Raw genomic sequence first — 57,671 nt, 5'->3', positions numbered from 1 at the left:
TGGATCGGCGTCGACGCCGCCGCCCTCCTCGGCGACCGGCTCGGCCGCCGCGTCCACCTCGTCAACGACGCCGACGCGGCCGGCATCGCCGAGCTGACCTTCGGCGCCGCCCGCGGACGCACCGGCACCGTCATCGTGCTGACCTTCGGCACCGGCATCGGAAGCGCCGTCTTCACCGGCGGCAAGCTGGTCCCCAACACCGAGCTGGGCCACCTCGAACTGCACGGCCACGAGGCGGAGAAGCGCGCCTCCGCCAAGGAGCGCGAGGAGAAGGATCTGACCTGGAAGCACTGGGCCCACCGGGTGCAGCGCTACCTCGCCCACCTGGAGATGCTCTTCACGCCCGAGTTGTTCGTCATCGGCGGCGGCGTGAGCCGCAAGGCGGACAAGTTCCTCCACGACATCACCGGCATCCGTGCCGACGTCGTCCCGGCCGAGTTGCAGAACAACGCCGGCATCGTCGGCGCCGCGATGGCCGCCGCCGCAGCCGCGCGCTGAGGTCCCCGGTCCCGGGCGCTCCGGTCCCCCTTCGCCTATGGTGAGTGGGTTCTGCACACGGAGCGTAGGGAGAGGGTGACCGTACGTGCTCGACGAACGGGCGGAGACGCCCGCGGAAGGCGGCGGTGGTCCGGGGCGGGCACCGCGTACCGACGCGGTGGTCTTCGGCGTCGCCGCCGCGCTGACGACGGCGTTCGTGGTCTGGGGCGCGGTGGCGACGGACTCCCTGGAGGACGTCTCGACGTCCCTGCTCAACGACACCATGCACTACGGCGGCTGGGCCTTCGTCCTCGCCGCCTCCGGCTTCGTGATCTTCTCGCTCTGGCTGGCCTTCAGCCGCTACGGCCGGATCACCCTCGGCAGGGAGGGCGAGCCGCCGGAGTTCCGCACCGTGTCGTGGGTGGCGATGATGTTCAGCGCCGGCATGGGTATCGGCCTGATGTTCTACGGTGTCAACGAGCCGCTGTCGCACTTCACCTCCCCGCCGCCGGACACCGTCCCCGGCGGGTCCGACACCGCCGCGCGGATGGAGACCGCGATGGCGACCACCCTCTTCCACTGGACGCTGCACCCCTGGTCCATCTACGCCGCCGTCGGCCTGGCCATGGCCTACAGCGTCTTCCGCCGCAACCGCAGGCAGACCATCAGCGCCGTCTTCACCCCGCTCATCGGCTCGCGGCACGCCAACGGCGGCGTCGGCAAGGTCATCGACATCCTCGCCATCTTCGCCACGCTCTTCGGCTCCGCCGCCTCCCTCGGGCTGGGCGCGCTGCAGATCGGCAGCGGCATCAGGGAGGTCGGCTGGACGTCCAAGGAGGTCGGGGAGGGGCTGCTGATCCTCGTCATCGCCGTGCTCACCGCCGCGTTCGTCGCCTCCGCCGTCTCCGGCATCGAGCGGGGCATCCAGTGGCTGTCCAACATCAACATGGTGCTCGCCGCCGCGCTCGCCCTGTTCGTCTTCATCGCCGGCCCGACGATCCTGATCCTCGATCTGGTGCCGACCTCGATCGGCTCGTTCATCGCCCAGCTACCGGAGATGATGGCGCGTACGGAGGCCAGCGGCGGCAACGACGTCGCCGGCTGGCTGTCGGCCTGGACGGTCTTCTACTGGGCGTGGTGGATCTCGTGGACGCCGTTCGTCGGCATGTTCATCGCGCGCATCAGCCGGGGGCGCACCATCCGGCAGTTCGTGGGCGGCGTGATCCTCGTGCCCAGCACCGTCAGCCTCGTGTGGTTCTGCATCCTCGGCGGCACGGCGATGCACCAGGAGGCCGGCGGTGCGGCCATCACCGAGGAGTCGACGCAGGAGGGGCAGTTGTTCGCGGTGCTGAACGCGTACCCGATCGCCGGCGTCACGACGCTGCTGGTGATGGTCCTGGTCGGCATCTTCTTCGTCTCCGGCGCGGACGCCGCGTCGATCGTGATGGGTGCGCTGTCGCAGTCGGGGACGCTGGAGCCGACGCGCATGGTGGTCGTGGTCTGGGGCGTGCTGACGGGCGCGGTCGCCGCCGTCATGCTGCTGGTCGGGGGCGGCGGGGACGCCGCGCTGACCGGGCTGAAGAACCTCACGATCCTCGTCGCCGTGCCGTTCACGCTGGTGATGATCATGCTCTGCGTGGCGCTGATGCGCGACCTGCGGCACGACGAGCTGATCCTCATCGAGGAGCGGGGCGAGCAGGTCGTCGAGACGGCGGTACGGGCCGGACACCGGCGCTACGACGGGGAGTTCGAGCTGCAGATCCGGGGGCTCGCGACGCGGCTGCGGGGCGGCCGGGGCGCGGGCCGGGACCGGAACGAGGACAAGGAGCCGGGCCCGCGGCCCGAAGAGCCCGGTCCGCCGGCGGCCTGAGGCGTCCGGGCGGGACCCGGGGGCCGGGGGCGTACGGGCCGAAAGCCGCCCGGTACGCGCCGGAGCGCCCGGCCGGGTCCACCGACCGGTGGACCCCCGGTTCCACCGGTCGCGGCTGTCGGGGACAGGGCCGCGCTCGGGAGCATTCCGGTCATGAGAAAACTCCCTGTACGCATGGCCCGCTGGAGCGCCCGGCACCCGTGGCGCGCGATCGTCGGCTGGTTCGTCTTCGTCGCGCTCTGCGTCGGCACCGGCTTCTCCGCCGGCGGCAACCCCGCCACCACCGAGGACTTCTGGGTCGGCGAGGGCGGTCGCGCCGAGCAGTGGGCGACCGAGGGCGGGCTGCAGCGCAAGCCCACCGAACACGTCCTCATCCGCGCCGAGCCCGGCGGACCCCTCGACCCCGCCGCCGCCCGCGCGGCGGCCCGGGACGTCACCGACCGGATGGAGCGGCTGCCCGAAGTGGCGGCCGTCGGCGCGCCCGTACGCTCCGCGAACGGCGGCGCGCTGCGGGTGCCGGTCGTGCTCAAGGGCGCCGAGCTGGACGGCAGGAAGAACGTCGGGCCGCTGCTGGAGCAGACCCGCGAGGTGGCCGCGGCCCACCCCGGCGTCGTCGTCGAGGAGACCGGCTCGCCCGCGATCAGCAAGGGGGTCAACGAGCAGCGCGGGGAGGACCTGGCGCTCTCCGAGCGCATCTCGCTGCCCGTCACGCTCGTCACCCTGCTCGTCGTCTTCGGGTCCGTCGTGATGGCCGGCGTGCCGCTGCTGCTGGCGCTGACGTCGATCGCCGCGGCGCTCGGCCTGTCGATGCTGGCCTCCCACCTGCTGCCCGACCCCGGCGTCGGCACCAACCTGATCCTGCTCATCGGCCTCGCGGTCGGCGTCGACTACACGCTCTTCTCCCTCAAGCGCGAGCGCGAGGAGCGCGCCCGTGCCAACGGCAGGCTGTCGTCGGCGGCCCTGGTCGAGCTGGCCGCGGCGACGGCGGGCCGGGCCATCGTCGTCTCCGGTCTCGCCGTCATCGTCTCCACCGCCACCCTCTACCTCGCCACCGACGTCATCTTCTCCTCCCTGGCCACGGGCACGATCCTCGTCGTGGCCGTCGCCGTCGTCAGCTCCCTGACGGCGCTGCCCGCGCTGCTCGTGACCCTGGGCCGCCGCGCCGAGCGGCGGGCCGCACGCCGGGAGGCACGCCACGAGGCCCGCGGGAACGCGTGGCGCCGGCGCCGGCAACGCCCCGAGCACGGGCGGGTCTTCGCGGCCCTGCTGCGGCCCGCGCAGCGGCGCCCCGTCGCCACCCTGGTCGTCTCCGTGCTGGCCATGCTCGCGCTCGCCGCGCCCGCGCTGGGGATGAGGCTCGTGGACCCCGGCAAGGACACGTTCTCCCGCGACATCCCGGCCATGCAGACATACGACCGGCTGACCGCCGCCTTCCCCGAGTTGAAGGTGCAGCACGAGGTCGTCGCCCGGTCCGCCGCGGAGCGGGCCCCCGAGGTGCGGCGGGCGCTGGCCGCGCTGGGCCGGCGGGCGTCCGCCGATCCGCTGTTCGTCCGCGACGCCGAGCCCGCGGTACGTACCTCACCCGACGGCCGGACCAGCGTGCTCGTGCTCTCCGTACCGCACTTCGCCAACTCCGGGCCCGCCCGGGACTCTCTGCGCCACCTGCGCGACGACCACCTGCCCGCCACCGTCGGACGACTGGCCGGCGTCGAGACCGCCGTCAGCGGGGACGTCGCCCGCGGCGCCGACTACGTCGCGCACGAGCGCGACAAGCTGCCGCTGGTCATCGGCGCCCTGCTGCTGGTCACCTTCGTGATGACCGTGGCCGCGTTCCGCTCGGTGGTCATCGGGCTTCTCGGCGTCGCGCTGAACCTGCTCTCCGCCGCCGCCGCGCTCGGCGCGCTCGTCGCCGTCTTCCAGGGCACCTGGGCCGAAGGCTTGCTCGACTTCGACTCCATGGGCGCGATCGCCTCCCGGGTGCCGCTGTTCCTCTTCGTGATCCTCTTCGGTCTGTCGATGGACTACCAGGTGTTCGTGGTCAGCCGGATCAAGGAGGCCCGGGACGCCGGGACGCCGGCGCGGGAGGCGGTCGTCGCGGGCATCGCGGCGTCGGCGAAGGTCGTGACCAGCGCGGCGGTCGTGATGGGCACCGTGTTCGCCGGGTTCGTCGCGCTGCATCTGACCGAGATGAAGCAGATGGGCTTCTGCCTGGCGTTCGCCGTGCTGCTCGACGCGGTGGTGATCCGGATGATGGTGCTGCCCGCGGCCCTGCTGCTCCTCGGCGAGCGCGCCTGGTGGCGGGCGCCGCGCCCGCCGGCCGCGGCCGAGCCCGCGGCGGCACCCACCGCGACCTGCGACGAAGCCGGGGCGCTCACGCGGACGTTCGAGGACGTACGCTGACCGCCATGCTCCCACGGCCACGGCGCGGCGACCCCTTCTGGATCTGGATGCTCCACGGCTGGGACGTCTTCTCCTGGGCGATCATCGCTCTGCTGACCCTGATCACCCTCCTGGGAGACGTCCCGTCCGGGGACCGCTACGGGTCGCTCGCGCTCGTGGCCGTGCTCGGCCTCGGATACGGAGTCGTGCGCAGCCGCCCCGGGAACCCGGTGCGGCTCGCGTACGGCTACCTGGTCCTGCTGATCCTCGCGCTGGGCGTGCTGGCGTGGCTCCGCGACGGATTCGGCGTCCTGTACACGGTGATGCTGGCGCAGTTCGTGATCTTCGTGGACAGCCTGCGGGGCGCCGTCCTCTGCAGCGGCCTCGGCGCCGTCGCGATCACCCTGGGCGGGGCCCTGCGCGAGGGCTGGAGCGCCGAGAGCCTCACCACCAACGCCGTCTCGTCCGTCGCCGTCTACGCGGTCAGCGTCGCCATCGCGCTGCTGACCCCCCGGGCGCTGGCGGCACGCGACGAGCGCGCCCGGCTGCGCAGCCGGCTGGCGGACGCCGAACAGCGGCTCGTGGAGGCGCAGAAGCGGCAGGGCGCCGCCGAGGAGCGGGAGCGTATCGCGCGGGAGATCCACGACACCCTCGCGCAGGGCTTCGCGTCGATCGTCGTACTCGCCGAGGCGGCGCGCGCCGGGCTGGCCGCCGAACCCGCGAAGAGCGCGCAGCAGTTGCAGTCCATCGAGCGCACCGCCCGCGAGAACCTCGCCGAGGCCCGCGTCCTCGTCGGGGCCGCTCCGCGCAGCGGGGTCGCCGCCGGTTCCGTCGCCGCCACGCTGCGTCGCACCCTGGACGCCTTCGCCGAGGACACCGGTCTGGTGGTCGAGGCCGAACTGCCGCATGTCGACTGCGACCAGCCGACCCGGATCGCGCTGCTGCGCTGTACGCAGGAGTCGCTGGCCAACGTGCGCAAGCACGCGGAGGCGTCGACCGTCGGGGTGGTGCTGGCGGCGGGCCCGGAGGGCATCGAGCTGGAGATCACCGACGACGGGAAGGGGTTCGCGCCCGGCGTGCCCGGGGCGGGCACCGCGGGCGGCGCCGGGCCGGACGGCGCCGTGCCGGCCGGGGGCTTCGGCCTCGACGGGATGCGCAGGCGGCTCGCCGAGTTCGGCGGCGAGCTGACCGTGACCAGCTCGCCCGGTGACGGCACCCGCATACTCGTCACCGTCCCGGCCGCCGGACCCGGTGCGGCAGACACCCTCCCGGACGCCACACACACGACCGGAACCGCCACCGACGGACAGGTGTGACATGACGACGCCCACGCCCGCCACGCCACTTCGCGTCGTCCTCGCCGACGACCACACCGTGATGCGCGCCGGTCTCGTCGCGCTGCTCGCCGCCGAGCCCAGCATCGAGGTCGTCGGCGAGGCCGGCGACGGCCGCGAGGCCGTCGCACTCGTCGCCCGCCTCGACCCGGACGTGGCCCTGCTCGACCTGCGGATGCCGCAGCTCGACGGCGTCGGCGCCACCGCCGCGATCGTCGCGATGGCGGCGCGTTGCCGGGTGCTGATCCTCACCACGTACGACACGGACGGCGAGATCGAGCGCGCGGTCGAGGCCGGCGCCACCGGCTATCTGCTCAAGGACGCCACCCGCGTGCAGTTGGTCGACGCCATCCACGCCGCCTCCCGCGGGGAGACGGTTCTCGCGCCCCGTGTCGCCCAGCGCCTGGTCGCGAAGATGCGCAGCCCGGCCCCGGTGACGCTCACGCCGCGCGAGGCCGAGGTCCTGGCCGGCGTGGCCGAGGGACTGTCGAACGCGGAGATCGGCAGGCGCCTGTTCATCGGCGAGGCCACCGTGAAGACGCACCTGCTGCGCATCTTCGCCAAGCTCGACGTCGGCGACCGGACGCGGGCGGTGGTCGTCGCGCTGGAGACCGGCCTGTTGCCGCGCGGTTGAGCCCCGGCACTTCCCGGCCGCCCACGACCGACCCCTTCCTGGTTCCGTGCGCCGCGAGCACAATGCGGTCGAGACCGTCGCCGCCCGGAAGGCAGGGACCCGTGAGCCGACGCCGTACCGCTCCTCCGTTACGCTCCTTCGCCACCGCCGCCGTGCTCGCGCTGCTCGGCACGCTGCTGACGGTGCTCGCCCCGCCCGCCCCGGCGCACACCGCCGCCGCGGGCGCGCTGCGCGGCGGGGACGCACTGTACGGCGCCGGGTTCTCCTGCACCCTGGGCTTCAACGCCGTGGGTGCCGACGGCGGCTCGTACGGCCTCATTCCCGGCCACTGCGCCAACGTGGGCACCCCGTGGGCCGCCGACGTGGAGGGCAGCCGCGTGTCTGTGGGCGTGACCGAGGGATCCAGCTTCCCCCGCGACGACTACGGCATCGTGGGCTACACCAACACCTCCGTGTCGTACCCCGGCGAGGTGAAGGGCAGCGGCGGCGCGCCGGTGGACATCACCGGCGCCGTCGACCCGTCGCCCGGCATGGCGCTGTGCCACTACGGGGGGGTCAGCGGCTACCACTGCGGCACCGTACAGGCGGCCAACCTCACCGTGAACTTCCCCGAGGGGGCCGTCTCCGGCCTGTTCCGCTCCACCATCTGCTCCGAGCCCGGCGACAACGGCGGACCGGCGTTCTCCGGCGGCAAGGCGGTGGGGATCATCGTCGGCAGCTCCGGCACCTGCGCCTCCGGCGGCGTGACCTACTACCAGCCCGTCAAGGAGATCCTGTCGGTCTACGGACTCACGCTGTCCTAGCCGCGGGCCTGCGGGCGAGGAGGTCGCGCAGCGCCGCGACCATCTCGTCCGGGGCCTCCTCGGCCATGAAGTGCCCGCAGCTCACGGTGGTGTGCCGCAGGCCGGGGGCCCAGGCACGCCACCGCGCGGCGGCGTCGAAGCCGAGGGCGGCCCCCCAGTCCTGCTGCAGGACCGTCACCGGCATGCGCAGGCGGTTGCCGGCCGCGCGGTCGGCGCCGTCGTGCTCGACGTCGACGCCCGCGGACGCCCGGTAGTCCGCCACGATCGACGGCACCGCGTCCCGGGACGCCGCCAGGTACGCGGCGCGTACCTCGGCGGGGAAGGCGTCCGCGCCGCCGGACCAGATGTCGAGGAAGTGGCCGAAGAACGCGTCCGGGGCCGCGGCGATCATCTCCTCGGGCAGGCCGGGCGGTTGCGCCATGAGGTAGAGGTGGAAGCCGACCGCCGCCGGCACCCCGTGCATCACGTCCCACATGTCGAGGGTCGGCAGCACGTCCAGGCACGCCAGGTGCGTGACCGCGCCGGGGTGGTCGAGCCCGGCGCGGAACGCCACCAGCGCGCCGCGGTCGTGGCCCGCCAGCGCGAAGCGCTCGTAGCCCAGCTCGCGGGCGAGGGTCACGACGTCCCCGGCCATCGTGCGCTTCGCGTACGCGCCCCCGCCGGCCGTCTCCGCCGGCTTGTCGCTGGCGCCGTAGCCGCGCAGGTCCGGGCAGATGACGGTGTGGTCGGCGGCGAGCCGCGCGGCGACGTGCCGCCACATGAGGTGGGTCTGCGGGAAGCCGTGCAGCAGCACGACAGGGCTGCCGCCGGGGTCGCCGCCGACGGCGGCGCTGAGGGCGACGCCGTCGGCGACGGGCACGCGGCGGTAGGCGAAGCCGGGGATGCGGGGGGACATCGGGGTTTTCCCTTCGTAGCCGAGCGTTGTCCCCAGCGTGCGCGGCGCGGATGAGCAGCGGATGAGCGCGCTGTACGGTGGCGCCCGGCGGGCCCCGTGCGGGGCGGGCGCGGGAGAGGTGGTAGGCGGTGCGGGTCCGGTTCGGCGTGCTGGGGCCGGTGACGGCCTGGGCCGGCGGCGGGGAGGGCGGTCCGGAGGGCGGCGGCGCGGAGGGCGGCGCGATCGCGCTGAAGGGGCCGCGGCACCGGGCGGTCCTCGCCCGCCTGATCGTCGCGCGCCGCCGCGTCGTCCCGGTCGGCCTCATGGTCGAGGATCTGTGGACCGACCCGCCCGCGGACGCCGTGGGCGCCGTACGAACCTTCGTGGCCGCGCTGCGCCGCGCCCTCGAACCCGCGCGCCCGCCGCGCGCGCCCGCGCGGCTGCTGGTCACCCGAGGGCCGGGATACGCGCTGCTGGCCGGGCCGGACGACGTCGACGCCTGGCGCTTCGAGACGGCGGTGGCCGACGCCAGAACCCTGCCCCCGCGGGCCGCGGCGGAGAAGCTGGCGGATGCCCTGGGCTGGTGGCGCGGCCCCGCCTACGCGGAGTTCGCGGACCTGCCGTGGGCCCGCACCGAGCGCTCCCGGCTGGCGGACCTGCGCCTGCACGCCGTCGAGCTGCACGCGCAGGCCCGGTTGTCCCTGGGCCTCGCCGCGGAGGCGGCGGCGGACCTGGACGCCCACGTGGCCGGGCATCCCTGGCGCGAGGACGCCTGGCGTCTGCTGGCGCTGGCGCTGTACCGGGCGGGCCGCCAGGCCGACGCGCTGGCGGTGCTGCGCCGGGCGCGCACGATGCTGGGCGAGCAGTTGGGCGTGGACCCGGGCCCGGCGCTGCGCAGGCTGGAGACGGACATCCTGGCCCAGGCGGAGCACCTGGAAGCACCGGGCCCGGGGCCCGGGGGCGGCGACGGCGGCGGGCCGGGCGGAGCGGCCGGGGCGCCGGGATCCGGCGTCGGCCGCGGTCGCGGCGGCGGTGAGGGGGACGAGGCCGGCGGCTCCGGTCATGGCGGGCGGGCGCCCGGCGGGCCGGGTGAGGGCGAGCGGGACGTTCCGGAGGCCGGCGGCGGTGGCGGCGAGGGCGGCGACGAGGCGCGGCGGGTGTGGGCGGAGGCGACGGCCGCGTACGACCGTGCCGTCGCCGGAGGTGCCCGCGCCCGGCTGGAGTCCACCGTCGGGCTGCTCCGCAGCCTCGCCGTCACCGGCGGGGGCGGGTTGCAGGCGGCCCGGCGGCACCGGGTGGCGGCCGTCGAGGCGGCCGAGGAGTCGGGCGACGCGGAGCTGACCGCCCGGGTCATCGGCGCCTACGACGTCCCCGCGGTCTGGACCCGCGTCGACGACCCGGAACAGGCCGCCCGCGTCGTGGCCGCCGCCGAACGCGCCCTGGTCGCGCTGCCGCCCGCCGAACACGCCGCGGTACGGGCCCGGCTGCTGGCCACCGTCGCCGTCGAGTCCCGCGGCACCCTGTCCGCGCGCGGGCCGCAGGCCGCCCGGGAGGCGGAGCGGCTCGCCCGCGATCTGGACGATCCGGCGCTGCTGGCGTTCGCGCTGAACGGCGTGTTCATGCAGTCCTTCGAACGCACCGGCCTGGCGCCGGAGCGGGACCGGACCGGCGCCGAGCTGGTCGGGCTCGCGGCGCGGCACGGGCTCGTGACGTACGAGGTGCTGGGCCACCTCATCCGGCTCCAGGCCCGCTCCGCGCTGGCGGACTTCGCCGGCGCCGACGCGCACGCCGCCGCGGCGGACCGGCTCGCCGAGCGGCACGAGCTGCCGCTGGTCGCGGTCTTCACCCGCTGGTACGCGGCCCTCCGCCTCGCCGAGACCGGCACCCCGCCGCCCTGCGCCGAAGCACTCGCCGGGACCGGGCCCGCCGGCGGCGAAGCGTCCGGGCCGCTCGCGGGGCCGGACCGCCCGCACGTCCCCGCCGAAGCGGCCGCCCCGCGCCCGTACGCCCAGACGCCCTTCGGTGCCCAGGCCGCCTACCGAGCCGCCGCGGTGCTCCTCGACGGGGCCGGCATGCCGGGTCTGCAGCGCGGACTGCTGCCGCTGGCGCTGCTCTGCCTGCGGCTGCGGCGCGGGCTCACCGCGCCCGCCGGACCGGCCGCCGCCGCCACCGACTGGGGCCCGTACGAGCCGTGGGTGCGGCCCCTCGTGCTGCTCGCCGCGGGCCGCCGCGCCGAGGCCGGGAAGGCGCTGCGCGCCGTGCCCGAGCCGCCGCGCGACCTGATGCAGGAGGCCGCGTGGTGCCTGGTCGCGCGGGCCGCCGTCGAACTCGGCGACCGCGAGACGATGGCGCGCGCCCGCGACCGGCTCGCCCCCGCGGCGGGCGAGATCGCCGGTGCCGGGACAGGGCTGCTGACCCTGGGGCCCGTCGCCGGCCACCTCGCCGCGCTGGGCGCCGCCCTGGGCGGCCCGCGGCCCGCGTAGCCCGCCCTCAGAGCCGGATCTCGCGGCGGGTGTCGACGCCCGTGCCGTACTTCGGATCGCGGCCGGGGACGTGGACCTCCCAGGTCGCGGCGCGGGCCCGGAACAGGTGCAGCCCGGCGTCGCCGCTCACCTCCGCCGGGGTGAACCGCGTCGCCGCGGGGTCCATGGCGCCGCCGAACGCCTCCTCGCACGCCGCCGGGAGCTCCGCCTCCGGGACCTCCTCCGCCGTCGCGCCGACGTAGACCGCGCGGCCGGCGCCGATCGGTGCGGAGGAGTCGTAGACGACGATCGCGACGCCCGGCCGGGCGGCGATGTTGGCGGAGTGCCGCGCGCGCGGCGACGAGACCCAGTAGAAGGTGCGGTAACCGGCGTGGGTGAAGAAGACCGGCGAGACCCGCGGCCGCCCGTCGGGCTCCGTGGTGCCCAGGGTGAGATAGCGGTTCGCGTCGAGCACGTCGCGCGCCATCCCGGCCAGGTCGTCGGGAAGTGCCATGTTCCTGTCCCCCTTCGCAGCGTGCGGGCCGCCTCCGGCCGCCGGGCGAGGCTATCGGAGGCGACTGACAGAGCCCGCCTCCACCGCGCCGCGCGGCGCGCCCGTCCGGTCGGGCTCCAGCAGTGACGTGAGTGCGGTGACGTCCGCGGCCGTGTCCAGTCCGTCCACCGCCGGCGCCGAGCCGGGCGATCCCGGGGTCGGTCGGGCGCAGATCGGTCAGATGCCGGCGGAACCGACGTGGCCGCGGTGGGCGGTGACGCCGGTCTCCGCGGCCAGGGCGTCGGCCATGGTGACGTTCGCTCGTACCCCTTGCTCAAGGCCCATTACTCAAAGGCGAAGATGCCCATGGCGTCGCAGCCGGCTACTCGTCACGCCCTGCCCAGGGTCGCCCGTCCCGCGAGGACCACGGCGGTGTGCCGCGCGACCCGTCCGCCGAGGCGCTCGGTGCTCGCGATGTCGGCCTCGTGGACGCCGTCGGTGCCGGCGCCGCCGGAGCGGCCGGGGGAGCGGCGGGCGCTCCCGCCGTCGTCGTCGGCGTGCCGCTCCCGGGCCGGGTCGGGGCTGACCCAGTACATCCGGTGCCGGTCCGCGAGGGTCGCGAGGTACCCGAGCGTGACGTGCTTGTCGCCGGCCGTGCCCGGCACGTGCGTGAACCCGGCCGCGATCTTGTCCTTCCAGAACTCCGTCTCCCGGCGCGCGCCGGCCGACTCGGCGAAGACCTGGAACGCGCCGGAGGCCGACCCCAGGAGCGTCGGCGCCCCGAACACGATCGCGTCCGCGGCGTCCAGGGTCTCCCAGTCGCTCTTCCGCATCTCCTCGACCAGGACCGCGGTCACCACGGCGCCTTCCGCCTCGGCGCCTGTCCGGACGGCCCGGGCCAGGGCGTGGGTCCCGGGGCGCGAGTGATAGGCGATCGCGATTCTGGGTGACGTCTTCATCGTGTCGTCTCCTGAGAGGCGGACCGTCCCGGCATCGCGCTGGCGACCCCCGTGCCGGTCTCTGGCCGATGATCCGGGGCGCCAGGATCTGCCCCGGAGGTTGGCCGGGACTATCCGGGGACTTGGCGCCGACTTGGCGCCGCCGGGCCGCCCGTGCCCCGCCGCCGGCCCGTACGGCCCTCCCGTGGAGTAAAACGGTTTACTTCCTTCCTTTCAGAGATCGGTCTACGATCCGTATCGAGCGCGGAAGTAACGGAACTTGACCGGTTTATGGACAGAGCTTCAGCGGAGCGCTAGCTTGCGCCGAGTCCCCCACGCGAAGGAGACAGCGATGCACATCGTCCGACCCCGCCGCAGACTCGGCGCGGTGCTCGCCGCGGCCTCGGCCGCCGTCGTCACCGCGGCGGCACTCCTGGCCGTACCGGGCGAGGAGGCCGAGGCGTTCCCGCCCGGCTCCCGCCAGCAGGTGCTCGACTACCTGCGATCCGTCACCGGTACCTCGGTCGTCTCCGGCCAGCACAACAAGGAACCCGCCGACCAGCCCGGCCAGTACACCCGGCAGGTGTACGACGTCACCGGCCAGTGGCCCGGGCTGTGGGGCGGCGACCTGATGTTCCGGGCCGAGGACATCGCCAACCGCCAGCGCGTCGCCGACCAGGCGCGGACCGAATGGAACAACGGCTCACTCGTCACCCTCACCTGGCACGCCTGCCCGCCCACCGGGCCCGCATCCTGCGAGTTCGAGGGCGGCGTCAAGTCGCACATCTCCGACGCGCAGTTCCGGGAGCTGGTCACCGAAGGCACCGCGCTGAACGGCGCCTGGAAACAGCGGCTCGACTCCGTCGCGCCGTATCTGCGCCAGTTGCGGGACGCGGGCGTGCCCGTGCTCTTCCGCCCCTTCCACGAGATGAACGAGTCCTGGAACTGGTGGGGCAACCGCCCCGGCGCCGACGGCAGCTCCAGGCTCTTCCGCCTCACCCGTGACTACCTCACCGGCACCCACGGCCTGGACAACCTGATCTGGGTCTGGAACGTGCAGGACAACCCGGCGGGCGACTGGAGCGCCTACTACCCCGGAGACGGCTACGCCGACGTCGTGTCCCTCGACGTCTGGTACAAGAACCATCCCAGCACCGGGGACTACCAGCAGATGCAGAACATCGCGGGCGGCAAGCCGATGGCCATCGGTGAGATGGGGAAGGTCCCCGACGCCTCGCTGCTGGACGGCCAGCCGCGCTGGAGCTACTTCATGATCTGGTCGGAGCAGTTGCGCGGCAACAACTCCAACGCCGAGATCCAGGCCGCGTACTTCCACCCGCGCACGCTCAACCAGGGAGAGGTCCGGCTTCCCTGACCGTCCGCGCTAGGCGTGCCCGGACTCGTAGTGCGCCCGCAGCAGGTCCAGGCCCCAGTCGTGGCGCACGTGGCGCCATACGGAGTGGGCGTGGTTGCCGTCGTCCTGGGTGTTGTCGTACTCGATGAGGAAGTCCGGGGCGCGCACGCAGTAGTAGTGCCGCTCGCCCGGGGCCGGCCCGCCGGCCCAGGCGAAGGAGAGCCGCTCCAGACCCCGGGCCACCGTCTCCGCCCAGCATTCCCGCGCGTACTCCTCGGGGGCCCGCGCCAGGTAGCGGCGAACCAGACGTTCCAGCAGCCCGCGCTGGCCGGGCGTCATGTCCCCGTACGGCAGGCCCGCCGGCAGCAGGCCCGGGTCGGCGAAGGGATCGGCGCGGGTGAGGATGTCGTCCGGGGGTTCGGCGGCGTACACCGCCGTGGCGCGGGCGGCGGTGTCCAGGCCGGTGACCAGCTCGCGGGCCAGGTCCTCCTCGGGGCCCAGCAGCCGGCCGGCGCGCGGGCCGGCCGTGACGAGCGCGGGCTCCGAGCCGACGAAGTGCGGGGTGACCCGCAGGCCGGCGGGCGTGATCAGCACGTGTACGGCCAGGTGGTGGCCGTTCATCCGCCAGCCCCACGGGCCCGCGCCGTCCGGGTCGCCGAGCAGCCGGAGCCAGTAGCGATCGGGTCCCGGGCGGCCGGCCAGCTCCCGGCGGTGGCGCTCCACTTCGATCGCCCCGGCCGCCAGCCGCCCGCCGTGCTCGCTGTGCGCCGCGGCGAGCAGCGCGTCGACGGCCGCGCGCTGCTCGTCGTTCAGCCCTTCGGTGGACAGGCCGGGGCGAGGGCCGGGCAGGTACGTCCACTCGCGCAGTTCGGGCACGTCCAGCCGGGCGGGCCCGGCGCGCAGCTCCCGTACCTGCTCCGGCTGAAGTACGGCCAGCAGCGCCCGCGCGGCCTCCCGCATCCGCGCCGCGGTCGCCGCGGCGGCCTTCTCGGCTCCCCCCATCCGTTCCTCCCCCACGTCGCCGGATCACCGGGGCGTCGCCCCGGCGATCCATAGTGCAGTACGCGCGCTGGGGGCGGGCGTGACTCACTCCGTGTGGTGCGTCCCCTTCTGGTTCGCACCGCCCGTGCACGACCGGATCTGCGTCTTCGCGCCGTCCGCCGTGCCCGCGCCGGCGATGTCCGGGCACGCGCCGGCGATGCCCGTCAGCGTGCCGGTACCGGTGCCGCGGCCGCCGCTCCGGCCCGGTTGTCAGAGGCCGGTTCTAGGGTGGCGGGGACGGCCGGCCGACCGGGCCGTGCGACCGCCTGACACACGGAGAGACGAGCATGGCCACCAGGAAGGACACACCGGCGCCTGCGCGGCACGCCGCGGACAGCCACGACCTGATCCGTGTGCACGGCGCGCGTGAGAACAATCTGCGGAACGTCGACGTGGAGATCCCCAAGCGGCGGCTGACGGTCTTCACCGGCGTCTCCGGCTCGGGCAAGAGCTCGCTGGTCTTCGACACCATCGCCGCCGAGTCCCAGCGGATGATCAACGAGACCTACAGCACCTTCGTGCAGGGCTTCATGCCCACCCTCGCCCGGCCCGACGTGGACGTCCTCGAAGGGCTGACCACGGCGATCATCGTCGACCAGGAGCGCATGGGCGCCAACGTGCGCTCCACCGTCGGCACCGCCACCGACGCCAACGCGCTGCTGCGCATCCTCTTCAGCCGTCTGGGCGAGCCGCACGTCGGCCCGCCCAACGCCTTCTCCTTCAACGTCGCCTCCGCCCAGGGCAGCGGGGCGGTCACCGTCGACCGCGGCGCCGGCCAGACGGTCGACGTGGCCTTCACCGGCACCGGCGGCATGTGCCCGCGGTGCGAGGGCATGGGAAGCGTCTCGGACATCGACCTGCGCGAGCTGTACGACGAGACCAAGTCGCTGGCCGAGGGTGCGATCACCATCCCCGGCTACAAGCCCGGCGGCTGGATGGTGCGGATGTTCGCGGAGTCCGGCCTCCTCGACCCGGACAAGCCGATCGGCAAGTACAGCGAGAAGGAGCTGTACGACTTCCTGCACCACGAGCCGGCCAAGCTCAAGATCAGCGGCATGAACCTGACCTACGAGGGCCTGGTGCCGCGGGTGCAGAAGTCCTTCCTGTCCAAGGACCGGGAGTCCATGCAGCCGCACATCCGTGCCTTCGTGGACCGGGTGGCGACGTTCACCGCCTGCCCCGCCTGCGACGGCACACGGCTCAGCGAGGCGGCCCGCTCCTCGAAGATCGCGGGCATCAGCATCGCCGACGCCTGCGCCATGCAGATCAACGACCTGGCCGAGTGGGTGCGCGCCCTCGACGCGCCGTCCGTGGCACCGCTGCTGAAAACGCTGCGGGACACCCTCGACTCGTTCGTGGAGATCGGCCTCGGCTATCTGTCGCTCGACCGCCCCTCGGGCACCCTGTCCGGCGGCGAGGCGCAGCGCACGAAGATGATCCGCCACCTCGGCTCCTCGCTCACCGACACCACCTACGTCTTCGACGAGCCCACCACCGGGCTGCACCCGCACGACATCCGGCGGATGAACGAGCTGCTGCTGCGGCTGCGTGACAAGGGCAACACGGTGATGGTCGTCGAGCACAAGTCGGAGGTCATCTCGATCGCCGACCACGTCGTGGACCTCGGCCCCGGGGCCGGCACCGACGGCGGCACCGTCTGCTACGAGGGCACGGTGGCCGGGCTGCGCGCCGCCGGCACCGTCACCGGCCGGCACCTCGACGACCGCGCCGCGCTCAAGGGCACCGTGCGCAAGGCCACCGGCGCGCTGGAGATCCGCGGTGCGAACGCGCACAACCTCCGGGACGTCGACGTCGACATACCGCTCGGCGTCCTCTGCGTGATCACCGGTGTCGCCGGCTCCGGCAAGAGCTCGCTGGTGCACTCCTCGCTCCCCGCCGACGCGGGCGTGGTCTCGGTCGACCAGGGCCCCATCCGCGGCTCCCGGCGCAGCAACCCGGCGACGTACACCGGGCTGCTCGACCCCATCCGCAAGGCGTTCGCGAAGGCCAACGGCCAGAAGCCGGCGCTCTTCAGCGCCAACTCCGAGGGCGCCTGCCCCGCCTGCAAGGGCGCGGGCGTCCTCTACACCGACCTCGGCATCATGGCCGGCGTCTCCACCACCTGCGAGGAGTGCGAGGGCAAGAGGTTCCAGGCGTCCGTCCTCGACTACCGCTTCGGCGGGCGGGACATCAGCGAGGTGCTGGCCATGCCGGTCGCGGAGGCCGAGGAGTTCTTCGCCGGGGGCGAGGCCCGCACGCCCGCCGCGCACCGGATACTGCGGCGGCTGTCCGAGGTCGGCCTCGGCTACGTCAGCATCGGGCAGCCGCTGACCACCCTCTCCGGCGGCGAGCGGCAGCGGCTCAAGCTGGCCACGCACATGGCCGGCAAGGGCGGGATCTACGTCCTGGACGAGCCGACGACCGGCCTGCACCTCGCCGACGTGGAGCAGTTGCTCGGGCTGCTCGACCGGCTGGTCGACGCCGGGAAGTCGGTGATCGTCATCGAGCACCACCAGGCCGTCATGGCGCACGCCGACTGGATCGTCGACCTCGGCCCCGGTGCCGGCCACGACGGCGGCCGGATCGTCTTCGAGGGCACGCCCGCCGACCTGGTCGCCGGCCGGTCGACGCTCACCGGGGAGCACCTCGCGGAGTACGTCGGGGCGTAGCGCGGCACGCGGAGCCGGCCGGCGAGGGGTGCTGTGGCATGGTGAAGGAGTGAGGCTGGAGGATCTCGCCCGGCTGCGCCGGGCCCGGGACGCGATGGACCGCGACTACGCCCTTCCGCTGGACGTGGCGGAGCTGGCGCGCGTCGCGCTCATGTCGCCGGGCCACTTCTCCCGCAGCTTCCGTGCCGCCTACGGGGAGACGCCGTACAGCTACCTGATGACGCGCCGGATCGAGCGCGCCAAGGCGCTGCTGCGGCGCGGCGACCTGACGGTGACCGAGGTGTGCTTCGCGGTCGGCTGCTCCTCGCTGGGATCGTTCAGCACGCGCTTCACCGAACTGGTCGGAGAGAGCCCCGGCGCCTACCGGGCCCGCAGCCACGACCAGGGTGCCGCCATCCCGGCGTGCATCGCCAAGATCCGCACGCGGCCGGTGCGGCGGCGGAGCGCGGAGGACACCCTGCTCCGGTAGCGTGAGCCGCATGGGAATCGTGCTCTCGCAGTGCTTCATCGCCGTCGACGACCACGACAAAGCCCTCGCCTTCTACCGCGACGTCCTGGGCCTGGAAGTCCGCAACGACGTCGAGTTCGAGGGCATGCGCTGGGTGACCGTGGGGTCGCCCGAGCAGCCCGGCGTGAGCATCGTCCTCGAACCCCCGCTGGCCGACCCGCACGCCCTGCCCGCGGACCGCGAGGCCATGGAGCGGCTGCTGGCCAAGGGCCTGCTGCGCGGCGTCATCTTCGACACGGACGACTGCGACGCGACCTTCGAGCGCATCCTCGCCTCCGGCGCGGAGGTGCTGCAGGAGCCGGCCGACCAGCCCTACGGGGTACGGGACTGCGCGTTTCGCGACCCGTCGGGCAACCTGCTCCGCTTCAGCCAGCCGAGCGGTTCCTGACCCGCGCGGCTCCCGGCCCGGGCGGTGCCCGGCCCCGCTCCCGCCCCCGGGCGGCTCACGGCGACTGCCCGGCCCGGCGGCTCCTACCGTGCCCCTTCCAGCCGGGCCGAGCGTGCCGCGGCGGCGTCGGCGACCCGGCGGCTCTCCCGCGCGGTGCGCTCGGCCTCCGCCACCCGCCCGCGGGCCTTCTCCACCTGCCACTGGGCCGCGTCCCGGGCCGCCCCCGCCGCCTCCATCTCGCGCTCCAGGACGCCGATGTACTCCTGCGCCTGGCGCAGCCCGGCCTCGGCCCTGACCTGCTGCTGCTCGGCCTGCCGCACCTCGCCCTCCAGACGGACGGCCTGCCACTGCGCCTCCTCGGCCTCCTGGCGCGCGCTGAGCATTTCCAGAAAGCCCGCCAGGTTCCGTACCGCTCCTGCCATCTGCTGCAGCAGGTAGGCGGCGGAGGCCACGTCGTGCACCTCGAAGTTGTTCGCGCTGTCGGCCTCGTCCGACACCCGCAGGAACGGCCGCCCCGGGCGCCCGTCCGTCATCGAGTACGCGCACAGATCCACGTCGAACCCCACTGTCTGGCGGGGGTCGCCCCGCCCCTGAAACATCGCCCCGGCATTCCAGCCCAGGTGCAGCACCCGGGACAGGTCGTCACCGAGAGCCCCGAAATGGTCTTCCGGTGAGTCGGCCATGTTGCACCACGGCGGACAGACGAATTGGAGGCACTCATCCATGACGGTCACCCTCCTCATATCGTCACGAGCCGCCCCGGACTGGAGCGTTGATCACCCGCAGGAGGGACAGGGGGCGGGGGAGACGACCCCGGAGGGTGGTGAACTCGGCGCGCACGCACCGGTGATGACGATGCCCGCGGCCCGGGACACACCTGCCTGCGCACGCCGTACGCTGCAGTAAGTCCCGTGCCACGGGCCGGAGTTACTTGTCGGCGAGCGCCCGGTCCACCAGTGCGCCGGCCGCGCCGGTGTACGAGGCGGGGTCGAGGAGCGCCGCCAGAGCAGGTTCGTCGAAGTGTTCGGCGATCGCGGGCACTGCCGCGAGGATCGCCGGCAGCCCCCGTCCCGTACGCTCCGACTCCGCCGCGGCGTCGGTGAGCAACTGCTTCGCCCGCGCCTTGCCGAGCAGCGGGGCGAGGACCGCCGCCAGCCGCTCCGAGGTGACCAGGTTCTCCGTCATCCGCATGTTGGCGCGCATGCGCTCGGGCCTGACCTGGAGCCCTTCGGCCAGTTCGGCCGCGGTGTGCGCGGCCCCGCCCGCCAGGCGCAGGCACTCGCGCAGCAGGTGCCACTCGGCGTGCCAGGCACCGGCGGAGCGCTCGTCCTCGGTGACCATGCACTGGGTCACCGCCGCGGCCAGCGCCGGGACCTGGAGGGAGGCGCTGCGCATGAGGGTGGCGAGGACCGGGTTGCGCTTGTGCGGCATCGCCGAGGAGCCGCCGCGGCCGGCCACCGCGGGCTCGGCCACCTCGGCGACCTCGGTCCGGCCGAGGGACTGCACGTCGACGGCGATCTTGCCGAGCGCGCCGGCCACGACGGCGGTGGCGGCGGCGACGTCCGCGACGGGCGTGCGCAGCACGTGCCAGGGCAGGACGGCGGGCGCGAGCCCCGTCTCGTCGGCGAAGGCGGCGGTGAGCCGCTCGACGTACCCGCCGGAATCGCCCGTGCCGCCGTCCAGCGCCGCGTACTCCAGATACCCGGCCAGTGTCCCCGCCGCCCCGCCGAGCGACACGGGCAGCCCGCCCGTCAGCACCCGGTCCACCCGCCCGGCGGCGTCCAGCACCAGCGCCCGCCAGCCGGCGGCCTTGAGCCCGAACGTCGTCGGCACCGCGTGCAGCGTCAGCGTCCGCCCGGCCATCAGCGTGTCGCGGTGCGCCGCCGCCAGCCCTTCCAGGGCGCGGGCGGTGCGCAGCAGGTCGGCGTGGACGAGGCGCAGCGCCCGGTCGCACACCAGCATCGCGCCGGTGTCGAAGACGTCCTGGCTGGTCGACCCCCGGTGCACGTACTCCGCGGCTCCCGGGTCGCTCTCGGCCACGACCGCCGAGAGCGCCTTGACCAGACCGACGACCGGGTTGGCCGTCTCCCGCGCGGCGCACGCGAGCGCGCGCAGGTCGAGCAGGTCGGCGCGGGCCGCGGCGGTGATCGCGGCGGCGGCGCCGGCGGGCATGGTGCCCGTACGGGCCTGGGCGCGCGCCAGCGCCGCTTCGGCGTCGAGCATCGCCTGCAGCCACGCCCGGTCCGAGACGGCGGCTTCGACGGGGGTGCCGGCCCGTACGGGCGAGAGGAGGCCGGCGTCGGGATCGGCGTCGGGGGGTGCGGTCACGAAAGCTCCTCGGTGAGAGGGGGGCGGGGGCCGTCCGCGGCGGCCGTGAGAGCGAGGACGGCGCGGGCGATGGCGTCGGAGTCGCCGAGCGTCACGGAGTTCACCCCGGGGCGTATACCCGCGGCGGTCACCCAGTGCACGGCCTCGGTCGGCACGCCGTAGGCGAAGCGGCGGGGGTGTTCCCGGCCGGCGGCGTCGATCACCCGGTACGGACGCTCGCCGACGGCGAGTCCGCCGGTCACCACGTCGGCGCCGGAGTCACTGGAGATGCGGTACGGGCTGCACTGGCCGGTGGCGAGGAGGTGGGTGAGCAGCGGGTCGGCGGTGCGCCGGATGTCGGGCTCGGGCAGCCGCGCCTCGATCAGCGCTCCGGCCCGCACCGGGGGGCCCTGCACCCGGCTGGACTCGGCGACGAACGCCGGTTCGTCGCCCGTACGGTCGATGCGCACGCGCAGTTCGGGGCCCATGAACTCCAGGACGCCCGCGTGGGCCAGCGCGATGGTCTCCTCGATCCGGGAGGCGGGCGGGCCGATGGACAGATAGGCGTTCAGCGGCGTGTACCAGTTCTGCAGGTCGTCGCGGTACGAGATGCCCTCCAGGCCGCCGTGGTCGACCACGAGGCGGATCTCGTTGCGCAGGTCGCGCAGCACGTCGAGCGCCGCCTTGAGCGGCCCGCTGACGTTGCCCTCGCGTGCCTCGCGCACGTCGTTCGCGAGGTGGCCCAGCAGCCAGTCGCGGAACTCGGCGCGGCTGTGGAACTCGCGTGTCGCGTACGGGCGGTCGATACGGGCCCAGTTCCAGCGGTCCCCGGCGGGGATCCCGTGTGCGTCGAGCAGCGCGGCCTCCACCTCGGCGCTGGGCGCGGCGAGGTACTCCGCGACGAACGCCTCCCGTTCCTCCTCCTCCCGGCCCCGCGCCGCGAGGAGGGCGCCGTAGTAGACGCTCGCGACCTCCTTGGCGATCAGCGGCCACAGGTCGACGGCGAAGTACACGCGCCGGCCCGCGGCGCCGCGCTCGCGCAGCCGGGCGATGACCTCGGGGGTGAGCAGCCGCGGTTCGTAACGGCCGTGCGCGCCCTTCTCGTTGTGGCCGCGGGCGTGGTACGGAACGCCGCGCCGGGAGCCGGCGAAGAGCCGGGGCTCGCGGCCGGACGGCCGGTACACCAGCCGGTCGCCGCTGCGCTCGAACCGTCCCCCGCGGCCGGTGGTGAGCAGGGCGAGGTGGTCGAAGAAGTTCAGTCCGAGCCCGCGCAGCACCACGTTCTGACCCGGCCGGATCCCGGAGAGGTCGGCGTCGGCGGGGTTGACGGGGGTGACGAGCACGAGCCCGCACTCCTCGGCCTCGCGCGCCAGTTCCTTCTCGCGCTCGGTGGCGCGCGCCGGCAGGTGCCCCTGCGCGAGGACGACCGCGTCGAGGTGGCGTAAACGGGTGCCGTCGTCGAGGGTGAGGCACTGGCCGGCACCGCCGCCCTCCTCCTCGTCCAGCGCGACCGCGGTGGACCGGTGCACCCGCACGGTCACGTGGTCCGGGGCGCCGTCCACCACCCGGTGGAAGGAGTCCCCCAGGTAGTGCCCGTAGAACGCCCGTGTCGGATAGTCGTCCGGCCCCAACTGCCGTGCCTCGGCCAGCGCGCCGCCCGGCAGGGCCGGCCCGGCCCCCTCGCCCCGTACGGCCTCCCGCGCCCACTCGTACAGGCTGGGCCCGGCCTCGATCGGGCCGTCCATCTCCACGCTGGCGTCGGTGTAGACGGTGACCTGGGAGGCGACGGTGTTCATCAGCAGCAGATCCGGCTGGTCGGTCCGCCAGACCCGGCCCGCGCCCGGGGGGTGCGGGTCGACGACGTGGAGGTGAAGCTTCTCGTGGGCGGGGGACTTGCGCTCGTTGGCGCAGATGCGCTCCAGAACCGACAGGCCGCGCGGCCCGGCGCCGACGATGCAGACGTTCAACTGCCTGTGGGACATGGACACCTACTCCTCGGAGGCGACGTACAGGACCCTTCCGGAGGAGAATTCCACAATGCCCGACCTCACAGCGATGACAAGTTCCTGTGAGGCGAACTCCGATGCAGCACCGAGACCGGTGCTGACGTGCACTTTCGCGTGCAGTCGCGGGCGATGAGGCAGGCCGGTTCGGTCGGACCGGCCGGCCAGGCCCGTGCGGGCGGCGCGTGCGGGGGCCCGCGGGGGAGCCGCCGGGCGGAGGAGGGCCGGGAGGTCAGGGGCCGCCCGGTCCGGGGGCGGGTGCGAGGAGGGCCCGGAGCCGGCCCGGGGGGAGCCCGGACTCGGCGCGTACGACGTGCGTCATGTGCGCCTGGTCGGCGAAGCCGAGTTCGGCGGCGAGGCCGCCGAGGTCGCGTTCGCCGCCGGCCAGCCGTTCCAGCGCCCGCGCGGCGCGCAGCCGGTTGCGGTAGCGGCTGAGCGTGGCGCCGGTCGCCGCCCGGAACACCCGGCTCAGGTGGTGCGGCGAGCAGCCCAGCTCGGCGGCGAGGGGGAGCAGCCCGAGCCGCGGGTTTGCGGTCAGTGCCTCCCGGGCCCCGTCGGCGAGCCGCCGCCGGGCCGAGGCCGTGGCCGGAGCGCCGCTCGCCACCCGGCGCGCGTCCAGTTGGGCGAGCGCCGCCGCGACCAGGGCGACGGCGGACTCGGCGGCCCCGAAGGCGTCGGTGGCGGCGTCCGTGACGGCGTTCCCGGGGGCGGCTGCGGAGGCCGTGCCGCCACCGCGGGCGGACGCCGCGCACAGCAGCCGGTGCCGCAGCGCCATCGCGGGCGTGGTGAACACCAGCCCCTCCGGCACGGCGGGATCGCCGCCCAGCAGCGAGGCGAGCAGCGGTTCCGACGGAATGAGCTCCGTGTAGCGGTCGGCGCCGTGCGGGTGTGCGAACTGCTGCTCGCTGCCGAGCCGTTCGACGTACACCGACGCGGGGTCCATCGTCTGTTCCACGCCGTCCACCCGTGCCCGTACGACACCGTCGCGAACGAGGACGAGCCCGAAGACCTCCGCGGCGCGCACCGGCGTCCACCCGGCGGGCGGATCACCGCAGCGCACGTCCGCGACGTAGAGATCGTCGCCGGTGAGGATCGCGTGCCGGGTCGCGGCCATGGGGGTGAGCCTTGCACACGGCGCGTGGATCGCGCACGAACTTACAAGCGCGGGACCGGGAGGGGAGGGCAGCGTGACCGTCGTGCAAAGGACGACGAGGGAGCGGTGATGGGACGGACGTACGACGGGCGCGGGGGAGCGGGCACCGGGGCGGCCGGCGGGCCGGGTGGCCGGCCGGCCGGTGACACGGCGCGCGGGGACGGCCGCGGGGGCCGGCGGGCCGCCGCCGGAGGAGGCGCCGCGGGCGCGTGGGGGCGGCGGCGGGTGCTGCGGGGCGCCGGGGCGGTGGCCGCGGCGGCGGTCGTCGGGGCGGGGGCGGACAAGGCCGCCGCCGCGCCCGGGCCACGCCCCGCCGGGGCGGATGCCGAGGCCGACGGCGCGGTGGCCGGGCCGGAGGCGTCCGGGCTGGCCGTGTGCCGGGCCGGGCGGTTCGAGGTGGTGGCGCTGCTGGACGCACACGGGACGTTCCCGATGCCGCGCGCGGAGGCATTCCCCGGCGCCTCCGCCCCCGCGTGGGCCGCCGCGCGGCGCGTCGACCCGCGGGCGTTCGGGCCCGACGGGGCGTGGGAGCTGGACTTCCGCTGCTTCGCCGTACGGCGGCCCGGCGGCCGGGTCGTGCTCGTCGACTCCGGCATCGGCCCGGCCGGGAGCCCCGCCGCGAGCTGGGCGCCGGTCCCGGGCCGGCTGCCCGAGCGGCTGGCCGCCGCCGGCATCGCGCCGGCCGATGTCGACACCGTCGTGCTCAGCCACCTGCACGAGGACCACTACGGCTGGTCGGTGACCCCCGACGGCGTCCCCGTCTTCCCGGACGCCCGCTACGTCGTCCAGGCCGCCGAGCTCGCCGCCCTCGCCCCCGGCGACCCGGCCACGACGTACGCCGTCGACCCGCTGCGCGCGGCCGGACGGCTGCACGTCGTCGACGGCGGCACCCGGCTCGCCGTTCACCACGGCGGGGACACCGTCACGCTCGTCCCGACGCCCGGCCACACGCCCGGACACCAGTCGGTGGTCGTCGACGGCGGGAACCGGCGGATCGTCATCGCCGGGGACGTCGTCGTGCACGCGGTGCAGCTCGTCGACCCGGCCGTGCGGTACGTCTTCGAGGCGGACCCGGACCTCGCCCGTCTCACCCGGCGGCTGCTGCTGGAAGGGGCCGTGGAACACGGCGCGGTCCTCGCCACGGCGCACCTGAACCGCCCGTTCGTCCCCGTGCGCTGACCGGGCGCGCGCGTCCGGGCCCGGCCGGGTGACGAACCGTCTGCCTGTCACCCGGCCTGGTCCCTCCCTCGCGCGGGCTCCCTGTCCGGAACGCTGATACCGGGCGATCCGCGAGATGCACCTGGCCGGACCGTCAGCGGCCTGGGGCTCGCGTGGCCGTGGTGCGGGAGTGGGCCTCGTCCAGCAGGGTGCGCAGGAGCAGGGAGTCGGGGGCGACGGCGGTCGTGAGGGTGGCGGGGCCGGCGAGGGGGGTGATCGCGGCGAGGGCGGGGGCGAGGACGTACGGCTTGGCCGGGGTGCGGGCGAGCTCGGGAGCGGCAACGAGCAGTTGCCCGGACGCGCGGTTGTCCGCGAGGACGGCGGGGCCGTCCCACGCGGGGGAGCCGGGGCCGTAGTCGGTGGTCTGATGGAGGAGGGGCCGGCCGCCGCTGCGTACCGTGAGGCGTGACAGGAGCCGGCCGGGCGGCTCGCCGGTGCGGCCGAGCACCTGCTCTTCGCGGAAGACCAGGCGGGCGGTGGGGGCGAGGTCGACGCGGTACGTCACGTGGAGCCTGCTGCCGCGCACGGAGATCAGCGGTTCGGGCAGCCAGCGCAGTTCGGCGCCGTCGCCGACGGTGAGGCACACCTCGTAGCGGGCGGGCTCGCCGGTGGCGCCCGGCAGGGCCAGGGTCGCGGCGGCGCCGGTGACGCAGAGCGCGGCACCGTCCTCGACACGCACGTCGAGCCGCAACCGGTCGCCGCCGAGCGGCCCGGCCATGGCCCCGACCAGGCATATCCGCGCCTCCCCGGCGCCCGCCCGGACCCGGCGCAGGGCGAGCGGCCCGTCCCCGGCCAGCTCCGGCAGCGCGGTGCCGCCGCGCGCGTGGGGGGCGGCGGTGATACGGGCGTGGGCCTCGACTCCGCCGGCGGGCACGCGTGCGGCGGGCGCGGCCGGGCCGTCCGCCCCGTCGTGCGCCGCGCCGTCACTCACGCCGTGCGCCACGCGGCGACGCGTGCACGCAGCCAGTCCGCGACCGGCCGCACCCCGCCCTCCCGCGCCAGCGAGGTGAACACGACCGGCTTGTCACCGCGTTGGGCCCGCGCGTCGCGTGCCATGCGCGCCAGGTCGGAGCCGACGTGCGGGGCGAGGTCGGTCTTGTTGACGACGAGCAGGTCGGCCGTGGTGATGCCGGGCCCGCCCTTGCGGGGGATGTCGTCACCGCCCGCGACGTCGATGACGAAGAGCTGCACGTCGGCCAGGCCGCGGGAGAAGGTGGCCGTGAGGTTGTCACCGCCGGACTCCACCAGGACCACGTCCAGCGGCCCGACCGCCGCCTCCAGGTCCTCGACGGCCTCGACGTTGGCGGAGATGTCGTCGCGGATGGCGGTGTGCGGGCAGGCGCCCGTCTCCACGGCGGTGATCCGCTCGGGCGGCAGCACGGCCTCGCGGAGCAGGAACTCGGCGTCTTCGCGGGTGTAGATGTCGTTGGTGACGACGGCCAGCGACAGCTCGTCGTGCAGCAGCCGGCACAGCGCGGCGACGGTGGCGGTCTTGCCGGAGCCCACCGGGCCGCCGAGTCCGACGCGCAGGGCGCGGCGGCGGGGCGCCGGGGCCCCGGGCGCGCCGGGGCGATGCGTGGCGGTGCCGTAGGTGAAGCGCTGCGCGGGTGTCCCGGAATGGTCGAGGTGCATGCCGTCTCCCTGTGCGTACGAGGCCACTGACACATCTGTCTACGAGGCGAAGAGCCGCGCCGCCCGCACGGCGTGCTCCTCGGCGGCGATGTCGGGGAGCGGGGCGCTCCCAGCGGGCAGCAGCTCGCCGGGGTCGGCGCCGGTGCGGCCTTCGGCGGCGGCGCGTACACCCGCCGCCGCGGCCCGCGCGGCCACGTCGTCCAGTTCGGGGGCGAGGCGGGCGAGAACGGCGGTGGCCTCGAAGGGGTCGAGACCGAGGAGTCGTACGGTCGCGGTCGCCGGCCCGGAGACCGCCTCGTAGCCGGCGGCGTGGGCGGCGTCCCCGGGGCCGAGGCGCGCGGCCCGCGCCGCGACGCCCAGGACGACGGGCTGGTGGACGCCGCGCGGACGGGCCTCGGCGAGGGCTTCCAGCTCCACGGCCGGCCAGGCGGCGCGGGCGGCCCGCAGTAGCTGGCGGCCCAGCCGGCGGGCGGTGGCGCGCAGGGCGGCCGACGGGGTGCGGGCGTCGGCGGCCTCGTCCAGGAGCAGCGGGTCGGCTCCGGCGCAGGCCGCGGCGGCCAGGGCGGCGGAGGTGAGCCCGGCGGTGTGCAGCCGTCCGCGGCAGTACCCCTCCAGACCCGCGGCGTCGGTGATCCGCCCGGCGGCGACGGCCTGTTCGGCGCCGCCGGAGTGGGCGTGGCCGCCGGCGGGAAAGCGGCCGTCGGCGAGGATGAGCAGCGCGGCGCGGGCGGCGGGCGGCGGCAGCGGCATGGCTCAGAACAGGAAGTAGCGCTGGGCCAGGGGCAGCTCAACCGCCGGGGCGGGCTCGACCACCTCGCCGTCGATGGTCACGGTGAAGCTGTCGGCGTCGACCCGTACCTCCGGGGTGGCGTCGTTCAGCTTCATGTCCGCCTTGGTCAGCGAGCGCGTGGAGCGGGCCGCGACCAGTGCCTTGCCCAGCCCGAGGCGGTCGCGGAGGTGGCCGTCCACCGCGAGGGCGGAGACGAAGGAGACGGAGTTGGCGTGCGGGGCGCGTCCGGCGGCGCCGTACATGGGGCGCGGCAGGACCGGCTGCGGGGTGGGAATGGAGGCGTTGGCGTCGCCCACCTGCGCGTACGCGATCTGGCCGCCCTTGAGCACCAGGTGCGGCTTGACGCCGAAGAACGCCGGGTCCCACAGGACGAGGTCGGCGAGCTTGCCGGGCTCGACGGAGCCGATCTCGTGGTCGACGCCGTTGGCCGCGGCGGGGTTGACCGTGTACTTCGCGACGTACCTGCGCGCCCGCACATTGTCGGCGCGGCCGTCGCCGGGCAGCGGGCCGCGCCGCTTCTTCATCACGTGCGCGGTCTGCCACGTGCGCATGACGACCTCGCCGATGCGGCCCATGGCCTGGGAGTCGGAGGAGATGACGGAGATGGCGCCGAGGTCGTGCAGGACGTCCTCCGCGGCGATCGTCGAGGGCCGGATGCGGGACTCGGCGAACGCGAGGTCCTCGGGCACGGCGGGGTTCAGGTGGTGGCAGACCATCAGCATGTCGAGGTGCTCCTCGACGGTGTTGACGGTGTGCGGCCGGGTCGGGTTGGTGGAGCTGGGCAGGACGTGCGGGGCGGAGACGACGGTGATGATGTCCGGGGCGTGGCCGCCGCCCGCGCCTTCGGCGTGGTACGCGTGGACGGTGCGGCCGGCGACCGCCGCGAGGGTGTCGCCGACGAAGCCGGCTTCGTTGAGCGTGTCGCTGTGGAGGGCGAGCTGCGCGCCGGTCTCCTCGCACACGGCGAGGCAGGCGTCGATGACGGCGGGAGTGGCCCCCCAGTCCTCGTGGATCTTGAAGCCGAGCGCCCCGCCGCGCAGTTGGCTGAGCAGCGCCTCGCTGGAGACCGTGCTGCCTTTGCCGAGCAGGCCGACGTTGACGGGGACACCGTCCATGGCCTCCAGCATCCGCGCCAGGTGCCACGGCCCCGGGGTGACGGTGGTGGCCTTGCTGCCTTCCGCGGGACCCGTGCCGCCGCCGATGAGGGTGGTGACGCCGGCGGCGAGTGCTTCGTCGGCGAGCTGGGGGCAGATGAAGTGGACGTGGGCGTCGACGGCGCCGGCGGTGAGGATCTTGCCGTTGCCGGCGATGATCTCGGTCTCCGGGCCGAGGACCAGCTCGGGGTGGACACCGTCCATGGTGTCGGGGTTGCCGGCCTTGCCGAGGGCGGTGACCCGCCCGTCACGGATGCCGACATCGGCCTTGACGACGCCCCAGTGGTCGAGGACGACGGCACCGGTGATCACGGTGTCGGGCGTGCCGTCGGCCCGGGTGGCGCGCGAGACGCCCATGGACTCGCGGATCACCTTGCCGCCCCCGAAGACCGCCTCGTCCCCCGCGCGCCCGGGGCCGCCGGAGCGGTCCTCCTCGATCTCGATCAGCAGGTCGGTGTCGGCGAGCCGGATGCGGTCGCCGGTGGTGGGCCCGAAGAGGTCGGCGTACGCGGCGCGGGACAGCTCAGCCATCGAGCGCCCCGCCCGTCTCGCCGCGCAGTCCCGGCACCACGCGCCGGCCGGCGAGCGGAACCAGCGCGACCTCCACGGGCACGCCGGGCTCGAAGCGCACGGCGGTGCCCGCGGCGACACCGAGGCGCCTGCCGCGGGCGGCGGCGCGGTCGAACTCCAGGCCCGGGTTGGACTCGGCGAAGTGGTAGTGGGAGCCGACCTGGACGGGCCGGTCGGCGGTGTTGAGCACGGTGAGCCGGATGACGTCAGCGCCCTCGTTCAGACGGACGGCCCCGTCGCCGTAGCGGATCTCTCCCGGTATCACGGCCGGTCCTCCCTCAGACGATGGGGTCGTGGACGGTGACGAGCTTGGTGCCGTCCGGAAAGGTCGCCTCCACCTGGACGTCGCGCAGCATCTCGGGAACGCCGTCCATGACGTCGTCGCGGGTGAGGACGGTGCGGCCGGAGGCCATCAGCTCGGCGACGCTGCGGCCGTCGCGGGCGCCTTCGAGTACATGGGAGGTGATGAGCGCGACCGCCTCCGGGTGGTTGAGCCGCAGCCCGCGCGCCCGGCGCTTCTCGGCCACGTCCGCGGCCACGTGGATGAGCAGCCGTTCCTGCTCCCGGGGAGTCAGTCGCACGCGTCCCACCGCCCTTCCGGCTCCAGTCCTCCGGGGCCGTCCCGGCCCGGAGTCCGGCCACGCTAGCCCGCGCTCTTTTCAGGCGCGTTACGCAGACGGCAGCGGACCGCCGCCGCCCCGGCCGGCGCGGCGGAGCACCCCGACGCCTGAACGCCGGCGGGAGCAGGAAAGCGACCTGGAGCGCGCGGCCGGGGGAGGGCGCACCCCGGACCGCTTCGCTGTGCCCTCCGTGGTGGGGTGGGGGCGGGGGAGGGTTGATGCCCCTCTGATATGCAGGTTGGGCCCTCCCTGGGGGAGGAGGGCAGCCCTGCGCCCCCGGCAGGACTCGAACCTGCGACCAAGCGCTTAGAAGGCGCCTGCTCTATCCGCTGAGCTACGGGGGCCGGTGTGGCGTGGAACGGTGGCCGGGCTCGGCGGATCCGTGACCTTGCCAAGGGCAAGGATAGGGCTCCGTTGAGCCACACCCGGTAGCTTCACTCCGGCACCACCTTGTGGAGGTTCAGTGAAGCGTCCCGATAATCGCAGGCGAGTGCGATTCACGCACCGCTTTTTTCCGTGTGGCGCCGGTGGTGTTGTGCAGTCGTTATCCCCGCGTGGCGGAAGCTTCCGGGTTGAAGAAGGCGCACTGCGGGGCTAAACGCTTTCAAATTCGGATGGAAGCGGGCATTCTTCGCATGTGGCGACCTCGGACGTACGGACCGACCTGCTGAGCGCACTCTCCGCCCTCCGCGAGTGCGTCGCCGCGGCGCGCTTTCCGCTGCCCCTGCCCGGGGCGGAGGGGGCCCGGCGGAGCAGAGCGGAACTGCTGGCCCAGCTCGACGACTATCTGGTGCCCCGGCTGCACCGCCCGGACGCGCCGCTGCTCGCGGTGGTCGGCGGGTCGACGGGGGCGGGGAAGTCGACACTCGTCAACTCGCTCGTCGGCAGATGCGTCAGCGAGTCCGGCGTGTTGCGGCCCACGACGCGGATGCCCGTACTCGTCTGCCATCCCGACGACCAGTCCTGGTTCGCGGGGCAGCGGGTGCTGCCGCATCTGACGCGGGTGTGGATGCCGCGTCAGGACGCCGCGCACGGGCGCGTCGAGGCGTACGAGTCGTACGGCGCGTACGAGGCCCAGGAGATGGCGGAGCCGTACCGGGAATCCGGGGACGCGGGGGACGGCGGGGGTTCGCGGAGGGCGTACGGGGGTGGTGGAAACGCCCGTACCCGGGAGGCGTACGGGGCGAACAGGGGTGCCTCCGGGACCTGCGGCGTGCCCGACCCCTACCGCAGCCGGCGCGGCGGCCCGGCCCGGGGCGGTCCGGGCCGGGGGGCCGCGACCTTCGGCGAGGGCGGAGGCGGGCCCGACGGTACCCTGCTGCGGATCGAGGTCGACGAGAACGTCCCCCGCGGACTCGCCCTCCTCGACGCCCCCGACATCGACTCCCTCGCCGGGCACGCCCGCGAGCTGGCCGCCGAGCTGGTGTGCGCCGCGGACGTGTGGGTGCTGGTGACGACCGCCTCCCGGTACGCGGACGCGGTGCCCTGGCACCTGCTGCGTACGGCGAAGGAGTACGACGTCAGCCTGGTCACCGTGCTCGACCGGGTGCCGCACCAGGTCGCGGGCGAGGTCTCGCTTCAGTACGCGACGCTGCTGCGCCGGGCGGGGCTCGGCGAGGTGCCGCGCTTCACCGTCCCCGAGCTCCCCGAATCCGCCGGCGGCGGCAGCGGGCTGCTGCCCGCCACGGCGGTGCAGGAGCTGCGCGACTGGCTCGCCCGCCGGGCCCAGGACCCCCGGGCCCGCGCGGACGCCGCCGTACGGACCGCGCACGGCGTGCTCGCGTCGCTGCGTTCGCGGGTCACGTCGCTGGCCGGGGCGTGCGCGGCGCAGCACGCGGCGTCGACGCGGATGGCGCACCGGGTGGAGCGGGCGTACGAGGAGGCCGCGGAGCAGGCGCACACCGACCTCGTCGGCGGCGCGGCGTTCGCCGGCGACGCCCTGGTGCACTACCGCAACCGTGCCCTCACCGGCGCCTCCGCCGACCTCCTCGACGCCCTGACCGGCAGCGTCGCCGCCGTCCTGTGCTGCGCCGTGGCCGCCGCGGACGAGCGGTTCACCACCGAGCTGCGCCGGGAGCCGGCCGCGGCGGCGGTGTCCTTCGGCGAGGCGGGCGCGGGAGCGCGGGAGCGGGTGGGGGTGCTCGTGCGGCGCTGGCAGCGGTGTCTGGAGGAACTGGCCGACGAGGCGCTGCGGGCGGCGGAGCGGCCGGCCGACGCGGAGCCGGAGGAGGTGGCGGCGCTGCTGGCGGTGGCGCTGCTCGGCGGCCAGGACGGGGACGGGGCGGCGGACGAACTGGCGGCGCTGCTGGGCGCGAAGGGCGGGCTGCGGTTGCGGAGCCGGGGCGGGCGGCTGCTCGGTACGTACTTCGAGCGGGCGCTCGACGGAGAGCGGGACCGCCGGCTGGCGGCGATCGACGCCCTGGAGGTGGAGCCGGGTCAGCAGGCCCGGTTGATCGCGGCCATGTCGGTGCTGCAGAGGGAGAAGTGACGGGAGAGGTGGGCGAGGTGGGCGACGTGCGCGCGGAGGAGATGCCGGGACACGGCGAGTCGGTGGAGGTTCCGGTTCCGATTGAGGAGACGGCGGAGCCGGTGGCGGCGGCAGGTGGCGGCGATGGGGTGGGTGAGGTGGCCGAGTTGTATGGGGTCGCGGGTGAGGAGGACGTCCCTGAGGAGGAGGCGTTCGCACGTGGTGCGGCCGGGGCCGGGGGCACGCAGGGCGGCCGGGCCGGGGCTCCGGTGAACGCCGGGGGCGGGATGTGGGACGACGGGCTGATCGCGCGGCGCTCGGCGCGGTGGGGTGTGCGGCGGGGACGGCGGCAGGCGGTACGGGCCGGGAGCGGCCCGGGCGTGGCCGGTTCCGTGCCGGGGCCGGGGGGCGAGGGGGAGCCGTGGGACGCGGATGACGGTCTCTCCGGGCGCCCGGTGGCGCCTGGCGCCGCGGACGGGAGTGCGGGGGCGGCCGGGGGTGCCGGGGCGGGTGAGACGGCGGGGGCGGCGGCCGCGGAGGCGGCGGTCCGGTCCCTGGAGGCCGCGAGGCCCTCGCCGGGGGCGGGACCCGGACCGGAGGCGGCGCCCGGACCGGAGGACGGGGGCGGGCCCGGCGCGGACGGCGGTGCCGAGGACGGTGCGGAGGACGGTGTGCGCCCTGACCCGGGTGCGGGTGGCGGTGCGGGTGCCATCGCCGCGTTCGACTCCGGTGCACGGCTCTGCGACGTCGCCTTCGGGGGCGGTGCGGGCGCCGGGGCGGGCCTGGCCGGCGGCGAGCCGGCGGATACCGGCGGGCGCGGCGGTGCGTACGACGGCGACGAGGCCGTGCCGCGTGCCGCGGGGCGGGGTCGCGGCGGGGCGCGCGCGGGGTACGGGGCGGAGGCGGGGGTGCCGGGAGGGTCCGTATCCCGTGCCGAAGGCCCTCTGCGCGGGCGGCTCGACGCCCTGCGCGAACTCGTCGGCCTCTCCCGTACGCGGCTCGACGGCCGCACGCTCGCCGAGGCCGGCCGGGTACTCGACGAGGCCGCCGACCGCACGCGGCTCTCCCTCGACCACGCGGTCGTGGCCATCGCCGGCGCCACCGGCAGCGGCAAGTCCAGCCTCTTCAACGCGCTCGCCGGCGCCCCGCTCTCCGACGTCGGCGTGCGCAGGCCCACCACCTCTCAGCCCTCCGCGTGCGCCTGGCGCGGCGCCGGGGACCACGCGCCGACGCTTCTCCTCGAACGCCTCGGGCTCCCGCCGCGCGCCGCCCGTCCGCTCCGCGACGACCTGGGGCTGCGCGGGCTCGTCCTCCTCGACCTGCCCGACCACGACTCGGCGGTGGAGGAGCACCGGGCCCGCGTGGAGGACCTGCTGCGCCGGGTGGACGCGGTGATCTGGGTGGTCGATCCGGAGAAGTACGCGGACGCCGCGCTGCACGAGCGCTACCTGCAACCGCTGGCCGGCTACGCCGAGGTGATGTTCGTCGTCCTCAACCAGGTCGACCGGCTGCCCCCGGACGCCGTCGGGCAGGTACTCGACGATCTGCGCCGGCTCCTCGACGAGGACGGCCTCGCGCTCGGCGAGCACGGCGAGCCCGGCGCGTGCGTGCTGTCGCTGTCCGCGCTCACCGGCGAGGGCGTGGGCGATCTGCGCGCGGAACTGGTGTCGTTCATCGCGGAGCGCCGTGCGGCCGAACTCCGGCTGACCGCGGACGTGGAGGAGGCGACGGCGCGGCTGCGCGAGGTCTACGTCGGGGACGGCGGCGCGGCCGGTCTCGGCGAACGGGTCACGGCGGAGTTCGAGGACCGGCTCGCGGAGGCGGTGGGCGCGGCGGCCACGGGGCAGGCGGCGGAGCAGTGGTGGCTGCGGGAGGCGGAACGGGCCTGCGGGGCGCGGCCGGTGGAGTGGTGGCGGCGCCGGCGGGCGGACGGGCGCGCGGGCTCAGGCGATGCGGGGGATCGCCCGGGCCGGCCCGGGCACGACGGGCGGTCCGGGCCCGTCGGCGCGCTGATGCCGGAACCCCGGGACGGGGAGCGGGAGGTGATCCCCGCGCGGGCGGTGGTGGAGCAGGCGGTACGGACCGTGGCCGACGAGGCGGGCGCCGGGCTGCCGGCGCCGTGGGCGAAGGCGGTGCGCGAGGCGGGGGTGCGCGGCGCGGAGGGCCTTGCGGACCGGCTGACGCAGCCGCCGCTGAACGCGGGCGCCGGGGTGTCCGGCGCCGGAGTCCCGTCTGTGGGCGGGTGGTCCGGCGATGGGCGGCCCGTGGCGAAGACCGCGGCGGGCGGGCCGGATACGGTCGCCCTGAGCCGGCCGGGCACTCTGCCGCGGCCACGGTGGTGGGCGGTGGTGGGCGCGGTGCAGCGCGGGTTGCTCGCCCTGCAGGTGCTGGCCGCGTTGTGGATGGTCGCGGCGCTGTCCGGCGTCACCGGCGTGCCGTGGCCGCTGCCGCTGGCCCTCGTGGCGATCGCCACCGCCGGCGGCCCCGGGGTGGCGCTGGCCTGCCGGTTCGCGGCTCGTGGCCCGGCGCGGCGGTACGGCGAGGAGGCGGAGCGCAGGCTGCGCGAGTCGGCGGCCGCGAACGGGCGGGCGCGGGTGCTGGAGCCGATGGCGGCGGAGCTGATGCGCTACCACGAGGTGCGGGAGCAGTACGCCGCCGCCTCGGGCGCCGCTGCACGGCTCTGACCTGCAACGACGTCGCCCGGCAGGGAGTTATCCACAGGGGTCGCGGGATGCGGCCGGGAGCGGGCAGCATGGGGGCAGCGGGCAGGTGACGTGCCCGGACGGGGGAGGTGCGTGGGAGATGAACGAGACGATGGTGACCGTGGTGGGGAACGCCGCCACGGGCGCGGAGTACCGCACGACGCAGTCGGGGGTGCCGGCGGTGCGGTTCCGCCTGGCGGCCACGGTGCGGAGGTTCGACCAGGCGAGCGGCGCCTGGACCGATGCGTACACGAACTTCTTCACGGTCTGGGCCTGGCGCCAACTGGCCGAGAACGTGGCCGCTTCCGTGGCCATCGGCGAACCGCTGCTGGTGCGGGGCCGGTTGCGGGTCAGGGAGTACGAGAAGGACGGCATGCGCTGCACGGACCCGACGATCGACGCGACGGCGGTGGGCCACGACCTCGGCTGGGGCACGACGGCGTTCCGCCGCAGGTCCCGGGTCAGACCATCGTTCGGGGACCCGTCCGTACGGGACCTGGACGTCGCGGTACGGGATACCCCGGCGCCGGCGGAAGGGGCGGCGGACGCGGCGGAGCAGGGGGAGCGCCGGCCGGTGCTGACGCCGGACCTGGGATGACGCGGAACGCCCGGGACGGGACCCGGCCCGGCCGCCGGGGGCCGGCGGTTCGCAGCCCGGACTCCGCCGCAACGGCGCCCGGTTCCCGGGCCCCCGGCGCTCGGACGGTCACGGGGCCGCCGGATGGTGACGGTTTCGAGACGATCAGTTCGAGCCAGGCGCGGGAACTTCGGCCGGTCCGCCGTGGTCTGCCCGAAATAGTCGTTGCCCGATGTAACGATTACGTTCTAAAACCCTGTTCTCTTGGGGCATTTGAGGTTCGCGGGACGAGGGGAGTCCATAGGATTCCGAGCGGCTCGACGAGCCCGGAGCGAAGGCGTTCTTACGGCGGGGGCAATCCGAGCCTTGACCAACCCGCCCGGAGGGGATTTTCGACCATGACTTCTGTTCGGAGGCCGTCACATCGGCGGTCTGCTCGGCTCACCGCGGCAGTGCTGGCCGCGGGCCTGGCCACCGCCGGTGCGATAGCCGGCGCCGGTCCCGCGGCGGCGCAGGACGCGCCGCCCGCCAACGGCGCCACCGCCACCCTGGGCGGACTCACGATCAAGGACACCGCGATCGTCCACGGTGACGGCGGTGACCACGAGATCGGTGCCGGTCTGTTCGAGATGGCCGTCGACCAGGGCGGCAGCATCCAGACCTACTGCATCGACTTCGGCAACCCCACCCAGCCGGAGGCCAAGTACCAGGAGGTGCCCTGGAGTTCCTCCTCGCTGCAGAACAACGCCGACGCGGGGAAGATCAACTGGATTCTGCAGAACTCCTACCCGCAGGTGGACGACCTGACCGCGCTCGCGGAGTCGGCCGGTGCGGGTGAGCTGACCGAGAACACCGCCGCGGCCGGCACCCAGATCGCCATCTGGCGTTTCTCCGACAAGGTGAACGTCGAGGCCAAGGACCCCGAGGCGGAGAAGCTGGCCGACTACCTGGAGGCCGGTGCCGAGGCCGTCGAGGAGCCCGCGGCCTCGCTGAACCTCGGTCCGACCGCCATCTCCGGCAAGTCCGGTGAGAAGCTCGGCCCGGTGACGGTGAACACCGACGCCTCCAGCGCCAACCTCTCGGTGTCGCCGGAGGCCGAGTCCGCCGGCGTCAAGATCGTCGACGCCAACGGCGAGGCTCTGACCAGCGCCGCCGACGGCACGGAGGTCTTCCTCGACGTGCCCGCCGGCACCCCCGACGGTTCGGCGACCCTGAGTGCCGAGGCGACCACCCAGGTGCCGGTCGGCCGTGCCTTCGCCGGCGTCGGCGAGCACGCGAAGAGCCAGACCCAGATCCTGGCCGGCTCCAGCGACACCACCGTCACCGCGCAGGCCACCGCCACGTGGGCGAGCGAGGGCCCGATCCCGGCGCTCTCGGCCGACAAGAACTGCGCCAAGGGCGGCGTGGACGTGACCGCCGAGAACAAGGGCGACCAGCCCTTCTCCTTCGAGCTGGCGGGCGAGTCCCACACCGTGGCGCCGGGCGAGTCCAAGACCGTGCTGGTCGAGGTCGCCGAGGACCAGGCGTACGAGATCACCATCAACGGTGACGACGGCTTCAGCGAGAAGTTCACCGGCGTGCTCGACTGCGACACCGCGGGCAACGACACCCCGGCGCCGAGCGAGCCGAGCCCGGCTTCCGCGGGCGGCTCCGCCGGCGGTGACGACTCCGACGGCGGCGACCTGGCGAACACCGGTGGCAGCAGCGCCACCCCGGTGATCGCGGGCGTGGCGATCGGCCTGGTCGTGGTCGGCGGTGCGACCGTCTTCCTGCTCCGCCGGCGCGCCGGCGGCGGCGACGTCGCCTGACGACGGCCCTCCGGCCGGTGCCGGGCGCGTAACCGCGCCGGGCGGCACCGGCCGGCGGACGCCGGCTGACGGCTGACGCTCCGCGGATTCAGGGGCCGGATCCTTCGGGATCCGGCCCCTTCGCGCGTCGCGGGGCGGCGGAGGCGGTGCCTGTGCCGCCCGTGCGCTCCACGCTCCGCCTGGTTCAGGGGCCGGGTTCTTCGGGGTCCGGCCCTTTCGCGCGCCCGCCGGGCCCGCCCGGCGGCGCGTGTCCGCCTTGTCCTCCGTCCCCTCGCCCGTCCCGCCCGCCGCGGGCGGCGGGCGGGACCGGGGGCGTTTTCGTCCGGGGCGGCGCGTGCGGCAAGATGGGTGCATCTGCCCACCTCGGATCTGCCGGACGGTTTCTCTTGGCTGAGTTCATCTACACCATGCGCAAGGCACGCAAGGCGCACGGCGACAAGGTCATCCTTGACAACGTCACCTTGAACTTCCTGCCCGGCGCCAAGATCGGTGTCGTGGGCCCCAACGGAGCCGGGAAGTCCACCGTGCTCAAGATCATGGCCGGTCTGGAGCAGCCGTCGAACGGCGACGCGTTCCTCTCGCCCGGCTACAGCGTCGGCATCCTGCTCCAGGAGCCCCCGCTGAGCGAGGACAAGACCGTCCTCGAAAACGTCCAGGAGGGCGTCGCCGCCACCAAGGGCAAGCTCGACCGGTTCAACGAGATCGCCGAGCAGATGGCGACCGAGTACACCGACGAGCTGATGGAGGAGATGGGCAAGCTCCAGGAGGAGCTGGACCACGCGAACGCCTGGGACCTCGACGCCCAGCTCGAACAGGCCATGGACGCCCTCGGCTGCCCGCCCGGCGACTGGCCCGTCACCAACCTCTCCGGCGGCGAGCGCCGCCGTGTCGCGCTCTGCAAGCTGCTGCTGGAGGCTCCCGACCTCCTCCTCCTCGACGAGCCCACCAACCACCTCGACGCCGAGTCCGTCGCCTGGCTGGAGCAGCACCTCGCGCAGTACGAGGGCACCGTCGTGGCCATCACCCACGACCGGTACTTCCTCGACAACGTCGCCGGCTGGATCCTGGAGCTGGACCGCGGCCGGGCCTACCCCTACGAGGGCAACTACTCCACGTACCTGGAGACCAAGGCCGCGCGGCTGAAGGTCGAGGGCCAGAAGGACGCCAAGCGGCAGAAGCGCCTGAAGGAAGAGCTGGAGTGGGTCCGCTCCAACGCCAAGGGCCGGCAGGCGAAGTCCAAGGCGCGTCTCGCCCGCTACGAGGAGATGGCGGCCGAGGCCGAGAAGATGCGCAAGCTGGACTTCGAGGAGATCCAGATCCCGCCGGGCCCGCGTCTGGGCAACGTCGTCGTCGAGGTCGAGAAGCTCAGCAAGGGCTTCGGCGAGAAGCTGCTCATCGAGGACCTGTCGTTCACGCTCCCGCGCAACGGCATCGTCGGTGTCATCGGCCCCAACGGCGCCGGCAAGACGACCCTGTTCAAGATGATCCTCGGCCAGGAGAAGCCGGACTCCGGCAGCATCCGGGTCGGCGACACCGTGAACATCAGCTACGTCGACCAGTCCCGCGGGAACATCGACGCCAAGAAGACGCTATGGGAGGTCGTCTCCGACGGCCTCGACTACATCAACGTCGGCCAGGTCGAAATGCCCTCGCGGGCGTACGTGTCCGCCTTCGGCTTCAAGGGCCCGGACCAGCAGAAGCCCGCGGGCGTCCTCTCGGGCGGTGAGCGCAACCGCCTCAACCTCGCGCTCACCCTCAAGCAGGGCGGCAACCTGCTGCTGCTCGACGAGCCGACCAACGACCTCGACGTCGAGACCCTGTCCTCGCTGGAGAACGCGCTGCTGGAGTTCCCCGGCTGCGCCGTGGTCATCACCCACGACCGCTGGTTCCTGGACCGCATCGCGACGCACATCCTGGCGTACGAGGGCGACAGCAAGTGGTTCTGGTTCGAGGGCAACTTCGAGTCGTACGAGAAGAACAAGATCGAGCGGCTCGGCCCGGACGCCGCGCGCCCGCATCGCGCCACGTACAAGAAGCTCACCCGTGGCTGACGAGGCCCGGCACGTCTACCGCTGCCCGCTGCGGTGGGCGGACATGGACGCCTACGGCCACGTCAACAACGTGGAGTTCCTCCGCTATCTGGAGGAGGCCAGGATCGACTTCATGTTCCGGCTGGCGCCTGCCGAAGGAGGGGACGCCGCCGGCGGCGGCACGTCCTTCGCGGGCGGGTCGGTCGTGGCCCGGCACGAGATCGACTACCGGCGCCAGCTCGTGCACCGGTACGAGCCCGTGACCGTCGAGGTGTGGGTGACCGAGATCCGGGCCGCGGCGGCGACGCTGGCGTACGAGGTGAAGGACGGGCCGGAGGACGGCGGCGCGGTGTACGCGCAGGCGTCGACGGTCATCGTCCCGTTCGACTTCGAAACCGGCCGCCCGCGGCGGATCACGGATGCGGAGCGGGCGTTCCTGGAGAAGTACCTGGGGCCGCCGCCCGCGGGCCGGGGCGCGCGGCGTGAGCCGGGAGAGGCAGCGGCGGCATGACGCGGCGGCTGGTGTTCGCCGAGGGACGGCAGGCGGAGGGCCTGACGGTGTTCCTGGGGCGGCTGTTGCGGTACGACAAGGGCGCGGCGGTACGGCTGCGGGTGGCATCCGGCGCGGGCGGCGGGACCGGGGCGGCGGCGCTGGCCGTCTTCGGGCACGCGCCGGCGCTGGAGGTGATCGTGGTCCGTACGGCGCTGCTGACGGCGGCGGCGGAGCTGGACGAGACGGTGTCGGCCGGCGAGCTGGCCGAGGCGATCGACGCTGCGGCGAGCGCCGGAGCGGGCGGCGCGGGCGGCGCGGGCGGCGCCGCGGACCCGGGGGCAGGGCAGGGCGGCGGCGGGCTGCCCGCCGACACCGGCGCCGGGTCCCCGCCGGCAGGCGGTGAGCTGGCCGTGGCGTTGCCGCAGCCGGTGAGCGGGCCCGGTTGGGCCGGGCTGCTGCCGCCGCGGGGCGGCTGGGAGCCGGTGGCCGGGCTGCCGTCGCCGGAGGAGCTGCGGGTCGCTGTGGTGGCGGGGGTCGAGGAGTTCAAGTCCCGGGTGGAGGCGCTGCCGGAGGAGAAGCGGACGCGGGCTGAGGTGGACCGCATAGGCGGCGACATCTGGAGCCGCCCGCTGGGCGAGACCCCCCTCCCGCTGCGCGCCGCCCACGCCGCCCGGGTCTTCGGCCTCCTGCCCGGTACCCGGGACCCGGCCGGCCCGGTGCTGCTGGCGGCGGGCAACTGGCTGCGCCTGCGCACCCCCTACGGCTCGGTGGCGCTGCGCCGCCAGGGCGGCCTGGGCCGCCTGGGCGTCACCCCGGTCTGACCCGGGCCGGCCGGGGCGGGCTCCCGCGAAGCCGCCCCGTGACCGGTCGGGCCCCTACTCCTTGCCCTCCCGGTCCGGGGTGACCCTGATGTGGTCCTCCTCCAGGTCCAGGACCACCCTGTCGCGGATGTCCAGGGCCTGGGTGTACTGCTGCGGCAGTTGCAGGCGGCCCGTGCGGTCGACCGCCGCGTACTCGCGGGCCACCACCCGTTCCCGGCCGGTCGCGTCGACCTCCGTGCGCCGCACCACCTCCGAGGCCATCCGGCCGTCGCGGATCGCGACCGTGCGCCGGACCTGCGTCGCCACCGCCTGGTCGTGGGTGACGATGACGATCGTCGTGCCCAGCTCCTCGTTCGCCGTGCGGAAGGCGGCGAAGATCTGCTCCGCCGTCGCCGAGTCCAGCTCGCCCGTCGGCTCGTCCGCCAGGATCACCGCGGGGGAGTTGGCCAGCGCCACGGCGATCGCCGCGCGCTGCTGTTCGCCCCCGGACATCTGCTGCGGGCGGCGGTCGCGGCAGTCGGCGAGGCCCAGGAGACCGAGGAGGTCCTCGGCGAACGCCACCCGGCGGCGGCGGGCGTGCCGGCCGCCGCCGCCCTCGCTGAGCTGCATCGGCAGCACGACGTTCTGCACGGCGGTCAGGTACGGCAGCAGGTTGCGCGCGGTCTGCTGCCAGACGAAGCCCACGACCTCCCGGCGGTAGCGCAGCCGCGACCGCGCGTCCATCGCCAGCAGGTCGAAGCCGGCGACCGTGGCGGTGCCCGCGGTGGGGACGTCGAGGCCGGCGAGGATGCCGAGCAGGGTCGACTTGCCGCTGCCGGAGGCACCGACCAGGGCCAGCAGCTCGCCGTCCGCGACGAGCAGGTCGAGGCCCTGCAGCGCCTGCACCTCCACCCCGTCGGTGCGGAAGATGCGCACGAGCTGGTCGCAGGAGATCAGCGCGTCGTGCCCGTACGCCGGTGTGGCGCGCTGCTCCGCCGCCCGCCGCTCCAGGTCCTCCAGGGTCGTACCGCTGCTCCTCATACCGCCCGTGCCCTCTCGCGTCTGGGCCATCTCACTCCCTCTCACCGGCACGCAGTTCCTGGACCGCCCGCCGTCTGCCGCCCCACCACGCCTGCACCAGCACCGCCGCCAGCGCCAGCCCCGGCACCGCCACCGACGGCAGCGCCAGCGCGAGCGGGTCCGCCCGCAGCTCCGCCCCGCCGGCGCCGAGCAGGTCCGGGCTCTCGTCGCCCAGCGCAAGCGCGCTCAGGTCGATGCCGGGACCCAGCAGCCGTACGGTGACCAGCCCCGCCAGCGCGCCGACCAGACCGGCCGCCACCAACTGCGGCAGCGCCTCCAGCACCAGCAGCCGCCGCCCGTGCCGCCGGCTGAACCCCATCGTGCGCAGCCGGGCCAGCAGGGCGACGCGCTCGGGGGCGGCCCGCAGCAGCGACAGCAGCACGGCGAGCAGGGCGTAGCCGGTGGCGGCGACGGCGGCCACCGCGTACAGCCGCTCCGCGCCGCGCTGGAGCTCCGAGGCGGCCAGGTCGTCCGTCACGTCGTCGCGCAGCATCAGGGTGGCGCCGGGCGCGGAGTCCCGGGCCAGGGAGCGCAGCGCGGTGCGGTCCGGGCCGCCGCCGTCGGCGGACAGCAGCAGCGTGTCGGGACGGGCCTCGGTCACCGCCTCGGTGCCGGGCAGATGCCGTGCCACGCTCTCGGCGTCCACCACGGCGAACTCGCCGCCCGTCAGTGCCGGCGTCACCTGCCGTACCGCGGCGACCTCGGCCGTGATCCGGCCCCGGGACGACTGCAGCCCCAGGGTGCCGTCGCCGATCAGGTCGGCGACGGCCGGCGAGACGAGCGCGGGCACCGCCCGGCCGCCGCCCTCGTCCCGCAGCCGGCCGGCGTCGAACGGGCCGAGGCCCAGGTCCTCGCTGAGCCGCGCGTACGCGCCGGCGTCGACCGTCAGCAGCGTGACTTCGCCGCTCAGCCCGATGACCTGGAGCCCGCTCTCGGTGCTCACCGCGGCCACGTGCCGTACGCCGTCGATCTCTTCCGCCTGCGCGGCGATCCCGCCGGGCAGCGGCGCGGCCGAGGTGAGGCGGGCGTCGCCGCCGACGGTGTGCAGCGAGGCCGTCCGGCGGGCGTCGGCCACGCCCGCGAGCACCGAGCCGCCGAACGACGCGGTGGTCAGTGCCACGAGCAGCGCCAGCAGCGGCAGGGCGGACGCCGCCGGGGCGCGCCCGGCGCGGGCCAGCGACAGGAAGCCGAGTGCCCCGCGCGCCCACGCGGCCGGGCGTGCGGCCAGCCGCAGCGGCAGCGGGTAGAGGCGTACGAACACGGCCGCGGCGACCACCCCGACGAGCACGGGCGCCGCGCTGACCAGCGCGTCGGCGCCGCCTTCCGCGCCGCCCCGGCGGCGCAGCGCCACCAGGGCGCCCACCGCCAGCGCCACCGCCGTCAGCTCCGCGACCAGCCGCTGCCGCGAGGGCCGCGCCCGGATCAGGTCGGTGCGGACCGGGGGCCGCGGCCGGCGGACGGCGGCCACCGCGAGGACCGGCAGCGCGCACAGGGCCACCGCCGCCGTCGCGCCCGCCGCGAGCAGCGCGGGCCCGTGCCGCCCGCCGGGCAGCAGCAGGGCGGCGAGGCCGTAGCCGGCCGCGGCGGCGGGCAGCACGGCCGCGGCGTTCTCGGCGAGGAGGCGGCGGGCGATGCCCCGCAGGGAGCCTCCGCGGGAGCGGAGCAGCGCCAGCTCGCCGCGGCGCCGGGAGGCCGCGAGGCCGCCGCTCATGCACAGCACCACGGTGGCGACGGCGCCGACGCCGAAGGCGGCGACGGCCACGACGGGCGTGACGGCCTCGCGTATCCCGGTGTAGCCGGCGAGCAGCCCGGTGACGCCGGTGGAGATGTCGAGCGTGCCGGTGGTCCGCCCGGCGAGCCGTTCGAAGCCGGGGCCCTCCTGGAGGGCCGACAGGGCGTCGAGCACGGCGGTGACGTTCCGGCCGCGGAGCGCACCGCCGGCCACGGGCACGTTCCAGTACGGCGAGGTGCCCCCGTCCTCGAAGGACGGGCCGAACGACTGCGTCCCGGCGAAGAGCGCGGGGCCGCTGTCGGGGTGGAGGAGGAAGGCGGCGGCCCAGTAGCGCTTCGGATCCAGCGACTCCGGCTTCTGGCGCAGTTCGGGCGTGCGCAGGAGCGGGTCGACGGACCAGTAGTCGCCGTCCGGCGCCTTCGGCTCGACGATGCCGGTGACCCGGACGACGACGGTGCCCTCGGAGCGCGGGATGTGGACGCGGGAGCCGACGCGCAGGTGCAGCTTGTCCGCGGTGGCGGCGGAGACGGCGGCCTCGAAGACGACGTCGCCGGTGTTCCCGGCCCCGAACGGCGTCGGCCCGGGCAGGTGTCCTTCGACGACCCGGGCGTGCTCCTCGACCCCGGCGCGCGCGTCGAGCTGCACCTCGGGGCGCTGCCCGCCGGTCTTCGGCAGCCACGGGTCGTCCGTGACGAGCACGGGCCCGGTCCGCACGCCGTACGAGACCTGCCCGCGCTCCGCCCGCAGCGGGTCGCGGAACTCCCGCAGCACCGGCGCCGTGAACCGCTCGACGGCCCGCCCGGTCATCGACTCGGCCTGGACCTCGAACCTCGTCTCCGGGTCCGGCTGCGCGGTCAGCGCCACGGTGCGCTCGGCGGCCGTGGCACCGTCGATCAGGCGGCGGGCCTCACGGTCCTCGTAGGTGTCGACGCCGCGCGGGAACGCGGCGGTGAGGAAGGCGGTGACGAGCACGAGCAGCGCGACCGCGACCGCACCGGCGGGTGCGGCCCGCAGCCGGGTCCGCACCCAGGGGGCGGCGCCGGGGGCCTTCGCCGCGGCGGGGGCGTCCGGGCTCTCCGCCGACTCCTGCGTCTCCGGCGGGTTCTGCGGGTCCCGCGGGTTCTGCGCGGCGGGCATGTCACCGACCTCCCGGGGTGTGCGTGGCCGGTCGGGCCGCGGCTCGTGTGGGCGGCATGTCACTCGCCTCCCAGACGCAGTGCCGTCGCCGGGTCGCCGCGGCGCAGCGCGACGAAGACGGTGATGAGGACGGGGACGACCGCGACCGCCGCCAGCAGGCCCGCCACGGACCCCGCCGGCAGCTCCACCACCACCGGCGGCACCGGCTGCGCGGCCCGGCCGGTGAGGGTGATGAGCGGGATGACGGCGCGGGCCAGCGCCCAGCCGAGCAGCGTCCCGGCGGCCAGCGCGAGCGTGATGAGCACGCTCTGCTCGGCCGCGAACGTACGCGCCAACTGCCGCTGGGGGGCGCCGAGTGCGCGCAGCACCGCGAACTCGCGGGTGCGCTCGCGTACGGACGCCGCCGCGCTGACGGCGAAGCCGAGCGCCGCCAGCACCGCCGCGGCGACGGCGGTGGCGGCGAGCGCGGCCTGCGGCCCGGCACCGAGCGGGTCGCTGCCGAGTTCGTCGGCGAGTTCGTCGCGTACGAGGACGTTGCCGGGGTCGGTGTCGGCGCGGTCGCGCAGCGCGGCGACGGTGGTGCCGGTCTCGCCGGGCCGCGTCGTCAGCCACCACTCGGAGAGCGGCAGCGTGGCCAGGCCGCGCTGGGTGAGCGCGGCGTTGGCGGTGGGCAGGTCGAGGAGCAGCGCGCCGCCGAACGTGGCGCGTGACGGCTCCGCGGTGGCGGCGGGGGAGCCGGGGCCGGTGGTCGGCAGCTCCCGCACCGCCCCGATGATCTTCACGGACAGGCTGCCGCCGGGCACGGGGACGCTGAGCGTGTCGCCGACCTTCGCGCCGGTGGATCCCAGCATCTCGTCGGTGGCCAGCGCGGTGAGCGGCGGGGTGGGGGGCGCGCGCGGCGGTGACGGTGAGGGTCACCAGGGGCGGCCCGCTCCAGGTGTCGTAGGTCTGGTCGCCGGTGTCGTAGCGCACGGAGAGCGCCGAACCGCCGGTGGTGCGCGGCCGGCCGACGACCGCGGCGGCGGTCTCCTCGGGCAGCGCCTCGGGATCGGAGACCGCGCGGCCGTGCCAGGTGAACCCGTCGGGCACGGGCACCTCGCGGACCCCGGCGTCCTCGCCGTCGCCGCCGAGGGGCCTGGCGACCTCGACGCGCTCGACGTCGAACCGCCGCTTCCCGCCGTCCTCCGGCTGCGGGTGCACGAGCCGGAGCCCGGTCAGCCGCAGCGGCCCCGCGGGCCGGCCGTCGGGGGCGCCGGAGGCGGCGGCGACGTCGGCGGTGAGGGTGTGCGTACGGCCGTCCGCGGGCAGGTCGCCGGCGGGCAGCTCGTACGCGGCCCCGTACCGGTCCCCGACGAGCAGGGTCACCGCGGCGCGCCCGCCCGCACCGGCACCGGCGCCGAGCCGGGCCACGACCCGCACCTCCCCGGGCGACCCGGGCAGTCGGAGCCCTCCGGCGCGCGCGGTCTGCTCCGCGAGGGCGGCGGGGGCTGCTGCGCCGCCGGTGCGCGGCGCGGCCGGGACCGCCCGGTCCGGCGCGGCGCGTTCGCCGTCCGGGGCGGGGGCGCGCACGGCGTGATCCGCGCGGGCGGCGGGGTGCGTCGTGCCGCCCGCGGTGTACGCGGCGGGGTCCGCGTCCGCCGAGCCCGTGGCCGGCTTCCGCCGCCCCTCCGCAGACTCCGGAGCCAGCCTGCGCAGCAGGTCCGCGCTCTCTGTGCCGGCCGCCAGGTCCGGCCGCAGGCGCAGGCCCTGCGCCGCCCGGGCGGTGTCCAGGGCCAGCACCTCCGCCGACTCGCCGCCCGAGAGGCTCATCCCCCAGCGGGCCGCCGGGGCGGCGGCGGCGACGCCCGGGACCTCCTCCAGCATGCCGCCCTGGCCCATCTCGGGAAGCCGGCTGGTCAGGACACGTACGTCCGTGCCCGCGTGGAAGTCCGCCTGGTCGCGCTGCGAGCGGTCCCACGAGGCGCCCTGGGCCAGCGCCAGCATCCCGATCGCCACCGCCAGCACCAGTAGCAGTACGGGCCCCGCGCCCCGCAGCGGGCGGCGGCTCAACTGCCAGCCGGCCAGTGCCGAGGGCAGCCCCCGGCCCGCCACCGCGCGGCGCTCCGCGAGCCGGGCGACGGGTGGCAGGAGGCGCAGGGTCAGCACCGTGCCGGCCAGCAGCGCCAGCGCGGGCGCGGCGACCAGCACCGGGTCGATGCCCAGCGTGCCGGAGCGGTCGCCGCTGAGCGCGCCGCTGCCGGAGGTCTGCCGGTCCAACTGCCAGTACGCCACGCCCGCCACCACCAGCAGCGCCCCGTCGGCGCCCGCCCGCAGCGGCGCGGGCAGCGGCCGGGCCCGTACCGTGCGGCCCGCGGACAGCACCCCGTCGCCGCCGCCGCGCAGCAGCGTCGGCGCGACGACGGCCGCCGCGCAGCCCAGCGCGCAGCCGGCGGCGACCAGCCAGGTGCCGTGGCCCGCCGCGGAGTCCGGGGTCAGCCCGGCCCGCTCCAGCGGGCCCCGCGCGGACAGCAGCCGGATCAGCGGCCCGGCGAGCAGCGGGGCGGCGATCGCGGCGGGCAGGGCGAGGAGCAGCGACTCGGCGGCGGTCAGGGCGCCGATGCGCTGCCGCGAGCCGCCGCGGGCGCGCAGCAGGTCCGTCTCACCGCGGCGCTCCGCGCCGAGCAGCCGGGCGACGAGCATCAGCGCGTACCCGGCGAGCAGCACGAGCTGCAGCGCGACGATCACCAGCGTCGACCGGCTGACGAGCAGGGCCCGTTCGGTGCCGTCGAGGAGCTGCGGCAGCCGGGTGGCGACCACCGCGCGGCCGTCGAAGACCGGCTCGTCCGCGAGCGCGCCGGACGCCTTCTTCACCGAGGCGCGCAGGGCGTCCGCGCGGCCGGCCGTCACCGTGCCGAAGTCGCCGCGCAGCACCCACGCGCCGGCGGCCTGCGCCACGCGGCCGGAGGCGAAGGAGCCCGGGTCGGCGAGGAGGGGGCCGTAGGTGGTGTAACCGCCCTGCTGGACGCCCTTGCCACGGAGTTCGTCGGCGAGCCAGTAGGGGGCGTTGCGGTCGCGGGGGCGGTAGACGCCGGTGATCTCGACGGGCAGCGGGGGGTCGTCGTCCCCGCGGCCGGCGAGGGTGAGGGTGTCGCCGGGGGCGAGGCCGAGCCGGTCCGCGGCGATCTGCGGCACGGCGACCGGCACCGCGCCGCCGCCCGGAGCACCCGGCGTGTCCGCGGAGTCCGGTGCCTCGTCCGCCGCCCCGGGCCAGCGGCCCGCGGCCAGGGCGACCTCCGAGCGCTCCAGTGCTCCCAGATGCGTCAGGTCCGGGTCCTCCCCGGCCCGCGCCGCCGGCGGCTGGAGCCGGCGCGGCAGCTCGTACGGGCCCGAGCGGTCCAGGCTCTGTACCCGTACCGGCAGCCCCGCGAAGGCGTCGTGCGCGTGCGCCTCGACCGCCTTGCCCGCCGCCGCACGGTCCGCGCCCGTCAGATACGGGACCTCCAGGGTCAGTGCCGCGTCGGCCGCCGCGTCACCCGCCAGCGTGCGGCGCAGCGCGGCGTCGCCGACGGTGCCGGAGAAGGCGGCGAGCGTGGCCAGCACCGCGGTGGTGAGCACCACGGCGAGGAGGGCGGCGGTGAGGAGCAGCCGGTGGGCGCGCGCCCGCAGCAGAACGAACCCCGTCACGCATCCCCCAGACGCCACCGTCGATTTGTCTGGATGCTGTCAGAGTGCATTCGCACGCGGTAGCGAAAGAAGGAGGAAATTGACCCGATTGTGACCGGCTGCCACCGCCGATCACGGCCGCACCCGCGCCACCGGCGCAGCGCCGGGCGGCGACGAGGACGCCGTGGAGATCGCGGGCTGACGCGCCGTCATACCCGGGGGAAGCGAACTCCCGCGGCCTGCTCCGGCACGGCCGACCCGGCGGCGGTCAGCCGGGGGTGTTGACCATCGAGGCCGCCGCGTACACCAGGTAGTCCCAGAGCTGCTTCTCCTGCGCCGGGGGCAGCTTCAGCTCGTCCACCGCCGTACGCATGTGGCGCAGCCAGGCGTCGTGTGCCGCGCGGTCCACCGCGAACGGCGCGTGCCGCATGCGCAGCCGCGGATGGCCGCGTTCCTCGCTGTACGTGCGCGGGCCGCCCCAGTACTGCATGAGGAAAAGCGTCAGCCGCTCCTCCGCCGGGCCGAGGTCCTCCTCGGGGTACATCGGGCGCAGCAGCGGATCCTCCGCCACGCCCTCGTAGAACCGGCGGACGAGGCGGCGGAACGTCTCTTCGCCGCCCACCTGCTCGTAGAACGTCCCCGGCGGCGGCGGTCCCACTGGAATCTCCTTCATCCTCTCCATCGTCTCATCCCGCCCGGCCGAGGACCGAAGTCGTAGGACCCCGGCCGCCGGCTACGCGGCGTCCCAGCGGAACAGCCGGTGCGCCAGCGCCGTGAACACCGCCGCCGTCAGCAGCAGCAGGCCCATCGCCGGCAACGCGTCCGACCAGCTCCCGCCGCGCGTGAGCACGTCCTGCGTCGCCTGCACCAGGTGCTTCAGCGGCAGCGCCTCGGAGACCGTCCGCACCCACGGCGGGGCCTCGTCGAGCGGGAAGAACGATCCGGACAGGAAGGCCATCGGCAGCACCACGATCTGCGCCAGCCCGTTCGCGGCGTCCTCGGTCTTCGCCCACGCGCCGATCGCGAAGCCGATCGACATGAACGCCAGGCTGCCGCAGGCCATCAGCGGGATCACCAGCCACCAGTCGCCGGTCAGCTTCAGCCCGTAATACGGCACCGTGGCCACCAGCAGGAAGACGGCGGTCTGGCCGAAGGCCAGCAGCATGTTGACCCCCAGGCGGGCGGAGATCACCGGGCCGGCGCGCACCGGCGCCAGCCACAGCCGGCGCAGGATGCGCTTCTTGCGCCAGTTGACCAGCCCGAGTGAGGCGCTGAACACCCCGCCCATCGCCACCGCCCAGCCCAGCAGCCCGGGGGTGAAGTACTGGATGGCCTGCAGCGATTCGTCCTCGACCTGCCCGCCGGTGAGCGTGTACGCGGGCTCCTGCCCGGTCGCCGCGATGCTGGCCTGGTCCACCACGGACCGCAGCACCCCGGCCACGCTGCCCGCCTGCACCGGGTCGGCGGCCGAGACGCGCATCTGCACCCTGCCGCCGGGCTCCTCCCACACGGCGGCGTCGGCATCGCCGTCGCGCACCTTCCTGAGCGCCCCGGCCCGGTCCCCGGACTTCTCGATCTCCAGCACGTCGTCGAGGCCGGCCCGCGCCTTCGCCGGCATGTCGTCGAAGACCTCGACGGCCCCGACCTGCACCACGGTGGCGCGCGAGATGCCCGCGTCCTTGAAGAGCACGCCGAACAGGGCCAGGAACATCAGCGGGAAGATCAGGATGAAGAACACCGAGGCGCGGTCGCGCAGCAGCCCCAGCGCCATGGCCTTCGACAGGCTGACGAACGGCTTCACTCGCGGTACTCCCGCCCGGTCAACTGCAGGAACACGTCCTCCAGCGAGTCCACGTCCAGCTCCGCGGCCAGCTCGGCGGGCGCACCGACGCGCAGGATACGGCCCGCGTCCATCACCGCGACGCGGTCGCAGAGCACCTCGGCCTCGTCCATGTAGTGCGTGGTCAGCACCACCGTGCGGCCCGCGTCGTTGATGCCGCGCAGCAGGTCCCACAGGTTGCGCCGGGCCTGCGGGTCGAGGCCGGTGGTGGGCTCGTCGAGGAAGACCAGTTCGGGGTCGTGGACGAGCGCGCAGGCGATCGACAGCCGCTGCGCCTGGCCGCCGGAGAGCTTGTCCTCGCGGGTACCGGCCTTCTCGGTGAGGCCGACCTCGGCGAGCATCGCGTCGGCCCGCTCGTCGCCGATGCCGTAGAGGGAGGCGAAGGTGCGGATCTGCTCGCGGGCGGTCAGCTTCTCGAAGAACGCCGACGCCTGGAGCTGGACGCCCACGCGCCGCAGCAGCGCCGGGTTGCGCGGCCAGGACGGCTCGCCGAGCAGCACCGCGCTGCCCTCGTCGGGGCGGCGCAGGCCCTCGACCATCTCCAGGGTGGTGGTCTTGCCGGCGCCGTTCGGCCCCAGCAGCCCGAAGAACTCGCCCTCGCGGACCTCGAAGCTCACGCCGTCGACCGCGCACACGTCGCCGTAGCGTTTGCGCAGGCCGGTGACGGATATCGAGGCGGTCATGGGGCCGACCCTAACCGCGCAGCGGCGGTTCCGGGAGAGGCGGGGGTGCCGTTCGTGCAGTTCGCGGCCGGTACGGGAGAGCGGAGGGGGCGGGTACGGGAAGGGTCAGCCGCAGACTCCCGTCATCCACGGTCGCCGCTTCTCGAACTCCTGCACCCGCTGGATGTCGTGCAGCCACGGCAGCGGATCAAGGCCGTCCGCGGCGAGGTACTGCAGCGCGGCGTCCCAGAACGCGTCGCGCACCGCGGGCGGCATCACGTCGGAGGCGTCCAGACAGCGCGGCAGCGCGGTGTCCTCCAGATCGCGGACGATCCGGAGCGTCACCGGATCGTCCGGACCCGACATGCTCGTGCCGCCCCGGGCCGCGTTGGCGCTGAAGACCGGCGACTTCGAGATCCCGGCCCAGGCCCGCTGACCCTCCTCGGAAGCGAGGAACCGCAGCACCTCCCGGGCCTTGGCCCGGTCGTCGAAGAGCGCCGCGAAGTCCCCGCTCACCTCGCGCCCGCGCGGCACCGTCGCACCCGGCAGGTACGGGGTCGAGGGCGTGTAGTCCGCGCGGCCGGCCGCGTCCCCGTACAGGTCGCGGGCGAACGAGCCCTGGTGCTCGGCCACGCACCGTTCGTCGGTCTCCGCCCGTCCGCCGAACAGCAGCCCGTCCTCGCCGGCGGCACCCCGGTAGTCGTTGAGCAGCGCCCAGCGCGGAGGGCCGGCCCCGCCCGCCTTCATCAGCGTGCCCCAGGCCGTCCATGCCCGGACGACGGCGTCCGCCGTCCACTCCAGTTCGCCGCGCGCCCAGCGCGCGTACGTCCGCGGCCCGGCGGTCTGGAGCAGCAGGTCCTCGATCCAGTCGCTGCCGGGCCAGCCCGCGGCGCCGTCGTCGCCCATGCCCACGCACCACTCCCCGGCCGCGACGGACTCCGGCCTGCCGCTGGCCGCCCGGTACCAGACGATGCTCTTCAGCGCCGCGCGCACCGGCACCCAGTACACGCGCCTGCCGGACACCCCGGTGGCCCGCGGAGTCCACGGCGCCCCGTAGTGCGCGGGCTCGTACAGCCCCCGGCCGTCGAGGGGTTCCAGCCGGCCCTCGGCGGCGTACTCCGCCAGCTCGCCCGTGCCCGGCATGATCACGATGTCGGGCGGGGTGCCGGCCAGCACCTGGGAGAGCAGCACCTCGCGCTGGGCGGCGGTGCCCTGGTAGACGTAGTCGAAGCCCTTGCTGTCCAGCAGCTCCTCGAAGGTGTCCTCCTGAGTGCCGGTCCACGGCCCGAGCACCGTGACCGGGCGGTCCGCCGCCTCGTCGACGGGCGGCTGGCCGCCGACGCAGCCGGCGAGCAGGGCGGCGAGAGCGGTCGTCACGAGGGCCCGGCGCAGCCGGGGCGTCCGGGGCACGGTCAGTCCCTTCCGTAGTCGGCGTAGAGGCGCCGGAGCAGTCCGCCGGCGGCGCAGAGGACGGCGAGCCCGCAGCCCGCCGCCAGCCACGGCATCGCGCGGGCGGCCGTCGAGGTGGACGCGATGGTGTCGCGGACGGTGGCGGCGCCGGCGACGATACGGTCCCGGTCGTCGGTGCGGTCGAGGTGCACCAGGGCGGCGCGGACGGTGTCCAGCTTGTCCTGGGTGTCGTCGGTCGCCGCGAGCGGCACCGCGGCGAGGACGCCGATGAGCACGAGGGCCACGGCCAGCCAGCCGCTGAACAGCCGCCCGCACTGCCGCCACAGCACCCGCCAGGCCAGCCCCACCACCAGCGCCAGCACCAGCAGCGCCGCCACGGCGACGATCCAGCCCGCCTTCTCCGCGGCGCTCACGTCCGTCTGGTCCCGGACGTGCGCGAGCTGGTGCTTCTGGAGTTCGGCGAGCCGCGGCAGGATGCCGGTGAGGTCCCGGTACAGCACGGTCCGGGCCTCGCGCAGGTTCTGCTCCCGCATGAGCCGGTTCTCCGGCCCCCGGGCGTGCTCCGCCTCGGCTATGGCCTCCTGGTACGAGTTGTGGAGCACGTTCATCACCTCGACGGCCCGGCGCCCGCGGTCGCCGTCGATCTGCCGGTCGGACAGCCGCGACAGCGCCTGGCGGGCGGCGCCGCTCTGCTGCCGGTAGCGCTCGCCGGGCCCCACCGTGTCCATGAGCCCGTCCACGTACGAGCGGTGCGCCTGCGTGTCCGCCTCCTTCAGCGCCGTGCGGAACGCCACCGCGTCCTGCACCGCGAGCACCGAGCGCGCCTGCAGTTCCGCGGGCACCCGGTGCACCCCGTCGTACGACACGAGCAGCGCGGTGCCGCCGACCACGCCGAGCACCAGGATCGCCGTCAGATGGCGCAGCAGCCGGTACTTGACGGTCTGCGGGAACAGCAGCGCGCCGGCGAGCCGCAGCAGCCGCGCTCTCACCGCGGTCTCCCGCCGGCCGGCAGCCGGGTGCCGCAGGCGACGCAGAAGACGGCCGCGGCGGTGGAGTGCCGGGTGCAGGCCGGGTCGGGGCAGGGGACGGCCGCCGCCGGCGCGGCCGGGGGGAGGTCCAGCGGCCGGTGCTGCCCGCGCGACAGCCGGCTGCGCAGCAGCCCCGTCCGGTCGACGGTGGCGCCGGTCCGGACCCGCACGACGCCGTTGCGCGCGTCGAGCACCTCGGCGACGCGGTTCAGGTCGTGGTCGAGGAAGTCCAGGTCCTGCAGTGCGTACGCGAGCCGTGCCGCCTCGCCGAGCGCCGCCTCCGCGGCGCGCAGGTCGCGGCGGGAGACGGCGGTGCATCCCGCGTTGAAGACGTCGGCCAGCCGGTCGCGCAGCCGGTACGCCGTGCTGGGGCCGCCGGCCCGTACCCCGGCCAGCGTCCCGTAGGGGCCCGCGGCGGAGTACGACCAGCGCACCCGTACCGTCGCCGCGGCCCGCTCCGGCAGCGCGGCGAGCCCCGGGCACAGCGCGATCCGGGCCAGCAGCAGGTCGGTGTCGAGCGGGTCCGCGTCCCGGCCGGAAGCCGGATCGCCGCCCGGGCGGGCCTCGACCGACAGGATGTAGCGGCGGACGCCGGCGTCCCACAGCCGGGTGGTGAAGACGTGCCGCCACGGGTCCGCCCCCGCCTGCGGCCGGTCAGGCCGCAGCTCCCGGCTGACCGGGGCGGCCTCGCGGAAGGACCGCAGCGTCACACCGGTGCGCAGCCACACCTCGATCGGCACCGCCGCCATGCGGGCCGACCGCAGCCGGCCGGTGATCTCCGCGAGCCGGGCGTCGAGCCGCCCGGCGTCCTCCGCCAGCTCGGCCGTGCCGTGCAGCCTGCTCGCGATACGGGTCGGCAGCACCGGCTCCCAGTCGCCGCCGACGCCGATGACGTCGCACGTCAGCACGTCGGTGCAGGCGCCGATCGCGTCGTCGAGGCGGCCGTCGTCGTGTCCGTGGCCGTCAGTGATCATGAGCAGGTGAGCGATCTGGCGCGGCTCGCGGGCGAGATGGGCGCGGGCGGCGTCGAGCCACGCCGCGTAGCCGCCGGTACCGCGGCCCGCGGCCTCCGCGCCCTCGGCGGGCAGCAGCCGCTCGGCCTCGAAGATCGCTGTGCCCCGGTTGCCGTCGTTCGCGTACGCCCAGACTTCGCGGTCGTCGTACGGATAGCGGATCTGCGGCTCGCCGCCGCCGTGCAGCACGGCGTACGCCATGCCGTCGGGCACCGCCCTGATCGCCGCGGCCACCGCCTCGCGGGTCTCCGTCAGCCGCCCCGGCGCGAAGTCCAGGGCCACGATGACGCCGGTGTCCGCGGGGGCCGGGGCCGGTCCGCCCGCGGACTCCGCGGTGACCTCCACGGTGGTGTCGACGGTGTGCACGGCCACGTCGGCGCGCAGCCGGTGCCGCGCCTCCGCGGCGTCCGCGAACGCGACGCCGAACCGCAGCGTGTCCATCGGGTTCGCCTCCAGTCGGCGGGTCGGGCGGTGTGCGCTCAGGCGAGGGTGGGCGGGCGGACCGCGTGGTGCAGCTCGACGAGCTTGGCGCGGTCGCCGTCCCGGCGCTGCCGGGAGAGCTTCCGGTAGCAGGCCGCGAGCAGCAGCCGGATGCCCCACTCGGGAGAGTCGGGGCGCGCGGCCCGGCGGGCCGGCAGGACGCGGGGCAGGGGGCGCTCCCCGGCGCGGGGGTGGTACGTGTCGCCGAAGAGCTCGCCGAAGGAGAAGCCGGTCGCGTCGTCCGTGCCGTCCGTGTCGTGCGCGTCATGCGTGCCGTCCGCGTCGTCCGCGCCGGGTCCCGTGACCAGGTCCAGCGCCCACTCCAGCAGCTCCGCCTCCAGCAACAGCCCGTGCTCCGGCCCCAGATGACGTGGCGCGTTCTTCTTCTTCCTCGCCGCGTCGGCCAGCCTGTGCCGGGCCCTGCCGATGTCCCGCAGCGTCGGCAGCGCCGGGTCGCACTGCCTGAGCCGCGCGGCCTCCACCCGCACGCTCGCGATCCACGCGGCGTCGTAGTCGGGGGAGTCCTCCGGGATCTTCCGCAGCGCCTGCACCGCGTCCGCCCGGCTGCCGCGGGCGAGCGCCAGCCGGGCCAGGCCGAAGGCGCCGTTGCCCTGCATGCGGTTGCGTGACCAGACGGCGCGGTAGTGGTCGGCGGCGATCCGGTGCAGCTCCTCCGGTGTCCGCCCGGACGCCGCGCGCGCGCCGGCGCCCGCCAGCCGCTCGGCGCAGTAGCCGAGCGCCAGCTTCGGTGCGTACTCGCCGGGCAGCCTCCGGTAGACCGCCTCGAAGTGGCCGTACGCCCTGTCCAGCGCCACCACTTCGGGTGACTTCTCGTGGGCCGCGTCCCCCTCACCCCCGGGGGTGGTGTCCGCGGCGGCCCCGTCTGCGGCGGCCCCGTCCGCGGCGTTCTGCGCGCGTACCAGGTCGAGCAGTCCTTCGTACCACTCCGTCTGCCAGGCCCGGTGCGGGCTGTCGGCCAGGATCCGCCGCGCCTCGGCCAGCTCCTCCTCCGCCTTCGTCAGGTCGGGCGCCGTCGTCTTCCGCAGGTGCAGCCGCACGTTGTGGAAGCAGATCTCCGCGGACCGCTCGTCCGGCTGCTGCAGCTCGCGGTCCGGGTCGTACGTCGACAGCCGGAACAGGCTGCGCTGCTCGTCCGACGGATGCGGGCCCGGTACCGGCAGCGCCAGCGCCACGTCGCCCGCCTTCGGCGGCCCGGCGTCCAGCGGCTCCGACACCGGCCGCGCGCGCCGCCGGGGCGTCGTGCGCGCCAGCCAGCGGTCGATCGACGGCAGCGTGCCGAGCCCGCCGTCGAGCAGCCGGCGGGTCGGCTCGAACAGGGTGGACGGCTCCGGCCGGTCCTGCTTGGTGCGCAGCGCCCGGATCTCCCGCAGCACACCGCGCAGTTGCTCGCTCATCTCGGCGGCGGAGGCGAACCTGTCGTCCGGCTGCACCGCCGTGGCGCACTCCACCGCGTACCGGAAGGAGGTGATGCCCGTGCCGGGAATGTCGCCGGTGGCGGCGAAGCGGGCCAGTTCCTGGAGCGTACGGCCGACGGTGTGCAGGTCATGTGCGACGGTCGGCCCGGTGCGGTCGACCTCGGGGGCGGCGAAGCCCTCGGTGACTGCGGGCGCGGTGCGCTCGCCGATGCGCCGGACGCCGCCGAGGTCGATGACCTTCAGGCCGTTCCGGTAGTGGATGACGTTGGACGGCTTCATGTCGCAGTACGCCAGGGGCCCGATGGGCTCCTGGCGCCGGTGCAGGTGGCCGAGCGCGTCGAGGATCCGGCAGCCGTAGGTGAGAACCTCTTCGATGTCGAGCCGGCGCTTACCGCGCCGCACTTCCCTGATGATCTGCTCCAGGGTGTTGCTGCCGACGTACTCCATGACGATGTAGTTCATCGGCTGCTCCCCGCCTCCGCGTTCCTCACGCAGGTAGTCGAGGATCCGCACGATGTCCGGGTGGTCGAGGGCGATGAGGTAGCGGCGTTCGCTCTCGGCCAGCTCGGCCAGTCGCTCGTCGTGCCGGTTCAGCAGCTCCTTGACCGCCACGGGGGTGTCGTCCAGGCGGGTGTTGGCGGCCAGGTGGACCCAGCCCTGGCCGCCGTGGGCCAGGCAGCCGCGCACCCGGTACTGTCCGAGCACGTCGCCCTCGCGCAGCCGCGGCACGAACGAGTAACGGTGCCCGCACGCCGGGCAGTGGCCCTCGTTGGGCACCGGCGGCTCCACCAGCGGGGGCGCCAGCGCGGCGCCGCACGCCTTGTTGCCGCAGCGCCTGCCGTACGCCAGCGGCGCGTTCTCCGAGAGCACGGAGTTGTCCGCGTCCTTCGCCGGCAGCTCCGGCAACTCCAGCGGCCTCGCCGGGCCGCCGTCCGGCACGGGCAGCCGCGGCCCGTCGCGGTGCCGGCCGCAGCGCGTGCAGTAGCCGCCGGGCAGCAGCTCACCGGCGCAGTCCGCGCCGGAGAACCTCCGGTGGGGGCAGCGGACCGGTGCGCCGGCCGGGTCCGCGCCGGTCATGAGGAGCCCTCCAGGCGCGCGATGTCCGCGTGCAGCCGGGTGGTCAGGTCGCGCAGCTCCCGGACCGGGTGGCGGGCGCAGTCGTACGGGGTGAGCGCGGCCCTGCGGGAGGGGGCCACCCGCGGGATCGGCCGGCCGCGCTCCAGGGCCGTCACCCTGTCGACCAGCCGGCGGGCGTAGCGGCGCAGTGCCGGGCACTCCACCCGCCGCTCCGCCTCCTCAAGGAACCCGGCGCCGGGACGGCGCAGTACGACCAGCAGCCGGACGCCCAGCCGCACCAGTTGCGCCAGCACGCCGAGGGCCGCCGACGGCTCGCGCGCGCGGTCGGCGCCGGCCACGGCGACCCTCACCGGGAGGGCGAGCCGGCGGCCGGAGTCGCGCAGGGCGGGCAGCGGGCCGGTGCCGCACAGCCAGGCGGTGCAGTCGGTGCCGTACGGCTCCGGCAGCCGCAGCCGCTCGCCGAGCGCGTACGCGAGGTCGCCGGCGGTGCTCCCGGCGGCGTCCAGGGCGAGATCGACACGGTCGAGACCGGCGGTGAAGGCGAGGTCGTGCGCGGAGCCCCCGGGGGCGGTGACGACCAGCACCG

43 protein-coding genes, 1 tRNA gene and 1 pseudogene (2 of these 45 running past the window's edge) are annotated in these 57,671 nt (G+C 75.3%); 19 read left to right on the top strand and 26 right to left on the bottom strand.

Annotation, left to right across the window (positions count from 1 at the left end; genetic code table 11):
* The 6 genes from ppgK to I003_RS0103485 all read left to right on the top strand — a co-directional run.
* Positions 1 to 498, top strand: partial view of a polyphosphate--glucose phosphotransferase gene (gene ppgK, locus I003_RS0103510; protein ID WP_027770227.1) — the 3' portion only. 249 nt of this gene lie to the left of the window's left edge; only the last 498 of its 747 coding nucleotides appear in the window; its start codon lies beyond the left edge, outside the window; the stop codon is at positions 496 to 498.
* A gap of 85 nt (positions 499 to 583) precedes the next feature.
* Positions 584 to 2,347 carry a BCCT family transporter gene (locus tag I003_RS0103505; protein WP_027770226.1) on the top strand — a complete coding sequence of 588 codons (1,764 nt, stop codon included), beginning with the start codon at positions 584 to 586 and terminating at the stop codon, positions 2,345 to 2,347.
* 153 nt (positions 2,348 to 2,500) lie between these two features.
* A complete protein-coding gene (locus I003_RS0103500) occupies positions 2,501 to 4,747 on the top strand; it encodes an MMPL family transporter (protein WP_051368072.1) in 2,247 nt (748 codons plus the stop codon).
* Between the two features lie 5 nt (positions 4,748 to 4,752).
* Positions 4,753 to 6,042 (top strand): sensor histidine kinase, encoded by a 1,290-nt coding sequence (locus tag I003_RS31410; RefSeq protein WP_486584071.1) that lies wholly within the window; start codon positions 4,753 to 4,755, stop codon positions 6,040 to 6,042.
* A gap of 1 nt (position 6,043) precedes the next feature.
* On the top strand, positions 6,044 to 6,694 hold the full coding sequence (locus I003_RS0103490) for a response regulator transcription factor (RefSeq protein WP_027770224.1): 651 nt from the start codon (positions 6,044 to 6,046) through the stop codon (positions 6,692 to 6,694).
* Positions 6,695 to 6,795: 101 nt separating this feature from the next.
* Positions 6,796 to 7,497: a S1 family peptidase gene (locus tag I003_RS0103485; protein WP_027770223.1), complete on the top strand. Its 702-nt coding sequence runs from the start codon at positions 6,796 to 6,798 to the stop codon at positions 7,495 to 7,497.
* Here I003_RS0103485 and I003_RS0103480 read toward each other — a convergent pair.
* Positions 7,484 to 8,392, bottom strand: a complete 909-nt coding sequence (locus I003_RS0103480) for an alpha/beta fold hydrolase (RefSeq protein WP_027770222.1) — start codon at positions 8,390 to 8,392, stop codon at positions 7,484 to 7,486. The two genes, I003_RS0103485 and I003_RS0103480, sit on opposite strands and share 14 nt — an antisense overlap.
* Positions 8,393 to 8,520: 128 nt before the next feature.
* Here I003_RS0103480 and I003_RS0103475 point away from each other — a divergent pair, with 128 nt between their 5' ends.
* The gene (locus tag I003_RS0103475; protein ID WP_027770221.1) at positions 8,521 to 10,854 is read left to right on the top strand and encodes a BTAD domain-containing putative transcriptional regulator; all 2,334 of its coding nucleotides are present in this window, start codon (positions 8,521 to 8,523) and stop codon (positions 10,852 to 10,854) included.
* A gap of 7 nt (positions 10,855 to 10,861) precedes the next feature.
* Here the strand turns inward: I003_RS0103475 and I003_RS0103470 are convergent, their stop codons facing one another.
* Complete coding sequence (locus I003_RS0103470; RefSeq protein WP_027770220.1) at positions 10,862 to 11,347, bottom strand: pyridoxamine 5'-phosphate oxidase family protein; 486 nt, start codon at positions 11,345 to 11,347, stop codon at positions 10,862 to 10,864.
* Positions 11,348 to 11,715: 368 nt separating this feature from the next.
* Positions 11,716 to 12,285: a flavodoxin family protein gene (locus tag I003_RS0103460; protein ID WP_027770219.1), complete on the bottom strand. Its 570-nt coding sequence runs from the start codon at positions 12,283 to 12,285 to the stop codon at positions 11,716 to 11,718.
* 331 nt (positions 12,286 to 12,616) lie between these two features.
* On the opposite strand from I003_RS0103460, the gene I003_RS0103455 reads away from it, so the two are divergent.
* Entirely contained in the window at positions 12,617 to 13,639 is a 1,023-nt protein-coding gene (locus tag I003_RS0103455; RefSeq protein ID WP_027770218.1) for a glycosyl hydrolase, read from the top strand.
* A gap of 9 nt (positions 13,640 to 13,648) precedes the next feature.
* Here I003_RS0103455 and I003_RS0103450 read toward each other — a convergent pair whose 3' ends face one another.
* Positions 13,649 to 14,620, bottom strand: a complete 972-nt coding sequence (locus I003_RS0103450; protein ID WP_027770217.1) for a DUF3500 domain-containing protein — start codon at positions 14,618 to 14,620, stop codon at positions 13,649 to 13,651.
* A gap of 326 nt (positions 14,621 to 14,946) precedes the next feature.
* Here I003_RS0103450 and I003_RS0103445 point away from each other — a divergent pair, with 326 nt between their 5' ends.
* The 3 genes from I003_RS0103445 to I003_RS0103435 all read left to right on the top strand — a co-directional run bounded on the left by I003_RS0103445 (position 14,947) and on the right by I003_RS0103435 (position 18,224).
* Positions 14,947 to 17,328 carry an excinuclease ABC subunit UvrA gene (locus tag I003_RS0103445; protein WP_027770216.1) on the top strand — a complete coding sequence of 794 codons (2,382 nt, stop codon included), beginning with the start codon at positions 14,947 to 14,949 and terminating at the stop codon, positions 17,326 to 17,328.
* Positions 17,329 to 17,422: 94 nt separating this feature from the next.
* Positions 17,423 to 17,797 carry a helix-turn-helix transcriptional regulator gene (locus I003_RS0103440; RefSeq protein ID WP_027770215.1) on the top strand — a complete coding sequence of 125 codons (375 nt, stop codon included), beginning with the start codon at positions 17,423 to 17,425 and terminating at the stop codon, positions 17,795 to 17,797.
* Positions 17,798 to 17,807: 10 nt separating this feature from the next.
* Positions 17,808 to 18,224 (top strand): VOC family protein, encoded by a 417-nt coding sequence (locus tag I003_RS0103435; RefSeq protein WP_027770214.1) that lies wholly within the window; start codon positions 17,808 to 17,810, stop codon positions 18,222 to 18,224.
* Positions 18,225 to 18,307: 83 nt separating this feature from the next.
* Here I003_RS0103435 and I003_RS0103430 read toward each other — a convergent pair whose 3' ends face one another.
* From I003_RS0103430 to I003_RS0103415, 4 genes are all read right to left on the bottom strand, one after another.
* Positions 18,308 to 18,907: a hypothetical protein gene (locus I003_RS0103430; protein WP_486584070.1), complete on the bottom strand. Its 600-nt coding sequence runs from the start codon at positions 18,905 to 18,907 to the stop codon at positions 18,308 to 18,310.
* 244 nt (positions 18,908 to 19,151) lie between these two features.
* On the bottom strand, positions 19,152 to 20,552 hold the full coding sequence (locus I003_RS0103425) for a nitrosuccinate lyase (protein ID WP_027770212.1): 1,401 nt from the start codon (positions 20,550 to 20,552) through the stop codon (positions 19,152 to 19,154).
* Positions 20,549 to 22,513 carry an FAD/NAD(P)-binding protein gene (locus I003_RS0103420; RefSeq protein WP_027770211.1) on the bottom strand — a complete coding sequence of 655 codons (1,965 nt, stop codon included), beginning with the start codon at positions 22,511 to 22,513 and terminating at the stop codon, positions 20,549 to 20,551. Before I003_RS0103420 ends, I003_RS0103425 begins: the two co-directional genes overlap by 4 nt.
* 253 nt (positions 22,514 to 22,766) lie before the next feature.
* Positions 22,767 to 23,648, bottom strand: a complete 882-nt coding sequence (locus I003_RS0103415; protein WP_027770210.1) for a helix-turn-helix domain-containing protein — start codon at positions 23,646 to 23,648, stop codon at positions 22,767 to 22,769.
* Positions 23,649 to 23,756: 108 nt separating this feature from the next.
* Here I003_RS0103415 and I003_RS0103410 point away from each other — a divergent pair, with 108 nt between their 5' ends.
* Positions 23,757 to 24,866 carry an MBL fold metallo-hydrolase gene (locus tag I003_RS0103410; RefSeq protein ID WP_078563699.1) on the top strand — a complete coding sequence of 370 codons (1,110 nt, stop codon included), beginning with the start codon at positions 23,757 to 23,759 and terminating at the stop codon, positions 24,864 to 24,866.
* Between the two features lie 133 nt (positions 24,867 to 24,999).
* Here I003_RS0103410 and I003_RS31405 read toward each other — a convergent pair whose 3' ends face one another.
* From I003_RS31405 to I003_RS0103375, 7 genes are all read right to left on the bottom strand, one after another.
* Positions 25,000 to 25,836 (bottom strand): urease accessory protein UreD, encoded by an 837-nt coding sequence (locus I003_RS31405; protein ID WP_051368078.1) that lies wholly within the window; start codon positions 25,834 to 25,836, stop codon positions 25,000 to 25,002.
* Entirely contained in the window at positions 25,833 to 26,537 is a 705-nt protein-coding gene (ureG, locus tag I003_RS0103400) for an urease accessory protein UreG (protein ID WP_027770208.1), read from the bottom strand. The genes I003_RS31405 and ureG overlap by 4 nt, the downstream gene beginning before the upstream one ends.
* A 39-nt stretch (positions 26,538 to 26,576) precedes the next feature.
* Entirely contained in the window at positions 26,577 to 27,287 is a 711-nt protein-coding gene (locus tag I003_RS0103395) for an urease accessory UreF family protein (protein ID WP_027770207.1), read from the bottom strand.
* Between the two features lie 3 nt (positions 27,288 to 27,290).
* Entirely contained in the window at positions 27,291 to 29,012 is a 1,722-nt protein-coding gene (locus I003_RS0103390) for an urease subunit alpha (RefSeq protein WP_027770206.1), read from the bottom strand.
* Positions 29,005 to 29,316 (bottom strand): urease subunit beta, encoded by a 312-nt coding sequence (locus I003_RS0103385; RefSeq protein WP_027770205.1) that lies wholly within the window; start codon positions 29,314 to 29,316, stop codon positions 29,005 to 29,007. The genes I003_RS0103390 and I003_RS0103385 overlap by 8 nt, the downstream gene beginning before the upstream one ends.
* Positions 29,317 to 29,329: 13 nt before the next feature.
* Entirely contained in the window at positions 29,330 to 29,632 is a 303-nt protein-coding gene (locus tag I003_RS0103380) for an urease subunit gamma (protein WP_027770204.1), read from the bottom strand.
* 310 nt (positions 29,633 to 29,942) lie between these two features.
* Positions 29,943 to 30,015, bottom strand: a tRNA-Arg gene (locus tag I003_RS0103375).
* 293 nt (positions 30,016 to 30,308) lie between these two features.
* On the opposite strand from I003_RS0103375, the gene I003_RS0103370 reads away from it, so the two are divergent.
* The 7 genes from I003_RS0103370 (at position 30,309) to I003_RS0103340 (ending at position 40,569) form a co-directional block, all read left to right on the top strand.
* Positions 30,309 to 32,159 carry a GTPase domain-containing protein gene (locus I003_RS0103370; protein ID WP_027770203.1) on the top strand — a complete coding sequence of 617 codons (1,851 nt, stop codon included), beginning with the start codon at positions 30,309 to 30,311 and terminating at the stop codon, positions 32,157 to 32,159.
* Positions 32,156 to 34,822 carry a GTPase family protein gene (locus I003_RS0103365; RefSeq protein ID WP_486584069.1) on the top strand — a complete coding sequence of 889 codons (2,667 nt, stop codon included), beginning with the start codon at positions 32,156 to 32,158 and terminating at the stop codon, positions 34,820 to 34,822. The genes I003_RS0103370 and I003_RS0103365 overlap by 4 nt, the downstream gene beginning before the upstream one ends.
* Before the next feature lie 118 nt (positions 34,823 to 34,940).
* Positions 34,941 to 35,438 carry a single-stranded DNA-binding protein gene (ssb, locus tag I003_RS0103360; RefSeq protein WP_027770201.1) on the top strand — a complete coding sequence of 166 codons (498 nt, stop codon included), beginning with the start codon at positions 34,941 to 34,943 and terminating at the stop codon, positions 35,436 to 35,438.
* A 377-nt stretch (positions 35,439 to 35,815) separates the two neighbouring features.
* The gene (locus I003_RS0103355) at positions 35,816 to 37,225 is read left to right on the top strand and encodes a thioester domain-containing protein (RefSeq protein ID WP_027770200.1); all 1,410 of its coding nucleotides are present in this window, start codon (positions 35,816 to 35,818) and stop codon (positions 37,223 to 37,225) included.
* 386 nt (positions 37,226 to 37,611) lie between these two features.
* Positions 37,612 to 39,276, top strand: a complete 1,665-nt coding sequence (gene ettA / locus I003_RS0103350) for an energy-dependent translational throttle protein EttA (protein WP_027770199.1) — start codon at positions 37,612 to 37,614, stop codon at positions 39,274 to 39,276.
* Entirely contained in the window at positions 39,269 to 39,766 is a 498-nt protein-coding gene (locus I003_RS0103345) for a thioesterase family protein (protein WP_027770198.1), read from the top strand. The genes ettA and I003_RS0103345 overlap by 8 nt, the downstream gene beginning before the upstream one ends.
* On the top strand, positions 39,763 to 40,569 hold the full coding sequence (locus I003_RS0103340) for a DUF8185 domain-containing protein (protein WP_027770197.1): 807 nt from the start codon (positions 39,763 to 39,765) through the stop codon (positions 40,567 to 40,569). The genes I003_RS0103345 and I003_RS0103340 overlap by 4 nt, the downstream gene beginning before the upstream one ends.
* Before the next feature lie 54 nt (positions 40,570 to 40,623).
* Here the strand turns inward: I003_RS0103340 and I003_RS0103335 are convergent, their stop codons facing one another.
* The 11 genes and pseudogenes from I003_RS0103335 to I003_RS0103285 form a co-directional block, all read right to left on the bottom strand.
* The gene (locus tag I003_RS0103335) at positions 40,624 to 41,619 is read right to left on the bottom strand and encodes an ABC transporter ATP-binding protein (RefSeq protein ID WP_051368070.1); all 996 of its coding nucleotides are present in this window, start codon (positions 41,617 to 41,619) and stop codon (positions 40,624 to 40,626) included.
* 1 nt (position 41,620) lies between these two features.
* The gene (locus tag I003_RS0103330) at positions 41,621 to 44,497 is read right to left on the bottom strand and encodes an ABC transporter permease (RefSeq protein WP_027770195.1); all 2,877 of its coding nucleotides are present in this window, start codon (positions 44,495 to 44,497) and stop codon (positions 41,621 to 41,623) included.
* A gap of 59 nt (positions 44,498 to 44,556) precedes the next feature.
* Positions 44,557 to 48,160, bottom strand: a pseudogene (locus tag I003_RS31400) (ABC transporter permease).
* Positions 48,161 to 48,407: 247 nt separating this feature from the next.
* The gene (locus I003_RS0103320; protein WP_027770194.1) at positions 48,408 to 48,812 is read right to left on the bottom strand and encodes a globin; all 405 of its coding nucleotides are present in this window, start codon (positions 48,810 to 48,812) and stop codon (positions 48,408 to 48,410) included.
* 60 nt (positions 48,813 to 48,872) lie between these two features.
* On the bottom strand, positions 48,873 to 49,940 hold the full coding sequence (locus I003_RS0103315) for an ABC transporter permease (RefSeq protein WP_027770193.1): 1,068 nt from the start codon (positions 49,938 to 49,940) through the stop codon (positions 48,873 to 48,875).
* The gene (locus tag I003_RS0103310) at positions 49,937 to 50,662 is read right to left on the bottom strand and encodes an ABC transporter ATP-binding protein (protein ID WP_027770192.1); all 726 of its coding nucleotides are present in this window, start codon (positions 50,660 to 50,662) and stop codon (positions 49,937 to 49,939) included. The genes I003_RS0103315 and I003_RS0103310 overlap by 4 nt, the downstream gene beginning before the upstream one ends.
* Before the next feature lie 105 nt (positions 50,663 to 50,767).
* Positions 50,768 to 52,051, bottom strand: a complete 1,284-nt coding sequence (locus tag I003_RS0103305; RefSeq protein WP_027770191.1) for an ABC transporter substrate-binding protein — start codon at positions 52,049 to 52,051, stop codon at positions 50,768 to 50,770.
* A gap of 2 nt (positions 52,052 to 52,053) precedes the next feature.
* Positions 52,054 to 53,040 carry a hypothetical protein gene (locus tag I003_RS0103300; RefSeq protein ID WP_027770190.1) on the bottom strand — a complete coding sequence of 329 codons (987 nt, stop codon included), beginning with the start codon at positions 53,038 to 53,040 and terminating at the stop codon, positions 52,054 to 52,056.
* Complete coding sequence (locus I003_RS0103295; RefSeq protein WP_027770189.1) at positions 53,037 to 54,533, bottom strand: VWA domain-containing protein; 1,497 nt, start codon at positions 54,531 to 54,533, stop codon at positions 53,037 to 53,039. The genes I003_RS0103300 and I003_RS0103295 overlap by 4 nt, the downstream gene beginning before the upstream one ends.
* Before the next feature lie 38 nt (positions 54,534 to 54,571).
* Entirely contained in the window at positions 54,572 to 57,085 is a 2,514-nt protein-coding gene (locus I003_RS0103290) for a tetratricopeptide repeat protein (RefSeq protein ID WP_027770188.1), read from the bottom strand.
* Positions 57,082 to 57,671 carry the end of a trypsin-like peptidase domain-containing protein gene (locus I003_RS0103285; RefSeq protein WP_027770187.1) on the bottom strand. Its footprint extends 760 nt past the window's final position, so only the last 590 of its 1,350 coding nucleotides appear in the window; its start codon lies off the right edge, out of view — the gene reads right to left on this strand; it ends in the stop codon at positions 57,082 to 57,084. The genes I003_RS0103290 and I003_RS0103285 overlap by 4 nt, the downstream gene beginning before the upstream one ends.

Source organism: Streptomyces sp. CNQ329 (assembly GCF_000482585.1).
Note: the sequence above shows the minus strand (reverse complement) of the source record. Positions and strands in the feature narration are given on the sequence as shown.

What these genes read in the sequence shown, in the direction of transcription:
- I003_RS0103500 (WP_051368072.1), top strand. Translation starts at nt 2,501, where the DNA reads ATGAGAAAACTCCCTGTACGCATGGCCCGCTGGAGCGCCCGGCACCCG.
- I003_RS31410 (WP_486584071.1), top strand. Translation starts at nt 4,753, where the DNA reads ATGCTCCCACGGCCACGGCGCGGCGACCCCTTCTGGATCTGGATGCTC.
- I003_RS0103490 (WP_027770224.1), top strand. Translation starts at nt 6,044, where the DNA reads ATGACGACGCCCACGCCCGCCACGCCACTTCGCGTCGTCCTCGCCGAC.
- I003_RS0103480 (WP_027770222.1), bottom strand. Translation starts at nt 8,392, where the DNA reads ATGTCCCCCCGCATCCCCGGCTTCGCCTACCGCCGCGTGCCCGTCGCC.
- I003_RS0103470 (WP_027770220.1), bottom strand. Translation starts at nt 11,347, where the DNA reads ATGGCACTTCCCGACGACCTGGCCGGGATGGCGCGCGACGTGCTCGAC.
- I003_RS0103460 (WP_027770219.1), bottom strand. Translation starts at nt 12,285, where the DNA reads ATGAAGACGTCACCCAGAATCGCGATCGCCTATCACTCGCGCCCCGGG.
- I003_RS0103455 (WP_027770218.1), top strand. Translation starts at nt 12,617, where the DNA reads ATGCACATCGTCCGACCCCGCCGCAGACTCGGCGCGGTGCTCGCCGCG.
- I003_RS0103450 (WP_027770217.1), bottom strand. Translation starts at nt 14,620, where the DNA reads ATGGGGGGAGCCGAGAAGGCCGCCGCGGCGACCGCGGCGCGGATGCGG.
- I003_RS0103445 (WP_027770216.1), top strand. Translation starts at nt 14,947, where the DNA reads ATGGCCACCAGGAAGGACACACCGGCGCCTGCGCGGCACGCCGCGGAC.
- I003_RS0103440 (WP_027770215.1), top strand. Translation starts at nt 17,423, where the DNA reads ATGGACCGCGACTACGCCCTTCCGCTGGACGTGGCGGAGCTGGCGCGC.
- I003_RS0103435 (WP_027770214.1), top strand. Translation starts at nt 17,808, where the DNA reads ATGGGAATCGTGCTCTCGCAGTGCTTCATCGCCGTCGACGACCACGAC.
- I003_RS0103430 (WP_486584070.1), bottom strand. Translation starts at nt 18,907, where the DNA reads ATGGCCGACTCACCGGAAGACCATTTCGGGGCTCTCGGTGACGACCTG.
- I003_RS0103420 (WP_027770211.1), bottom strand. Translation starts at nt 22,513, where the DNA reads ATGTCCCACAGGCAGTTGAACGTCTGCATCGTCGGCGCCGGGCCGCGC.
- I003_RS0103415 (WP_027770210.1), bottom strand. Translation starts at nt 23,648, where the DNA reads ATGGCCGCGACCCGGCACGCGATCCTCACCGGCGACGATCTCTACGTC.
- I003_RS0103410 (WP_078563699.1), top strand. Translation starts at nt 23,757, where the DNA reads ATGGGACGGACGTACGACGGGCGCGGGGGAGCGGGCACCGGGGCGGCC.
- ureG (WP_027770208.1), bottom strand. Translation starts at nt 26,537, where the DNA reads ATGCACCTCGACCATTCCGGGACACCCGCGCAGCGCTTCACCTACGGC.
- I003_RS0103395 (WP_027770207.1), bottom strand. Translation starts at nt 27,287, where the DNA reads ATGCCGCTGCCGCCGCCCGCCGCCCGCGCCGCGCTGCTCATCCTCGCC.
- I003_RS0103390 (WP_027770206.1), bottom strand. Translation starts at nt 29,012, where the DNA reads ATGGCTGAGCTGTCCCGCGCCGCGTACGCCGACCTCTTCGGGCCCACC.
- ssb (WP_027770201.1), top strand. Translation starts at nt 34,941, where the DNA reads ATGAACGAGACGATGGTGACCGTGGTGGGGAACGCCGCCACGGGCGCG.
- I003_RS0103355 (WP_027770200.1), top strand. Translation starts at nt 35,816, where the DNA reads ATGACTTCTGTTCGGAGGCCGTCACATCGGCGGTCTGCTCGGCTCACC.
- I003_RS0103340 (WP_027770197.1), top strand. Translation starts at nt 39,763, where the DNA reads ATGACGCGGCGGCTGGTGTTCGCCGAGGGACGGCAGGCGGAGGGCCTG.
- I003_RS0103335 (WP_051368070.1), bottom strand. Translation starts at nt 41,619, where the DNA reads ATGGCCCAGACGCGAGAGGGCACGGGCGGTATGAGGAGCAGCGGTACG.
- I003_RS0103330 (WP_027770195.1), bottom strand. Translation starts at nt 44,497, where the DNA reads ATGCCCGCCGCGCAGAACCCGCGGGACCCGCAGAACCCGCCGGAGACG.
- I003_RS0103320 (WP_027770194.1), bottom strand. Translation starts at nt 48,812, where the DNA reads ATGAAGGAGATTCCAGTGGGACCGCCGCCGCCGGGGACGTTCTACGAG.
- I003_RS0103310 (WP_027770192.1), bottom strand. Translation starts at nt 50,662, where the DNA reads ATGACCGCCTCGATATCCGTCACCGGCCTGCGCAAACGCTACGGCGAC.
- I003_RS0103295 (WP_027770189.1), bottom strand. Translation starts at nt 54,533, where the DNA reads ATGGACACGCTGCGGTTCGGCGTCGCGTTCGCGGACGCCGCGGAGGCG.
- I003_RS0103290 (WP_027770188.1), bottom strand. Translation starts at nt 57,085, where the DNA reads ATGACCGGCGCGGACCCGGCCGGCGCACCGGTCCGCTGCCCCCACCGG.